Raw genomic sequence first — 56818 nt, forward strand, 5'->3', positions numbered from 1 at the left:
CGATCGCGAAAAAGTATCAACGGCCTAAACGGTTTTCACCCTCCATCGTGCAGGACTGGCCATGAGTCTCCGCGCAGAGTTCGAGGCGACGGCACCCAACCTCTTTCTCGCGCCCACGCTATCGGGCCTGCCGCCACTCGCGGTAACGCTCGAAAGCCAGTACGCGCTCGATCCGACCCAACCTATCGCCGTCTGCTGGATTCGGTGTGACGATCCGGTTCGGCTCGAGGAGGCGCTCGATCGTGACGAAACGGTCGCAACGTTCGAGCGAATCGACGACGATTCGCGGGAGCTATTGTACGAGATCCGCCGCAGTAGCGCCGGGGCTGGCGTCGTCGACGCCTATCGTCAGTGGGTCACCGTCGGCGGCCAACTGCTGTCCGGCCGCGCTCGCGCCGGCCGTTGGGAATTCGAGATGCGCTTTCCCGACCGGGAATCGTTCACCCGCTACCACGATTTTCTCCTGGGCGAGGGCGTGCGGTTCGAGCTCCGGCGCCTCGCTGACGGACCGCGATCCGATCGAGCCGGCGGGGACGGCCGAGAAACCGTCACCGAGTCCCAGCGGGAGGCGCTCCGAACCGCCTACGAAACCGGCTTTTTCGAAATACCCCGGCAGACGACCCTGTCGACTATCGCCAACGGACTCGGGATCTCCGACCAGGCCGTCAGCGAGCGACTGCGGCGCGGCCAGGCTCGCCTGATCGAACGGTACGTCGCCTCGGGCGACCCGTGACGGCTGCGCCGATTTCACTCCGGATCGATACCGTCTCCGGAACGGTGTTACTGTCCGTCGACGATCGCGCGGAGTCGCGGCAGTACGTCGGTGACGTCGCCCCGACAGACCACGTCGGCAACGTCGTCACGCGGCGTCGATTCGAGATTGACGACCGCCACGGTCGCGCCCATCGAGGCGGCCAGTCGAGGGAGCGAAGCGGCGGGTTCGACGACCAGCGAGGAGCCGATCGCGAGAAACACGTCGCTTTCGCTGGCGATCGATCGCGCGCGCTGGATGACCGCACCGGGGAGTTGCTCACCGAAGAGAACCACGTCAGGTCTGTAGATCCCACCACAGTCACAGACCGGCGGTGATTCGCCGTCCGCGACGCGATCGAAGACGGGGTCGGCGTCCGTCCGCCGTCCGCAGTCCGTACAGCGAACGCGCCGGGCGTTGCCGTGAAGTTCGAGAAGCGTCGGTCGGTCGCCGTCGACGGTCTCCGAGTCCGCTCCGTCAGCACCGCGGCCGCGAGCCGATTCAGCAGCGACCCCGTGCAATCCGTCCGTGTTCTGCGTGAGTATCGCGTCGAGGTACCCGTTTCGGCCGAGCGCCGCCAGCGCCTCGTGACCCGCGTTGGGGTCGTACGCCTCGTCGAACATCGCGCGCTGGAGTTCGAGCCGATCGGTCCAGAAGCCCGCCGGATCGGACTGAAATCGCCCGTAGGTGAACTGCCCTTCGTCGAAGTGCTCCCAGACGCCGCTGTCGCCGCGAAAGGTCGGCACGCCGGACGGCGCGGAGATGCCGGCACCGGTGAGAACGGCTGCCGTCTCCGCGGTCCGTAGCTGGGATGCGAGGGAGTCGAGGGAGTCCATACCGATCGATCGGACTGGAACACGAAAGTTCGCGGTGGTGTTCGGCGGGGCGCTCGGCGGTAAACGGAGACCCCACTCCCTCTCATACGGTTCCTTGTGACGTTTTACCGATGATCGCCCGACCGGTGTGGCGATCACCGGTAAAGAATCACAACAAACCGTATCAGTCGAACCCGCTGATGAGCGTGACGAGCCACTGTGCGGGATCGCGCGAGTCGCGGACCTCGACGCGCGTCACCCACTTCACCCACTGGAAACCGCGTCGGCCGGGGGCGACGAGTCGCACCGGGGCACCGTGTCCGTGTGCGAGGCGCTCGCTGCCGACGTGGGTCGCCAGGAGGGCGTCTCTGGCCTCGTCGATCGGGAGACTCCAGCGGTAGCCGGTCACGGAGACGAACCGAACGTACGCTGCGTCGGACTCGACGCCGCCGACTGCCGTCAGGAGTCCCCCGACGCGGATTCCGCGCCAGTCCTGGACCGTGTACCAGCCGCTCGTACAGTCGAGAAGCGCCGTGAGATCGTCCTCGGCGGCGAGGGTGCTGCCGGGGAGGGCCTGTGGCTCGGCGACGAGTCCAGTAACCGAGAGTTCGTACGTCTCCCGATCGATCGGGTCCGGGTCGTCGGCCACCCACGAGGTGACCGGGAACGCGTGATTCCCGTCGCCCTCCCGCGGCTGTGAACCGGTCCACCGGCGTTCCGCACCCGGTGTCGAGAGCACGGCGTTGACCGCCTGTTGCAGGCGATACGTGACCGCACCCGCCACCAGGAGGGCGGTGTACTGGAGGACGGTTCGCCGCCCCTCGACGTCGGTCCGGCGCGGCGGACGGTATCGAGTGGCCGCGTGGAAGACGACCAGCGGGACGAGCGCCAGCCCGAAGCCGACGTGGACCGAGAGGAGCGTCCAGTAGGAGAGTCGGATATCGAGGCCGAACACCCAGACGATGCCCGTCGAGAGCGCGCCGATCGCGGCCACGAGCGTCAGGACGGACAGCGCGGTCGATCGCTGCCACAGGTGTCGCTGAACGAGTCGGTGGCGAACGCGGGCGAGTTTCCAGCCGAGCAAGACGACGATCGCCAGTCCCAGCGATCGGTGGAGCCAGAACACCGGCCAACCGGCGGGCGTTCCGATCGTGAAGGAAACCAGCCCCGTTACGACCTCCGCGAGGACGACGCCCAGCAGCGACCAGTCGACGACCCGCGGCGGTGGCTCCAGTCGGTCGATCGCCGCGCCAACCCGATCGGGGACCCGCATCGCACTCGTCTATGGGAGAACGGCCGATAAGCGTTGGCGAGAATGTACGACCCGTCCGCAATCGGATCCGCCGGTTGCCGCGATCGAATCTGCCGGTTGCGTTGCTCGCCTCCCCTGTCTGTGTTGCCCGCCTCTCCCGTCTGCGGTGCCCGCCTCCCCCGTCTCCGTTGCCCGCCTCCCCCGTCTGCGGTACCCGCCTCGACTGACCGTGTCGTCCCGGCGCTGACCGTCTCGAACGATTGCGCTTAAGTTCCGGCGACGGGAATCGGGAGGTATGCAGGATAGAACCTACACTGCGGACGCCGAGCCTGGCGACGAGGTAACGGTCGCCGGCTGGGTCCACGAGATTCGCGACCTCGGCGGCATCGCCTTCCTCATTCTCCGAGACACCACCGGCAAAATTCAGGTCAAGTTCGAGAAAGACGAGATGGACGACGACCTCGTCGAGACGGGCCTCGACGCCGCCCGCGAGAGCGTCGTGAAAGTCTCCGGCGCAGTAGAGGAAGAACCGCGCGCGCCGACGGGCGTCGAAGTCACGCCCGAATCCGTCGAGGTCGTCGCCCCGGCGGATCCCGAACTGCCGCTCGATCCCTCCGGAAAGGTCGACGCCGAACTCTCGACGCGACTCGACAACCGCACCCTCGACCTGCGCAAGGACGAGGTTCAGGCCGTCTTCGAGATCCGATCGGAGATTCTGCGCGCCGCCCGCGATCGGTTCCGGGAGTTCCGCTGTACGGAGATCACCACGCCGAAGATCGTCGCGACCGGCACCGAGGGCGGGACGGAACTGTTCCCGATCACCTACTTCGGTCAGGAGGCCTTTATGAACCAGTCGCCACAGCTGTTCAAGCAACTGATCGCCGGCTCGAATGTCGAGCGCGTCTTCGAGATCGGTCCCATCTTCCGCGCCGAAGAACACAACACGCCCCGCCACCTGAACGAGGCGACTTCGATCGACTTCGAGGGAGCGTTCTGTGACGCTCACGACGCGATGGACGTCGCGGAGGGCGTCGTCAAAGCGGCCTACGAAGCCGTCGCGGAGAACTGCGGCGACGAACTCGAAGCCCTCGGCCTCGAAGAGGAGTTCGAGGTCCCAGACGGCGACTTCCCGCGGCTGACCTACGAAGAAGCGATCGAGCGGATCAACGCGACGGGCGAACTCGACGAACAGCTCGTCTGGGGCGACGACCTCTCGACGGAAGCCGAGAAGGCACTCGGCGACGACGTCGGGGGCCACTACTTCATCACCGAGTGGCCGAGCGAAATCAAGCCGTTCTACATCATGGACGACGCCGACGACGAGCAACTCTCGACCGGGTTCGACATGATGCACCCGCGCATGGAACTGGTCTCCGGCGGCCAGCGCGAACACCGCCACGACCACCTCATCGACGGCTTCGAACAGCAGGGTCTCGACCCCGACCAGTTCGAGTACTACACGAAGATGTTCAAGTACGGGATGCCGCCCCACGCCGGCTTCGGTCTCGGTGGCGAGCGCCTGATCATGACGATTCTCGGGCTGGAGAACATCCGAGAGGCTGTTCTCTTCCCGCGAGATCGCCAGCGTCTGAGCCCGTAGGCGAAGACGTTGAGAGCAAGCAAGACGAGCGAGGCGAGATCGTGGAACGATCTCGAAAAGCGAACGGTCAAACCGTGAGCGAAGGGAGTCTTGCGTGATCGCCAGAGATTGAGCCCGTAGGGCTCGTTGCCAGTCGTCGTTCGGTTGCGATCGAGTCTCTAATTCTGGGAACGATCGTCCGAGGATACATATCCAGCGAGAGTTATCGGTGACGACAGTCGCGTTTCCGTTCGTCGATCCGGACGAGAAACCGCTCCAGAGCACACTCATGAAACAGCGACACACTATCGGAATCGCGATCGGAGGCGTAGTACTCGCTCTCGCGCTCCTCGTCGGCGGCCTCTTCCTGGTCGGCGAGCTGTTCTACGAGGACAGTTATTCGAGCGAGTACAGCTACGACGTTCGGATGTCGACGAACGGCACGCTGACGAACGCAACGGTCCTCGTCCCCGTACCGTCTCACGACGGCGAGGTGACGATCGTGAGCGCAGTCGATGACGGCGACTACTACTCCCAGCCCGAGGCGTTCTCCCAGCGAATCGTCGAGACCGAACGCGGACCAATGCTCGAGATCACCGTCGACGAGTGGATCGTCGAACCCGAGTACTATCGGTTCGTCGAGGCCGACGACGGGACCGACTACGGGTGGACCGAACCGATCCCGGCGGACGAGTACGATCCGGACGAGCCAGACACGTTCGCACGCGAACACGAGCACTACGAGCTGTTGCTCAGAATCGAGAGCGACGACGCCGTCGAGACCCGCGATCCCGTCGGCAACGAACCCCTGCTCGAGCCACGTCTCGATGTGACCGAGACGACGTGCACCGACGGGGCCGAACGCTGTTACGAGTACGCGGGACTCGTTTACGCCGAGTACGACGCTGACCCCACCACGGAGACCACGATTCGAGTCTCCCACGGCGGCGAGAACTCCTGGTGGGTCGGCGGCTGGAACGGAAACTGGTACAGCGACGATCTGGCCGTCGAACTCGTCGGCCCGCACGCGAACTGGGTCACCGCGAACGGTGAACTCGAGGCCGGACGAGGATCGTACCGGTAACCGGCGATCGCTTACCGCCGCTCGACCATCGTTCCCTCGTCCCCGACGGCGACCGATCGCTCGGGACCGATCGCAACGCCCTGTAGCGCCCCGCTTGCGTCCGTCGTGATCCGCTCCCAGTCGGCGCTCGGGTCGGCGCGATCGTAGATCGTCCCGTCGACGTCGGTCGCGCCGAATCGATCGTCGTGTCGGGCGAGTGCCGTCAGCGCGTGCTCGCTGGTTCTCTCGGGCGTCCACGTGTTCCCGTCGTAGCGGTGGACGACGCCCGCGTCCGTACTCGCGTGACAGTCTCCCGCCTCGGTGGCGGCAATATCGGTGAGCGTCCCGTCCGCACCGTCGATCCCGATCGGCTCGAACGTCGCCCCGCCGTCGGTGGTCTCGAAGACGCCGTCGTTCGTGTCACAGCAGTAGCCGAGGTCCGGATCGACGAGGAGTACGCCCGATAGGCTGGAGCCGCTGCCCGGTTTCACCGGATCAGCCCACGCGAGGTCGCCGTCCTGATACTGCCCCCGTAGCACCTCGCCGGAGCCGTTCGCCAGGAGGATCGTTTCGTCGCCGCTCGCGCCCGCGACCGCGAGGCCGGTCAGGTTGTCGGTCCGATCGTCCGGTGCGGAGTAATCCGTGTGTTTCTCCGTCTCGGTTTTGACTCGGCCAACAGCGCCGCCGTCGCCCGCGACCCAGGCGATCGCGCCGTCGTCGGTCACGTCGACGGCACGGAGCGTCTGTCCCTGTACTCCGGGACCGTCCTCGAGCGCAACGGTCCACTCGTCGTCGGTGCTCACGATCACGACGCCACCGTCTCCGACAGCGACAGCGCACTCGTTTGCGATCGCAGCGTCGGTCAGACTCGCGTCCGTGGGGCAGTTAGCGGGCGTCCACTCGGGAGCCGTGTCGGGTTCCGATGTGCGCTCGTCCGGTTCGGAGTGCGCCTCGATCGGCTCACTTTTCGAGTCCGATGTGTCGGTTTCTCGGTCCCCTGGATCGGGGTCCCGGCTGCAGACATCCGGCCCTCGTCCGGTGGTCTCGACTCCTCGTTCCAGCGTGTTTTCGCCGCTCATCTGTTTCGGATCGCCATCGTCTCGTTCGCTTCCCGCGTCCTCATCCGACCCTCCGTCGGAGCGTTCGGCCAGTGCAGCGTCGGTCAGCGACTGATATTCGCGTCCGGTCTCCGCGCCCGCGCCGTCGGTTCCGCGCGATCGCGAGAGGTAGAGAACGACCGGGGGAACGAGGTAGCTGGCCAGCGCCAGCACGACGAAGCCGCGGTGGACGATCGTCAGGGTACCGAAGGCGGTGAGACCGGCCGTCGCGACGGCGTGCATCCACGTCTTGGTGTACCGCCGGAAGAACGAGCCGAAGCCGTCGGTTTCGGTCCGGAATGCCATTCCCGAGTAGTCGGGCGCTGGCAGACAAAAGCCGTAACCCTGTGTATGCCAGCGCATGACCGTCGGAGCGAATCTATATCGTTATATCGGCCGAGACGCAAACCGAGGCTAATGCGCGAGGAGGCGACGGCGTTCGTTCCGGGACACATTACGGGCTTTTTTAGCGCTCATCCAGCCGACGATCCGACGAAAGCGGGTTCCCGTGGGGCAGGGCTGACGCTGACGGACGGGGTCGAGGTAACCGTCGAACCCGCTTCTGGGACGGAGTCGACCATCGTCCTCGACGGCGAACCGATCGAGGTCGACCCTGTCGCGACCGTTCTCGACACGCTGGAGGCACCGGCTCGCGTCGAGGCCAAGTCGGACCTCCCGATCGGAGCCGGATTCGGCGTCTCGGGGGCGCTTGCACTCGGAACGGCCCTCGCGGCGAACCGGGTGTTCGAGCGCAAACTCTCGCGAAACGAACTGGTGACGATCGCCCACGGGGCGGAGGTCCAGGCCGACACGGGGCTGGGTGACGTGGTCGCACAGGCCCACGGCGGCATCCCAATCCGACTGGAACCAGGCAGCCCGCAGACCAACAAACTCGACGCGATTCCGTCGCGTGCACGCGTCGAATACGTTACGTTCGGCCAGTTGTCGACTGCGGACGTGCTCTCGGGGGACACCGACCAGCTGACGGCCGCCGGCAAAGAAGCCCTCTCGCGGGTCGTTGGCGAACCGACCCTCCTGTCGTTCATGTACGCCTCACGGGCGTTCGCACGCGAAGCGGGGCTGCTGACCGAGGACGTGGCCGGAACGATCGCGGACGTGTCGGCGGTCGACGGACAGGCCTCGATGGCGATGCTCGGTGAGACGGTGTTCGCCCTCGGAACGGGCCTGTCGGACGCCGGCTACGAGCCGAGAGTCTGTGCGACCCATCCGGCAGGTGCGGTGCTTCGGTAGGACCGCGGTGTCGACGGGGAAATGTCCCGGTGAGACGAATAGCACCCACTGAAAATTACGGCACCCCTGCTCGCCAAGCGGCCGTATACGCAGTGCGTAACTCGGCTCAGTTGTCACTGAATTTGGCTGTCACAATACTGTGAGAATGCGCCGTACACGTCGGGCACAGTCTCATCATCGATCTCCGTCCGCCAGTACGCGCCCTCAGCCAGCGGTCGGGCGATTCTCGGGTGACGATCGACGGTTCGGGTATAAATACTATCCGTATCACTCACGTTGTCTACATATTTTCCTCTCCGGTGTCGGCCCCGGACCGCCGTGTCGGTGTGCCGTCTCTCGATTCCGGATTCGATCGCTTACTCCGAAGACAGCTCCGGGAGTGGGGGTATGCTGAAATCGAGGGCCAGGTGTACTCTGCCGGCCGTCAGACGCGCGACCGGCCTCGATCGTGAAGCGAAAGCGGATCGAGTACCGGTGCGGTGGCCAGTTCACGAGTCGCATCTCGGACCCGGATCGATCGCTAAAATACCAGAATGGGAACCTGACAGCGTAAAATGCAGTAGCCGAAAATTTATTAAAGTTCGTTCCAGTTATCGATCAAAGTTTGGCAATGTCATTCACGACAGACCTTCACCAAGACCTGTTCCGGTTGTACGAGCGATACGTCGGCGAACCCGACTCGAAAAAAGACGTCTACGGCTACTGGCTGTTCATTCTGGGATACATCATCGGTGCGGCGGGGGTGTTCACGTTCGTGGTCGGCTACGCCGGCGACGCGGACTCCTATACACTGATCAGAATCACGGGTGTGCTGGCGGCGACGGGCCTCACCCTGTGTCTGTTCGGAATCGTGTTGATGTTACCGGTCCGGAAACGCGGGATTCAGGCGGGCGCGGTCGGATTAGTCGTCGCGCTGGGCGGCGTCGGATTTTTTGGCTACGCCTACCCGTACAACTGGCGCGAACTCGGGGCGGATTACAGCGTCGAAGTGATCACCGTATACACGACCGGAATCGCGATCATCGCGGGCGTGACGGCGCTCGTTCCCGTCCTCACCGGACAGAAAGGGATGTTCGTCGAAGAGGAGGGAGCGACCGACGATCCACCGATCCTGACCGGCGACGCACAGGAGGGTGCACAGTTTGCCGTCTTTCGCGACGCCAACGGCGACTGGACCTGGAACGTCCTCCATCTCGAAGCCCTCGCGAGGAACGAAGGAAGCGCGGTAACCCGACCCGAGGCCCGTGAGGGGATCGAACGCGTCAAATCCCAGATCAGTTCGGCCGGTCTGATGGAGCTGACGACCTCCGCGTTCCGGCTGTACGAGGATCGCGGCGGTAGCTGGCAGTGGGCGCTCGCCCGCGACGACGGCAGCATCGTCGGCACCTGTGCCGGCGAGTTCGACGAGCGCGACGGCGCGGAAAACTCGGTGAGCTTCCTGAAAGACCGCGGTCCCGAAGCCGACGTCATCGAGATCGAAGACGCCGCGTTCACCTACACCGAAGAACGCGATCGGTGGCACTGGACGCTCGTCGACGACGAGCGGACGCCCCTGGCTGCGGGCGAAGACGGGTACGCGAGCCAGGAAGACGCCGAGACTGCCGCCCACTCCTTTGCCGATCGGTTCGATCGAGCGCGACTACTCGACATCGAGCACGTCGGCGTCGAACTCCACGAACGCGGCGACGACTGGACGTGGCGGATCGTCGACGACGCGGACGACGTCGTTGCCACCTGCACCGACGCGTTCGATTCGCGCCGCGACGCGGAGGAAGCCGTCGAAGCGTTGCTTCCGGAACTCGAATCGGCTGCGATTACCGCCGCCGGCGAGCCGACGTACGAACACTTCCAATCCGGAGACGAGTGGCGGTTCCGACTGGTCGACGAGAACGAGCACGTCGTCGCCGAGAGTCCGGACGGGACGAGCGACCATAGCGAGTCCGAGCGACGCGCCGACGCGCTCCAGGCGAACGCCCGCGAGGCCGACGTCGTCGAGATCGACGACGCGGAGTACGAGGTCTACCTCGCAGGGAAGGCAGTGGCGTTCGACGAGACCGACGATCTGCCCGCAACGATCGACGAACAGGCGGTGTCGACCGACGGCGGAACGGCCACGGAAACGGGCGAAAGAACCCCCAACGCCGAGGATCCGACCGAGTGGTGCTGGCGGCTCGTCACCGAGGATCGCGAGATCGTCGCCGGGAGCACGGAACCCCACGGAACGCCCGAGGATGCCACAGACGCGATCGAACGGGTTCGCCAGCAGGCCAGCGAGGCGGACCTGATCGAGTTCGAGAACGCGGCGTTCCAGGTGTACGAAGCCGACGACAGCGAGTGGCGCTGGCGGCTGATCGACGAGGACGGCAACGTACTCGCAGACAGCGGTACGGAACACACCTCTCGCGGCGAGGCCGCCGAAGCGATGATAACGCTCAAAGAGCAGGCACCGAACGCCGAACTACTCGAGATCGAGACCGCAGCCTTCGAATTGTTCGTCAACGAGGACGACGAGTGGGGCTGGCGGCTGATCGACGAGGCGGGCAAACTCGTCGCGGAAGATCCGTCGACGCACCCGACCCGCGGCGCGGCCCGAAAAGCGATGAACCGGCTGCTCGACCACCTCGACTCCGACGTTCGCACGATGGACCGGGCCATCTTCCAGCCCTTCGCGGCCGAGGACTGGCACTGGCGATTCGTCCTCCCCTCGGGCGAGACCGTCGCCGTCGACGGCGAGGTGTACCCGACGCGCGACGAACTGATCGATAGTTTGGACTCGGTCCGCAATGCAGCCACCTCCGCACAGGGGTACACCGTCGGTGACGTCACCGTCCAGCTCTATGGCAGCAACGAGTGGCGCTTCCGCCTGCTCGACCGCGATCGCGAGGAGATCGCCGACGCGACCGACAGCGACTCCGATCGCGACGACGCACTCGCGACGGTCGAAGCGCTCACGACCCACGCGGCGGACGCGCCGGTGTTCTCGATCGAAGACGCCGTGATTCGCCTCCACGAGGACGACGGCTGGACGTGGGACCTGGTCGATCGAGAGCGCGAGGTGATCGCAACAGGAGTCGACAGCGCCACGACCAAGGCGGACGGCGTGGCGGCCGTCGAGACGGTTCGACAGCTCGCGCCGATCGCCGGCCGGGTCGACTTCGATGTCGCCTCGTTCGAACTGGTCGGCACCGCCGAGGACGAGTGGCAGTGGCGGCTCATCGACGAAGACGGCCGAACCGTCGCGACCGGCTCCGAGGCACACGCCTCGACCGAGACCGCACGCGAGGCGATCGAGGACGTTCGATCGCTGATCGAGACGGCGAGCATCCTCGAAATCGACAGCGTCTCCTTCGAACTTCACAGCGCCGCGGACGAGGACGGCTGGGTCTGGCGACTGGTCGACGAGTACGGCTCGACGATGGCCGAGAGCACGCAGCTCTACGACACCCGAACCGCGGCCCGCGAGGCGATGAACGACGTGAAAGCCCACGCGCCGGAGGGATGGATCACGTTCACCGAGTGAGAGCGGACGCAATCTGACGGCCCGAGGGGCGAAACGACCCCCACGGTCGCCGTCGCGAAACGTATCGGTGTTTTATGTGTGAACAGCCGGATGTTCGGCCCATGAAATCGATGGGCGTCGAACTCGAATTTTCCCCTGAGACGATCTCAGCGATCCACGAGGGAATCTGTGAATCGCCCGGGCTCGAGAGGGAAATCATCGTCGGCGGGCAGTCGGTCGACGGCGTCGAAACGATCACGTCGTACGTCTACGGCGACCCCGAGGCCTACGAACCGCTGGTGGTCGATCGAGACGACGTTCTGGAGTACGAGATCACGCCCTCCGACGACGGGTTTTTCCTGTACCTCCGGCGGGAACTCGGTTCGGAGGGACTGTCGTTGCAGGGCGCGCTCGCCCAGGAAACCGTCGTGGTCGTGCCACCGATCGAGATCCGATCGGACCGGACGATCCGGGTGACGCTCGTCGGGCAGTCCGCCGATCTCGGACGCGTCGTGGACGCCGTTCCGGACGGAATCCGGGTCGACGTCCGTTGGGTCAGCGACGACCTCACGGTGAGTGAATCCACCGTCTCCGATCGGCAGGCGACGGCGCTTCGGACTGCCTGGGAACTGGGCTACTATCAGGTTCCGCGGGAGGCAGGGATCGAGGCGGTTGCGGCCGAACTCGACTGTGCGGTTTCGACAGCCTCGGAACTCCTTCGTCGCGGCGAGGCGAACGCCGTCGAACGAGTGCTCGCGGACGGCGTATAGGTCGGCACCGATCGTCTACGGCCCCCGTCTGGCACCGGCTATTTCGAATCCGGCACCGATCAGTCGCGCTCCGCGTTCGTACAGAGCGCGGTGAACGCCGTACCGCCCATGTGGGTGTCGACGACCTCGCAGCGATCGAAGACGGTGTCGAGCGCACCCACGACGTCGTTGTCGGGATTCCAGTTCGCGTACCAGCGGAAGAACCGCCAGATGAGCGGGTTGAACACGCGACCGAGACCGCTCTGAACGGGCCGGACGTCGACGACGGCCAACCGCGCGCCGGGGCGCAACGATCGGGAGGTTCGCTCGACGACCCGCTCCGCGTCGGGCATGACGCTCAGCGAGAGCGTCGCGATCGCTGCATCGAACGGCTCGTCGAACGTCACCGCTCCCGCATCAGCACGCCGAACCTGAACGTTCTCCCAGCCGTGGCGCTCGACGCGTTCGCGTGCGTTTTCGACCATCCCCGGACTGTAGTCGATTGCGATTAGTTCCCCGTCCGGACCGATATCATTGCGAACCCGCTCGAAGTTGACGCCGGGACCGCAGCCAATTTCGAGCACCCGATCGCCCGGTTGCAGGTCCAGTCCATCGATCGCCGCCTCGCGGATCGGCTTGAAGTCCTTCTCGCTGAGTCCGTACCAGTCGCTCCAGCGATCCCACACCGTCCGACTCCGTTCTAAGTGCGCGCGGTACCGGTCCTCGGTCGATGTTGACGCGTCGGACCCCGGTTCGCGGTTCGGATGGTTCGTCTCCATAGTCACAATATCACAATTGTGCCAACACGTGTGAGTAGCTTCACACGAAACATATCGGCGAGTTATATACCCGCGAGTGCGATCGGGACTGTGGCACCGATCTGACGACAGGAGAGACGAGGAGACGAACCGGGGAACAACGGCAGTCGAAGCGAGCCGGCAAGAGCGCCACCGTCGATCGCGCCGTTTTTTATCGACGATCGCCAGTACCCGATCGTGAGCGACTACGACACCGTCTCTGCGGACGTCGAAGGCGAGGATGAGATCCCGGAGGACCATCCGAGATATCAGGATCTCCTCACTCGCCACCGGATCGAAACGGGGGTCGAAAAGGGGATTACACACTTACAGGGGATGCACGCGGAAGGCCGAGGGAGCGCCTTCGACTACCTGCTAGGCGAAGAAACGATACCGAGCGCCGACGCGGCCGAACGAGCGGCCGCCGCCCACCTGCTGCTGGCTGACCATCCCGTGCTCTCGATCAACGGTAACGTCGCGGCACTCGTCCCCGGAGAGATGGTCGAACTGGCTGACGCGACGGGAGCCGATCTCGAGGTCAACCTGTTCAACCGGACGCCGGAGCGAATTGCGGCGATCGCTGACCACCTCCGGGAGCACGGCGCTGAAGACGTCAAGGGACTGGAAGCCGAGGCCCGCATCCCGAATCTGGACCACCAGCGGGCGAAAGTCGACGCCGACGGCATCTACGCGGCCGACGTCGTCCTCGTCCCCCTCGAGGACGGCGATCGCGCCGAGGCGCTAAACGAGATGGGCAAAACGGAGATCGTGATCGACCTCAACCCGCTCTCGCGATCGCCACGGGTTGCCGACGTGCCGATCGTCGACAACATTATCCGCGCGGTGCCGAACATGACCGATCACGCACGCGAACTGGCGGACGCAGACACGAGCGAACTGCAGGAGATTGTCGAGCGCTTCGATCGAGCGGCTGCGCTCTCGGATGCCGAATCGCGGATTCGAGACGGGTTCTGAGCGACCGTCGACACCGACCGCAACCGACGGTCAGGACCACTCCGCGATCCGGGGTGATACGCGGTCGCGTTCGCCGTCCCGATCAGTTGTCAGCGACTCCTCGTTGTCGATCGCGGGCAGTCGAGATTTGATCGCGGCGACGACCTCTTCGACCTGGTAGTACGATAATGAGAGATATTCGCTGGCCCGCCGCGTGATCGAATTGTCGACCTCGTAGTCGATGCCGCGTCCCTCGAGTGCGTCTCCATCGTAGGTGGTGAGCCACCGGCGAGCCAGCGTAACGCCTTTTTCAGCGTCGTATCCGCGGGCGACGTAGTGTTTGTAGGGGTGGCGAATCCACGAACACTCCCAGTGAGCGTAGACGTCGACGCCCTCGCTCCCCTCGAGTTCGTGGATGACGACGTGCAACTGGTAGGTCGCAAGCGGCGACGGACGCCAGACCCACGATCCCTCCGAGGTGTTGCCGTCTGCGCGCACTTTCAGGGCGGCGATCGGGTTGCGCGAAAATCCGAGATCGTCGAGTACCGATTCGATCGTCTCCTCGGTGCAGTGGGCCGTGAGCGCGTACTCCTCGGCCGTCGTGTGGCTGATCGCGTAGCCGTCGAAGCTCCCCTGCAGGAGGTAGTGAACCTGTGGCAAGAAGCTCCGGCGAGCAGCGTTAATCGCATCCTCTGTCACTCCCATATGAACGGAGTTCTTACGAGAACCAGCCGGAAGTGTATTGGGCAGGCAATCTCTGTGAGACCGTCGGTCGCTGACGATCGGTTCCGTCGACGACCCGCCCCCACCACCGACGGATAGGTCCCTTTCATCGAATATAAATTGCTCCTCCGGTTTCAGTTCATACATGGACACCTACGACCTGATCACGCGAAACGCCGAAGAGGTCGTCACCGACGAGGAGGTACGCGATCTCGCGGGAGCGCCCGAGGGGAAACGCGCCTACGTCGGCTACGAGCCCTCCGGCGTGCTTCACCTCGGCCATCTGTTGACGGCGAACAAACTCATCGATCTCCAGGAGGCCGGCATGGAGGTCGTCGTCTTGCTCGCGGACGTTCACGCCCACCTCAACGGAAAGGGAACCTTCGAGGAGATCCGTGAGACGGCCGAACAGATGCGCGCCCAGTTCGTCGCCTACGGCCTCGACGAGGAGAACACGGAGTTCGTCTACGGCTCCGAGTTCCAGCTCGACGAGGAGTACACGCTCGACCTGCACGAACTCGAGCTTTCGACGACGATGAACCGCGCCCAGCGCGCGATGGCCGAACTCCAGTCCGGTGAGACGGCGAAGGTGAGCCACCTCGTCTACCCGCTGATGCAGGCGCTGGACATCGAGTACCTCGACCTCGATCTCGCCGTCGGCGGCTTAGACCAGCGCAAGGTCCACATGCTCGCCCGCGAGGAGTTACCCGAACTCGGGTACGAGGTGCGGCCGGCGCTGCACACGCCGATCGTCGCCGACCTCACGAGCGGCGAGGGGAAGATGTCCTCGAGCGAGGGCGTCACGATCTCGATGGAGGACTCGACCGAAGACCTCGAAGAGAAGGTCAACTCGGCGTTCTGTCCGCCGACGCGCGATCCGGAGGGTGACCTCGAGAACCCCGTCCTCGAACTGTTCGAGTACCACGTCTTCCCGCGATTCGAGTCGGTCACCGTCGAACGCCCCGAGAAGTACGGCGGCGATCTCACCTACGACGACTACGAAACGCTCGCAAACGATCTGGAGTCCGGCGAACTCCACCCGGCCGACGCGAAGGGGACGCTCGCGGCGTACCTCGACGAACTGATCGCGCCGGGTCGTGAGACGCTGTGCGACCTGCGAGCCTGATCGAGACCGGTATCACCCCGCCGGCAACGTCTGAACGCAGTTGCGACAGTACGTATAGCCCTGCTGGTTTCTCGTCCCGCAGGTTCGACACGTAACCGAGTCCTCGACCGTCTGCGCACTGGAACTCATAGTCGGTGCTCCAGTCTCAGGTCGGATGGCCGACTTGCAGACGTGTGCAAGCCGGTATCGGTCGGCCGCGATCGATACCCGAGTCTCGGATCGACGCGCGAGTATCGTGGATTCAAGTACGACTGGCACCCTTAGGCGGCTATGAACGAGACGCGACGATCGATTCTCGCGGCGCTCGAGGAGGGCCCGCTGTCGGGACCGACACTCGCCAAAGAACTCGATATGTCTCGCGCGGCGGTCTGGAAGCACATCGAGGCGCTCCGCGAGGCCGGCTTCGAGATCGAAAGCGGGAGCGACGGCTACACGCTCGCCGGGGTGACGGCGTACAGCGGGCCGGCCGTCGAGTACGGTCTGGACGCGCCGTTTACGATCGAGTACCACGACTCGATCGGGAGTACGAACGATCGCGCCCGCGAGCTCGCGACAGCGGGGGCGAAAGATATCGCCGTCCTTGCGGACAAACAGACCGGCGGACGGGGTCGACTCGAGCGCGAGTGGGCGGCACCGTCGGGCGGAATCTGGCTGAGTCTCGTCTCGCGGCCGGCGGTCGCGCCGGCCAGGGCACCGCTGTACACGCTCGCGGCCGCAGTCGCGACCGTTCAGGTGGCACGCGAGGCCGGCGTCGACGCGCGGATCAAGTGGCCTAACGACGTAGTCGTCCCGGTCGACGACACCGAGTATCGAAAACTGACGGGCATCCTCACCGAGATGGAGGGGGAAACCGACCGAATCACGTGGCTCGTCGTCGGAATCGGCGTCAACGCGAATATCGATCCCGAGGCGCTCCCCGAGACGGCGACCAGTATCCGGGCCGAAGCCGGCGACGTCGATCGACGCGTGTTCGTCCAGCGACTCATCGAGGCGTTCGATCGCTACCGGTCGGACCTCGAGGAGGTCATCCCGGCCTGGCGAGAGCACGCGCTCACGCTCGGGCAACGAGTCCGGGTCGATCGACAGGACGGGGAGATCGTCGGCAACGCGATCGACGTGACGGCGTCGGGTGCGCTCGTCGTCGACACGGCCGGCGGGCGAGAGACGGTCTCTGCGGGTGATTGCGAGCACCTTCGCCCGGTTTGAACCCGGTCAGCGGCGACCGTCGACGGCGTGTGGCCAGTGCCTGCTCACTTGACGGCGTGCGTCGGCGCGCTCACTCGACCGCGACCGTCGATCGTTCCGCCTCGTCCTCGGAGTCGTTTTCGTCGACGCGCACCGTCAACACCGGCACGTCGGCGCGGCGAACGACGCGCTCTGCGACACTGCCGAGCAAGAGTCGATCGATGCCGCCTCGACCGTGGGTCCCCATGACGATGAGGTCGCAGTTCTCGGGCGTGGCCTCCTCGACGATGGTCCGACTCGGTGACCCCTCGAGAACCGTCGTTTCGACGTCGACGTCCTCCGGCGCGAGTTCGATCGCCCGCTCGACCGCCGTTTCGCCTTCCGCGTAGAGCGCGTCGCTGATTCCTTCCCACGCAGTTTCCATCGGTAGCCCCCCGTAGCCGGCGATATTGACCACGTATAACACTCGGACCCGCGCACCGTGTGCCCGCGCCAGATCGAAGGCATACGCTAACGCGGACTCGCCCGCTTCGGATCCGTCGGTCGGGACGAGGATACAGTCGTACATCTTGGCACAGTATACCATACCGCACTCACCAGTATAATAGTACGTGAATATATCAAACGAGCACTATTTCCTGCGAAGAACGGACGACAGCAATCGAAGACTGAGCGCACCGAAACACGGTCAAAGCGGAACCGTGGAGGCGATTCGGGGGACTACAGGGAAGAGCAACTCGCACTGCGAGGTTTGGCGCGACCGTCAGGGGTCGAGGACGACCTCGCTGACGTCGTCGACGCCGGCACGACGCACGACAGCCCGAACCGGATCTCGAACCCCTGTGAGGTTGTCCGAGTCACCATCAAGGACAAGCAGGCGCGCTTTGCGTCCCGGTTCGAGGAGTCCGTAGTCGAGACCAGCGAGTTCTGCACCGTTGATCGTCGCCATTCGAAGAATCTCCGTCGCCGAGAGGTCGGAACACTTCGCGATGAATTCCATCTCGCGAAACATCGACGGGGAGTTGAGCATCACGTTGTCCGTGCCGAGTGCCAGCGTCGTCCGCTCCGCTAACTCCTCGAACGGGGACAGACCGACCCCCGTCACGAGGTTCGATCGCGGACAGACGACGACCGGAATTTCGCTGTCTTCGATCCGGTCCAGGTGGATCGGCTCGGGGTGGACGACGTGAACGAGAAAGTCCGGGTCGAGATCCAGCGCCGGATTGATGTCGCTCGCGTCGACTTCGCCCGCGTGGATGCCAAAGGGCTTGCCGGCCTCGCGGGTCGCCGTCCGCTCTCGATCGAAGCTGTCGTCGTTGGCACCGCTCGCACCGAAGCCGGTCCCCTCGTGCATAGCGTCGATCGAGCCGCGCGCGAACGCGAGCGCATCGATGTCGAGTCCGGCCGCGGCCTCCTCGAGCATCCGGACGCCCGCAACGTCTCCCTCCCGGAAGTCGAGACAGGCCGCCGTCCCGCTTCGTTGCATAAACTGCAGTGATCGCCTCGTCGCGGAGACCAGTTCCTCGTGGGAGGCCGCACGGAGCAGCCGGTGTTTCAGGCCGTCCGGCGGCGCGACGAGTTCTTCGAGCGAGAGGCCGCCGCCGGCCTCCTTGGCGATCGAGTCCCCAACGTGCGTGTGGGCGTTGACGAACGCCGGCATCATGATGTCGTCGCTCTCGATCGATTCCTCTTCGATCGCGTCGATCCGGCCGTCGTCGTCGATGACGATTCGACCCTCGACGGGCTCGAACGATCGTCCCCGGAGAATCGTTCCCGTACGTTCCATACTGGGGAGTTCGTGGGCGGCCCCTTCAACTGTTCGACGTGTTTACTCGACGTACTGGTCCAGCGTCGCGTCCAGTCCGTCTCGCACCTCGCGCACGAGCGCCCCGTCGATGTCGAGACCGAGCACCTCCACGGCGGCCCGACCGACCCGATCGCGAAGCGCTGCCGGAGAGTAGACGCCGAGTCGCCACTGGGAGTACTGGCCCGCACGGAGTGCAGCCACGAGCGGCGACTGCTGTTCGAGCGATCGGATCTCGCCGTTGACCATCACGCGAGACGTCGATTCCGTCATCGACGGCCGACTCGGTACGTCGAGAATTACGCTCTCGGGATCGACGTCCGCGCGGGCTGCGATCTCACGTTCGAACTCGCGGACGGAGTCGTGATCGGACTCGATGATGCCACCGGGAACGTCGTCCATCTCGGCCCACACCGCTCGCTTGAAGAGGTCTCGCTCGTCGAGTCGTCGGAAGAAGTCGCCAGTTTCCGCACACGACCGAAGGGCCACGATCAGGTCGTGGTCGTCCATCCGCTGGAGAGTTTCCGCATCGACGTCGGCGTCGGGTGCCTCGAGCAACCGTTCGGCCCCGCGGCGTAACATTGCCTTGCTGATCCGGGCGACGCTGTGGCTGTAGACTGTCGGGTTCATCAGCGCCCGCGCGACGAGCAGGCTCTCGGCCGTCTGGACGTTGCCCTCGTCGAGGACGAGTTCGCCGTCGACGAACGTGAGTTCGCGAACCAGCCGGCCCGTGTCGATCGTTCCGTACGGAACGCCCGTGTGGTGGGCGTCCCGCACGAGGTAGTCCATTCGATCGACGTCGAGTTCGCCGGAGACCAGCTGTCCAAACCGTCCGTCGCCGGCGACGAGGTCCGCGACGGCGTCCGGTTCGAGGTCGTGATTCCGTAGTACGTCCCCAACCTGACCCTCTGAGAGGAGATCGTGGACGTCGTCGTGGTAGCGCCCGGTCCGGCGGTAGGTGAGCGATTCGAGGTTGTGACTGAACGGACCGTGGCCGACGTCGTGGAGGAGCGCGGCCGCGTGGATTCGATCGGCCTGGACCCCTTCGATGCCGAGGTGGTCGAGGGCGACACACGCGAGGTGGTAGACCCCGAGGCTGTGCTCGAAGCGCGTGTGATTCGCCGAGGGGTAGACCAGCGAGACGGTCCCCAGCTGACCGATCCGGCGGAGTCGCTGGAGGGCCGGCGTGTCGAGAAGATCCCGCGCGACGCCCTCGACTTGGATGTGATCGTGGACGCTATCTTTGATGATTTTCATGCCAGACCGTTCGGCGTTCTCACACAAAAACGATCGTCCGCGAGCGATCGAGTCGAACGCCACCGCAACCAGTACGGCTTTTGCCGGGGACTCCGAACGATCGCCTGGCACCATGTCCGTGATGACGATCGCGACGATCGCGCTCTTTATGATCACGATTCTCTGTCTGATCGCTCTCCTGTACATCTCGACACAGTGGGACGAATGAGGATGGCGTCGCTCTTTTTCGTCTGCGGCGGCAACCGCCCCGTCCCACGAGCGAACAACTACCCTGGGGTCGATACTGCCGGCACCACCGCTAATGGAACGGCCATCTTCCGTCGAAACGATCGATGACTGAACTCGAAATCCCCGCGAATGCCGACGGCCAACGGACCGCAGCGCTCGTCGACGAGTTCGTCGACGTTGGTGACGAGATCCAGATCTGGGAGACGGCGCGTACCGGCGACGACGACCCCGAACTCACTGGCACAGTGACGGGGATCGAACCCGGTTACCTCGAACTCGACGGAAACCCGGTCGATCAGGGAAGCGTCCGCTACGACGAGATAGACAGAATCATTCGCGTCGACTCCGGGTGATCGGTCGCTGCTTCCTCGAGTCGATCGAGTTCGCGAACTGCCTCCGGGGAGCGCCGATGCTGTAGGGACGCGATCGCCTCGCCGGAGCCCTCGATTCGGTCGTCCGAGTCCTCGACGGCGATCCAGTCACGCAACCAGTGGAGGATGGCTCCGAGCACATCCGTACTGACGGTCGACAGTAGCAAAAATATCGGGTATTTCTCGGGTCTCGATCGAGGTCGCGCGGCGATGTTCAGGCCCGCCGCCACCGGTGGGTGGCGTAGGTCGTTCCCGCTAGCAACGAGCCGACGAGACCGAACAGCCAGGCGAGAGCAGCGTAGCCGACGTAGACGGTCTCGTACGGATCGACAATATCCCGCGGCGGTTCCGTCGCCCAGGGAGTGAGATGGGTGCCGACGACGAGGACGAACAGTGCTCCGAGAAGAACGAGCCAGTATCCCGCACCGACTCGCTCGGTGACCGTCAGATAGAGCCCGATCGCGACGAGCGGGTAAATCAGCAGGGTGTAGGTGAATATCGTAACCTCCTGGATCACCGGCCAGCCGACGTGGTTACCTCTAACGACGTGATCGACGTGGTGACCAGCGCCAAGCACTGTCGACAGCACGATCAGTGCGTACAGTCGCGTATCGACGCTCGATGGCCCAATCCGCTCACTCCACCGTCGGGATTCGCCGCTGCGCCGGGCGTCGCTATCGTTTATCTCGATCACACACAAATCTCATCGACTGTCACCCGAATTCGTTTCCCCAAGATGTTGGTATCTGGGCGTCCGACTCCTCGACTTTCAGACGGCCATCTCCGCTCTCTGCCGACGGAGTACGTCGGCCGGTCCTACTCGATCGAGACCCACTCGCCCCGGTCGTCGCTGACTTCGATCGCGTCGAGGACGCGCTGGGCGGCGAGTCCGTCCTCGAAGCTGGGGGCAAACTCCCCGCCGGAGTCGACCGCGGAGAGGAACTCGTAGTTCTCGTGGACGAACGTGTGCTCCCAGCCGATGACGTGGCCCGGCGGCCACCAGTGGTCGATGTACGGATCGTCTTCGTCGGTCACGAGGATCGTCTCGTAGCCGCGATCACCGTCGCGAAGCAGTTCGAGTTCGTTCAGCCGTTCGAGCGAGAACTGCAGGCTGCCGTTCGAGCCGTGAATTTCGATCGTATGGTCGTTCTTGTGTCCGGTCGCGAAGCGAGAGGCTTCGAGGGTCCCCATCGCACCGTTTGCGAACTCGATCTGAGCGGAGTAGGCGTCGTCGACGGTGACTGGACGGGTCTCGTCGCCGTCTCCGTCTTCGACCGGACGCTCCTCGACGAACGTCTGCAAGTGGCCGCTCACCCGGTCCATCTCGCCGGCGAGGTCGTCGTCACCGACGAGAAAGCGAAGGAGATCGACGGTGTGCGCCCCGAGGTCGCCCAGCGCGCCCGATCCCGCCATCTCCGCGTCGTTGCGCCACGACCACGGCGCGTCGGGATCGACCAACCAGTCCTGAAGGTATCGCCCGCGAACGTGATGGATCTCGCCCAGTTCGCCGTCATCGAGCAGTCGCTTTGCATACCGAATCGCGGGGACGAACCGGTAGTTGAACGCACAGCCGTTTGGAACGCCCGCGTCGCGTGCGGCCTCGGCCATCTCTTCTGCCTCCTCGAACGTCGGTGCGAGGGGTTTCTCGCAGAATACCGGCGTTCCGGCCTCGAGCGCGGCGATCGAGGGCTGGGCGTGGACGTGGTTCGGCCCGAGGTTGTAGAACACGTCGACGTCGTCGACGACGTCCCGCCAGTCGGTCGCGGTCGACTCGAATCCTAACTGGTCGGCCGCCTCCTGAAGCGCCTCCTCGTCGCGGCCGACGAGCACGCTGCGCTCGACATCCGGAGCGTCCGGAAAAAACATTGAGAGCCGCGAGAGGGCGTTTGCGTGGGCTTTTCCCATAAACCGATAGCCGAGTACGCCGACTTCGATCGTCATGGGTATTCGTTCACTACGGGTGTAGTTAGAGGTTTTCGTCTCGAGAACTCGCCTTCGATCGATCAGACAAACGCGTCCACCGGCCGTGGAGCTGGACTATTCGGCCCAGTACGCCTTGCCGGGCGTCTCTCGGAACACCGCTCGATCGAGCAGTTCGACGGCCTTCTCTAACCCCTCGCGAGAGCTGGTCAGCGAATCCTCGTGCTCGATCGACAGCGTGCCGTCGTAGTCGACCATCCGCAGCGTCGAGACGATCTCCTTCCAGTGGGACTCGCCGTGACCGTAGCCGACCGATCGGAACAGCCACGATCGATTCGGTTCGTCGTCGTAAGCGGTCGTATCGAGGACACCCTTCTCGCGGGCCTGCTCCTCGTAGATACGCGTATCTTTGGCGTGAAAGTGGTGGATGGCGTCGCGCTCGCCGAGGAACCGGATCGCATCGGTGATCGAGATACCCTGCCAGTAGAGATGCGATGGGTCGAAGTTCGCGCCGATTCGATCGTTCGTCGCCTCGCGCAGTTTCGCCATTCCGTGGGGCTCGTAGACCAGCATGTTCGGGTGCATCTCGATCGCGATGTCGACGCCGTGGTCGTCGGCAAACGCAGCCAGCTCCGACCAGTACTCGACGGCCACGCCCCACTGGTACTCGTGAGCGTCGGCGTGTTCGGTGGGCCACGGTGCCGTTATCCAGTTTGGCACCTCGTCACCCGGACCGCCGGCGGGCAGCCCCGAAAAACAGGTTACCGTATTCACGTCGAGTTGGGCGGCAAGTTCGATCGCCTCCCGTAGTTCCGTATCGGCCGTCCCAGCCCGATCGTCGTCCGGATGCAGCGGGTTGTTGTGCGTCGCCAGCGCGCTCACGTGCATGTCGTACTCCGCGAGTAGATCGTGCAGTTCCTGCTGGGCATCCTCGTCGTCGAAATACTCCTCGCGAGCGAGGTGATCGTCCCCAGGATAGCCACCGACACCGGGCTCGATCGCGTCGACGCCGATCTCCGAGAGGTACTCCAGTGCGCCTTCGAGCGATTCGTCCGCCAGCGGTGGGGTGTGAACGCCGATATCCATACGTCAGAATCGAAGCGATCCCGCCGTATAAATCCAGTGTTGGAACCCGGATAATTTGGCGGGCAACAGCGTATACCGCCGGTCTCCTCGGACTACAGGAAACACTGGACAGCAGTACACCCCCGAACGCAGGGCGAACTGGCTTTCGAGCGGCCTATCCGGTAAAACCGATAATCTCGAGAATGAATTGCCGTGTGGCTGACTGCCCGGTGCAGTCAGTACAACTGCTCTTCGTTCTCCTTGCGTTCTTGCTCGCGTTGTTGCTGTCGGTTCCGCTCGCGCCTGTTGTGAAGATACCGCGTGATTCCGGGCAGTACCTTGTTTTTCATGTCGAGGGCGAACGAGACGATCCCGTAGATCCAGAAGAAAAACAGGACCGTCAACCCGCCGTAGTAGACGAGTGGGACGAGGCTACTCACGCTGGCCACCCGTTTCGGCACTAGTGGCCGCCGCCTCCGAATCACCTCCAGCGCCGTGGTCCACAGCCAGGTCCGCGATACCGTGTCTGAGTGCGTCGCCCGATGCCGTATCGAAGAGATGGACTTTCGATCGATCGAGGACGACCGACACGGACTCGTCTTCGTCGATTTCGGTGTCCGGATCGACGCTCATCAGCAGCTGGTTCGACGCTGACGACGCCTCGTCGCTGGTCATCATTTCGCTGCTCGCACCGTCCAGAGAGAGATAGATGAAGATCTCGTTGCCCATCGGTTCGAGGACGTCAGTGCGTGCCTCGATCACTTCCGATGGACTGTCTACGGCATCGGCGTTGCGAGCGAGGTAGATATCCTCGGGCCGAACACCCATCGTGACCTCGGCAGCCGTCGCGTCGTCGAGTTCGGTCGCGTCTAACTCGAGATCGAAGTGCTCGGTATCGAGCCCACCGCTCGTCAGTTCTCCGTCGATAAAGTTCATCGACGGCGAGCCGATGAATCCGGCAACGAACAGGTTATCCGGTTCGTTGTAACAGACCAGCGGCGGATCGATCTGCTGGAGTTCACCAGCGTTGATGACCGCGATCCGATCGGACATGGTCATCGCTTCGGCCTGGTCGTGGGTAACGTAGATGATGGTCGTATCCAGCTGTTTGTGCAGACGCTGGAGTTCCGTTCGCATGTGGACGCGAAGCTTCGCGTCGAGGTTTGCGAGCGGCTCGTCCATCAGGAAGACATCCGGCTTGCGGACGATCGCACGCGCGATCGCAACCCGCTGTTGCTGTCCGCCCGAAAGCTCGTTCGGTTCCCGATCGAGCATTCCCTCGAGCTGGACGATGTCGGATGCCTGCTGGACCCGTTTGTCGATCTCGTCCTTGTCGAACTTCCGCAGCCGGAGCCCGAACGAGATGTTCTCGTAGACGTCCATGTGCGGGAACAGCGCGATGTTCTGGAAGACCATCGACACCCCGCGATCTTTCGGCGGAAGTTTGGTAACATCGGTCTCGCCGATGTTCACCGTTCCCGACGTCGGCGTCGTGAGGCCGGCGATCGTCTCCATTGTCGTCGACTTCCCACAGCCCGACGGGCCGACGAGACAGACGAATTCGCCGTCTCGGATGTTGAGGTTCATCTCGTCGACGGCGACGACGTCGTCGTAGCGTTTCGTTACGTCCGTAAGTTGTACTCGTGCCATTGTTACTCTTTGAGTGCTCCTTCAGTGAGTCCGCTAACGATTTTCTCCTGTGCGACGACGACGAGAATCAACATCGGCAACACGCCAACGATACTGGCTGCCGCCATCAGGTTGAAGTCCGTCGTATACTGTGTCTGGTAGCTCAGGATACCGCCGACGATTGGCGACCACTGACCGGGCTGATTCTGAAGCGCCATAATCGAGCTGAAGAAGTACTCGTTGTAGACGGCGATGAAGGTCAACACGGCGGCGGTCGCAACGCCAGGTGCCGATAGCGGCATGATCACGCGGAAGAGGGCACCCAGTCTGGTTGTCCCTTCAACGCGCGCTGCATCCTCGAGCCCGTCCGGAATCTGCGAGTAGAACGTGGTGAGGATGAAGATCGACAGCGGTAGGAACAACGCGCTGAAGGGCATGATCATCGAGCCTGGCGTGTTGACCAGCCGCGGCGGTTCGAACAGTTCGATCCCGAGGAACGGGACGACGACCGCGTTCCCGAGGAACGCATCGAACAGCGGAATCAGGAACGCAGCCGGCGGGAAGTACGACACCGCCAGAATGCCGAGCATCATGACCCCGCGGCCGGGGAACTCGAGCCGGCCGAAGACGTACCCCGCGAGACTCGCGAGGATCAGGACGATGATCGTCGTCGTCGTCGCGAGCACGAAGCTGTTGAAGACGTAGAGGTGGAACGGCACCTGCTGGAAGACCTCTACGAACGCGACCACGTTGAACCCCTGTGGTGTCGGGAACGGTATGTCACCGAGCAGCGGGAGTGATAGGCCCCAGTCACCTTGCCGGATGATACCGTTCGGAGTCAAGGCCAGTACCAACAACCAGTAGAACGGGAACAAGGTCGTCACCAGGAAGAACGCGGTGATGACGTAGAACAACGCCCGATACAGCCGGTCGCGCTTTTCGGGATCGCTGAGGACGCCGTTGGTCCACCGCTCGAGGAGCCCAAGATTGTCGTCAGTCGACTGCGACTGCGTTTCGGATGCAGTTGCCATCTTAGAATCCCTCCTTGTACTGCTGGTAGATGACGCCCAGGACGGCGATACCGATGATGATGGCGGTGACGAACGCGATCGCCGACGCCAGTCCTCGGTTCGTGTTGAACGTCGACACGACCATACACGAAAGCGACGGGACGGTCGTACAGCCCGACACCGAGTCGATCAGTCCGTAAATTCGCATCGCGTCGATCGTCCGGAACAACACGGCGATACCAAGTGCAGGAAGGATCAACGGGAAGGTGATCAGCTTGAACTCCTGCCACTTGGTCGCTCCAGCGACCTTCGAGACGTCGTAGAGGCTCCGATCGATGCTCTGGAGCCCGGCGAGGATGAGCAACGCCATGAACGCCGTCGTCTTCCAGATGTCCGCGACGGTGATGATCAACAGCGAACTGAACGGATCGTTCAGCGTGTTCGTCGCGGCGATGATCCCCCAGTCTGACAGCGGGCCCGTCAGGAAGCCCGCGGTCGGGTGGAACATCAGGTAGAAGATCATCCCCTGAATGACGATCGGGATCGCCCACGGGATGATGATCGCAGCACGGACCCACCGTCGGCCACGGAAGTCCTGGTCGAGCACCAGTGCCTGTCCGAAGCCGATGAGCGTCTCGAAAAAGACGCTCACGAGGGTGAAGATCAGCGTGACTGCCAGCGCACTTCGGAGGAGTCCATCGAAGTGGACGAACGGGAAGCTACCGCTCGTGCTGACGCCGGGCAGGAACGTCGTCGTTCCCGGGAATCGCGGATTCGCTTCACCGGTAAACATCTGGACGTAGTTGGCCAGTCCCACAAACTCCGGATCCGAGAGAACGTTCTGGTACAACGACAGCTCAAGGGTCCGCAACAGCGGATAGAGCGCCACGGTGGCCAGTAGCACCATCACCGGCGTTAGCAGCAGGTAGGCGAACCCGGTTTCCCCGAGATTCTCCATCCACCGCGTGATCGTGACGAGTGGCCCCGATCGGTTCGATTGTCTGGTGGGGCCTGTCCGGTCTTCAGTGCTCATCCTTACTCTTCGGTGGCTTCGAGTCCATCCTGAAGATCAGCCGCTGCGTCTGCGGGACTCTTGTCCCCGGCAACGGCGAGGTTGACCTCTTCGGCGATCAGACTAGACTGGTCCGACCAGATTTCCGTCACGGGACGAGCCATCGCGTTCTCCCCAGCGACACGGAGGGTCTCCAGATAGTGACCCGTCGGTTCGACTGCTGCCGCCTCTTCGGCCTCGAAGAGGGCTGGTTTCGCCGGGACCCACCCGTAAAGTTCGAACATTCCGAGGTAGTACTCGTCGGTCATAATTGCGCGAAGGATCTCGACTGCGTCCTCGGTGTTTTCGGAGTTCGGGTTGAGACACATGTGCCAGCCCCCGAGAGCGGACGTCGAGCCGCCGGTTCCGGGCTGGTTCGCTTCGTCTGGAGACACGGCGTACGGAATCGGCATCGCGCCGTAGTCGTCGGTCGTGAGGTCGTAGTCCTCGCTGGCGAGGTTCGAGGTGATGGCGTAGGGCCAGTTGCGCTGCATAGCGGCTTCGCCTGCGAGAATGGCCTCACGGGCGTCTTCTTCCTTCCAGGACGTGATGTTTTCGGAGGCGAGACCGAGGGGGTAGTCCTCGTTCGTGTTCTCGTCGTGTTCGGTAGCGACGAACGTCCGCATCATCTCGAGCCCTTCGACGAACTCCGGTTCGTCGACCGTCACCGGTCGATCGCCGACCGGTCCGAACAGGTTTTCGCGACCGCCGAAGTACGCACCGCCGAACGAGGACATGACCTCGTTCCACGTACAACACGACGTCCCTTCGTACTGGTCCCACTGCGTTGCGAGGCCGTATTCCGCGTCGGACGCCTCGACGATTTCTTCGGTGATCTCGGCCCACTCCTGCCAGGTCATCGGCTCGGTGGCCCACTCGTCGAAGTCCGAATCGTCGTAGCCGGCCTCGCGAGCGTAATCCTTGCGGTACTGCATCGTCGGGTAGTCCGGGTACATCGGAACCCCGTAGAGGTCCCCACTATCGGGCTCGCGAGCCGTTGCGGTGAACGATTCGAAGAACTCGTCCTCGATCGTCGAGAGTTCGTCGTCGCTGAGTTCGTCGCTCAGGTTCGCAATGTGACCGCGCTGGATGAACACGTTCACCCACCCGTTGTCCATCATCAGGAGGTCCGGCTGCGTCTCACCGGCCTGAAGCAGGTTCGTGTACGAGTCACGTCGCTCGCCCGTGTCCTCGTCGCCCGCCTGGAGTTCGATTTCGATTCCGTCTGCGCCGTTGTCCTGGAGCAGTTCGATGAACTCGTCGCCGACCGACTCGATCATAACCGGGTCCGTCCCGATGACGACGGCTTCGTCGGACGTTTCGTCACCGTAGATACAGCCAGCGAGGCTGACTGCAGCACCACCTGCGCCAGCCGCCTTGACGAACGTGCGCCGCGAAACGTTGTTGCTTTTCTGCGCTTCCCCCTGTGAGCATCTATCACTCATAGAAAATAGTATGTGAGTTAGCCCTATTTATAATTAATGATCCGAGTACAACAGGTGTAGTTAATTCTTTTTTCAGCGTCCGATCGGCGTCAAACCGAGCCGAGACTACTCAGTCCACAGATAGCAATACGCTGGGATGGGCTGGCACTGCGGGAGGGATGGTGGCAGAAAAAAAAAGAGATCGGCTCACTCGATCGATTCGATCGTCACTCGCATCGCCTCGAAATCCTCCATCATCGCCCCCCAGCCGCCGACGGTGTAGGTTCCCTCGTCAGTTTCGATCGTCATCGAGGCCTCGCCAGCGAGTTGCGAGAGCGGTGCTGGACGATCGGTTTCGGCCTGAACGCCCGCGTAGGTGACGTCGAGAATGGTCCCGCGCTGAGTTACCTCGCGGCCCGTCTGGGTGTCGAAGCCGTGAATCGTCGCCTCGATCGTCCGTCCGTCCTCGAGCAACGGCACGACATCGCGGAGACACTGGCGGAGGTTGACGTAGGTTATCGGTGGGTCGTCGTTTCGTTCGGAGTAGATCGTCTCGTGGACTTCCCACAGACAGGTCTGAAAGTACCAGTTGAACACGTATGCGTGGGTCCGATCGTTGACGATCACGCCGTATTCGTTCGTCGAACTACCGTGTGGCGAGAAACACGTCCAGGACCGATCGATCAGGGCGACAAAGGGAGAGGGGAGATCCCGATATCGTGCCTCGGTGCACGCACGAGCCAGGGCGTCCTCATCGGGAAGTTCGGTATCGCCGTCGAGTGACGAGAACAGACAGAGTTTGATATCGACGCCGTTTTCCGTCGCCGTTTCGAGGGCCTCCGAGAGAGTTCCAAACTGGGATGGTGTCAGCCCAATCTGGATCTGGTTTGTGGCCGATCGAACGAGGTTGTCGGTCTGTGTAAGGACCGTATCGAGCCGTTTGACGATGCTAACCTTGTGTTCTTCGATGTCAGGCCGGTTCCAGCGGGTTTCGATTTCGTCGGCAGCCGTTTCGAGTCGACCGGCGCGAGAACGGAGGTTGGCCAGTACGTCGGCTGGGTCGTGTGCTCGTGCGTGGAGGCTGCCCTGTTCGTACGTTTCGATGTATCCGTCGTCCTCCAGATCGCGCAAAACGTCGTAAATCCGCGGGTCTGGAACCGAACTTGCCTGTGCGACGTCAGTTGCGGACGCCGAACCGAACTCGAGGAGCGTTACGAACGCATCCGCCTGATACGGCGAGAGACCGGCATCCTCAAGCGTTTCGGTGAGTTGGTCACTATCCATTCTACTTACCGAGTCAGAAGAGGAACGGGACTGCCCCGTTCCGGTCGGCGAACTTCTATCGAGGATCGACCGCGAGAAGACAGTTCGAATCGTTGCCAGCGCCGTTCCGTTTTGTTCATTCGTGTGAATATATGCCACCTGTCGCAAAAAAGCGTATCGCTGGCGCTACACTGAAGAGGCTCCGCTGAAAACGGTCGCTGCATGACTGATCCGCTCGATCGCGTTCGTCGACCCGAGTATACCGGGAAGAATCGATGCTGGCCGTGTACGATAATCAATGGGGTGGCAGTGGCGATCTTGGCCGGCGTACTCGCTCTTCGAGGGAGACGGACGACAGCCGTGATCGTTACCGTCCTGGGAAGCGCCGCGATCGCCCTGCGTGGCTACGTCGTTCCGTACACGCCGCAGTTTGCGCCCCGTCTCGTCGCAGAACTTCCGATCGATGCGTTCGATCACGACGACGAATTCGAGGAGTCCGGGTCGCTGTCGGATTCGGGCGTTACAGCGGATGAAACTGATGTTGAGGACGAACCGACGGGCGAAGAGGTTCTCACTGAACTGATCGAAGCGGGGGCTATCGTCCCCGAGGGAGAGGACATTCGACTTACAGCCGACTTTCGCGACGACTGGCACCGGGAGATGCAGACGCTCCGTGAACTGGAGTTCTCCGAAATCGAAACGATTGCCGATGAACTGACCCCGCCCTCGGTCGAGACGCGGACGGACGAGGGGTGGAATCACCCGATTCTCGTCCTCGACGGGGGCGGGATGCCGTCGACACTCCGGCGGCACATCGCCATCGCCGAACTCGGTGCGGCGCGCGCACTCGAGTCCTACGTCGAGTCCGACGCGATCCGCCGTGCAGCCGGCCGCCCGCTCCGATCCCTGCTCGAAGACTGTCCGCTGTGCGACGGGGAACTGACCATTTCGCGGGCGAGTTGCTGCGGTGACGTCACGCCGATCGGAATGAAACCGTCAGAAAAGCTGCTGTGCCCGGTTTGCGACGAGCGATTTTTCGTCTTCGAGCACGCAGAGCACTGAGATTGGCGTACTCACCGTCTGGAACTAGCTCACTCACCGCTCGCTGATTCTCGCGTGATCGCTTCGACTTCGTCCCGATCTGGAAGGGCAGCCATCGCGCCGGCAGCCGTCGTCGCGGCGGCACCGGTCGCGTTGGCGAACGCGAGCGTCTCGGATAACTCTCGCCCGTCGAGCAGCGCCGCGATCGCGCCGGCGACGAAGGCGTCGCCAGCACCGGTCGTGTCGACGACTGTGGGATCGTAGCCGGGATGGCTGGCGTTCCCCGCCCACGGCGATTCGGCCGCCCCGACGGCGATCGAACCCGCGCTCCCCCGCGTCACGAACACGACATCGGGACCAGCGGCCAGTACTTCATGGGCGATCGCGTCGGCGGTCGTTCCCTCAAAACCGAGCGTTTCGAGTTCTCCCACGGTCGCTTTCAGGACGTCTACGCTCTCGAGTGCTGCCCGAACCGTCTCCCGGTACGTCTCCTCGTCGGGCCACAGCTCCGGGCGTTCGTTCGGGTCGAACGAGACGGTACAATCGTGCGCTGCAGCTCGTTCGAGCAAATCGAGCGTCGCGTCCCTGGAGGGGCCACTCGAGAGCGTGACGCCGCCAGCGTGGACCCACTCACGGTCCTCGAGAACGGTGTCGTCGATCCGTCCCGGTTCGAGTCGAGTATCGGCGGTTCCGTCCCGGTAGAAAGAAAACTCGCGATCGCCCGTCTCGTCGTGGGTGACGAATGCGAGCGAGGTCTTCGCATCGGCATCCAGTTCGAGGAACCGGTCCGGCAGTCCGTAGTCAGTGAGCGTGTCGTGGAGATACCGACCGAAGGGGTCGTCGCCGACGCGCGTCCAGAAAAGGGGTGGTCGCTCGAGGCGAGCGAGAGCCACCGCGACGTTCGCCGGTGCGCCGCCCGGCCGCCGATCGAACCCCTCGACCGTGTCGATCGGGCCGGGATGGTCCGGGAGAAAGTCGATCAGCGCTTCGCCAGCGACTAAAATATCGCGAGTCATAGCGCCCTTTTCGAGCGCCCCCTGATAAGATGTTGTGGGTCTGTCCCGATCAATCGTCAGCGGGTGCCGCCGTCCCGCGTTCGACGTCGATGTTCCCGTCGTCGAGGTCGGCTTCGACGTTGCGGGCTGCCTCGACCATGTTCGCCATCTTGCCGTAGGCGACCTCGCGTGGGAGCAGTTTCACGCCACAGTCCGGCGAGACGACGAGCTGTTCGGGTGGAACGATCTCGAGTCCCTTTTTGATGTTCTCCTCGATCTGCTCGACCGACTCGACCTCCGCGACGTGGACGTCGGTGACGCCGAGAGCGAGGTCTGCGGTGAACTCGGGGTCTTTGAACACGTCGAGCTGGTCGTAGTCACCGTTGGCGAGTTCGAGGTCGAACTCGTCGACGGGGAACTCGAGGATTTCGGGGTAGATCCGCGAGTAGTCCCCGTAACAGACGTGCAGGCCGATGCGGACCTCTTCGGGGATGTCGGCCACGATATGTTCGAGCGCCTCGCCCACGATCGCGTGATCGTCGGGGGTCGTCGCGAGCGCGGGTTCGTCGATCTGGATGTAGCGTGCGCCGGCCTCGACGAGCTTTTCGATCTCTTCGTTGACGAGGTCGGCGAGTTCGAGCGTGAGTTCGTCGTCGTCCTCGTAGGCCTCGTTGAACGACCAGTTCGCGAGCGTGTACGGACCCGTGATGGGGACCTTGACTGGGCGATCGGTCGCCGCGGCAGTGAACTCGTACTCGTCGACGAGCCAGGAGTCGGTGTACTCGACGTCGCTCACGACGCTCGGTTTGTCGAAGTAGTTGTGCCCCCAGACCTTGACGGGGCCGTTGAACTCGTAACCCTCGATCCGGTGGGCGAAGAACTCGACCATCTCGTTGCGTCGCATCTCGCCGTCGACAACAACGTCGAGACCCGCGCGCTCGTGTTCGTTCGTGATGAGGCGGGCGGCGTCGTCTTTGGCCTCCTGATAGTCGTCCTCGTCGAAGCGGTGGTCGGGGTCCTGGTAGAGTTCCTTCGCGCGGTTCAACCACTTCGGCTTGGGGTAGCTGCCGACGACGGTCGTCAGCAGGAAGTGGTCGTGTTCGTGCTCGTCCGGCCGGAACTGGTCTCTGTTTTCGTTCGTCATGCTGCTTTCACCTCCGCGAGGTCCGCGGCCTCGGCAAGTGTCTCGAGTTTCTCCTCGTACTTGGCGTAGGGCAGGTAGAACGTCTCCGTGTTCGTCGTCAGGTAGGCCGTCTCGAACTCCGTGACGGGGATCTGCTCGAAGACCCAGTCGACGCGATCGCGGATCGCTTCGGGGTCCTCGACGAGCGTGTTCTGCCCGTCTGCGAGCCCGAGCGAGACGCTGTCGGTCGCGCCGTACTCCTGGATGTTGTAGAGGTTGTCCTCCCGGTTCGCGACGAAGTCGAAGCCGACGGCGTCGATGTCCGCGTCGAGCAGGTGGGCGTACACCTTCTCCTCGAGTGCGCCCCAGTAGGGCTGGACGACGACCTCGGCGTCGGTCGCGCCGGCGACCCGATCGATCGCGTCGCTCGCACGCTCGTCGAGACCGTCTTCGGGTGCGTTCTCGACGAGGGATGGTTCGAGCAAGAAGAGCGTCTCGTGGGCGGGGAAGGCGTCGACTTCACCTTCGAGGAACTCGGCGATCGCACCGAGGAACTCCGCTTCGTCGCCGTACTGTTCGTCGGTCGCGAGGTCGGCCAGCGAGTACGGGCCGGGGAGGACGGCCTGCAGCGCGTCGTCGTCGCCGAGCAGGTCGCTCGCGGCCTCGAGTTCGCCCGCAACGTCGCCCGAGAAGCCGAGGTCGTCGGTGACGACCGGCTCGCGGTAGAAGTTGTTGTTGTCGTAGTAGCGGACGATGCCGCGGGTGTCGACGGCGTCGTGGACGGCCAGCGGGTGGGCGAGCATGTCGTCCCAGCGCAACTGTCCTTCGCTGATGCGATCGAGTCCCGCCTCCTGCTGTGCCGTGATCACGTCCGCGCGAGCCTCCTCGTAGGTCGCAGTGATCTCCTCGTCCTCGTCACCGCTGATGAGGTCGCCTTTCTGGTGACCCTTGAGGTTCGAGAGGTCGTCTTTCGCCCAGTCCGGAAGCGGAAACAGCCCCGGTGTGGTCGAAACGTAATCGGTCATTCGTAGAACCGGCTAGGCTATACCGACGCTTAATATTTTCCATCCCGTCTAATACGCTGCAGTAATTCTTGCAGGTTCTTTCCCCGCCGCCATCGTCTCGGTCGCATCTCGCGTCGTCTCGATCGCGTCCCAAATCGATCGCTCGGGTCTGTTTTCACCGAAACAACGCGAGGACGGTCAGCGTCTCGAACGGGAACGACTCGTCGGTGATCGCAACGGCGCTGAACCCTTCCTCACCCGCTCGTTCGACTACCCCGTCGACCCCGGTGAGGCTGCTGACCAGCAGGTAGACGACGCCGTCCGGTGCCAACACGCGATCGACCGTGGCGAGAAACGGGTCGATCACGGCCCGCCCGTCTTCGCCCCCCGAAAGGGCGCGTTCCATCCAGTCGTCCCACTCGTTGTCGGGATCTGTTGGGAGGTACGGCGGATTGAACACCACGGCGTCGAACGAGTCGTTCGCGAAGGGTGTAACCAGGTCTGCCCGCACCGTTTCGACAGCCTCGCTTCGGGCTTGTTTGACGGCGTGTGGGTTCAGGTCCGAGGCGATCACGCGAGCGTTCGTCTCCGCGGCGATTCGCCCCGCGACGTACCCCGACCCGGTGCCGACTTCGAGGACGAGCGCGTCGTCGTCGAGTCGATCGCAGACGACGTCCGCCAGCAGCGCCGAATCTTCGGCGGGCTGATAGACGTCGGTGTCGAGTCCCCGTCGCTCCGCGAGGTCCATTTAGTTCTCCTCCGTGTGCGTCATTTCTTTGTTCGCGCTGTCGGCTCGGCCGTCGCCGGTCCGATCACCGTCTGGGTCGCCGGTCCGATCGCCGGCAATCCGGGCACCCGTCGCGTCGTCCGCGATCCGGAACCCGCCCGTTTCGGCGCGTCCGGAGAGTTCGCGCTGTGGATACGGGATCTTGATGCCTTCGTCCTCGAATCGCGCCTTGATGGCGTTGATCGCCGCGGTCCGGGCCTGCCAGCGTCGCCGCGAACTCGGCCTGTCGATCCAGAACCGGGCACCGAGTATCACGGCAGAGTCACCGAACGATTTCGTCACGACCGCCGGTGACGGAGCCTCGAGCGCGAGGTCGACCTCCGCGAGCGTCTGCTCTACGAGCACCGCGGCTCGCTCGATGTCCGTCTGGTAGTCGACGCCGATGTCGACCTCGATGCGAAGTCGGCCCCGTTTCGATCGGTTCGTTACGGTACTCGAGGCGATGACGTCGTTGGGGATCAGGATGTACTCACCGTCGAAGGACTTGAGGCGTGTGTTGACGATAGAGATGTCGGTGACGATGCCCTCGTCGTCCCCGACGGCCACCCAGTCGCCGATCTCGAACGGGCGCGCGAACATCAGGACGAACCCCGCGAGCATCGTCCCGAGCGTCTGGCGGGCGGCCATCCCAACGACGATACCGAGAAAGCCGGCCCCGACCAGGAGTCCACCCAGATCGTCCACCCAGACCCCGAGGACGACGACCAGCGCCGCCGACCAGAGGATCACCTGTGACAGCCGATGAGTAATCTCCCGCTGGTGGTCCGTCACCGCGGTTGCCGATCCGAGTACTTCCTCGATGATTCGCCGGACGAATCGCGTGACGATGTACGTCGCGACGAGTAGAATGAACGTGACGATCGCGCGGGCGATCGCATCGCCCCCGAACCCGTACTCCGCGATAGCCGTGCGGAGTTCGGCTGTCTGCCCCCAGACGCCGACGACGACTGCGAGACTCAGCAGGCAGCTTCCGATAAGCATCACCAGGGTGATGACATCGCTGTACAACGGTCCGGTCCGATCGGCGAGCCAGTCTTGTACCCGGCGGTAGGTGAGCAACACCACCACGAGGAATCCGAGGGCCGCGACCGTCACCGCGAGTTTGAGGTTTTGCGAATCGACCGTCTCCGACAGCCAGTCGAGTCCCGTTAGTACACCGTGCATGCTCTGTCTCGCCGTTCGACCGACTCTACCGTGCAGCTTTGAGTATCCGTCGGTCGGGACCGATCGATGTCAACTGATTCGGAACGACTGCGGCCGGTCGAGTCAAGGGATCCGGTATCGATCGAACACGTCGGCCCTGCGTCGATCGGTTCGACGGGTCCCGCGACCGATCCGGAGACCGGTTAGGCCGTCGGTGAACCGACCGCCGACGCCAGTTGAGCCAGTTCAGCGAACTCGATCGGAGTCACCGAGTCGGGTCGTTTCTGCAACAGGTCTGCCGACGCGTCGTCCACGACGGCGTCCGGATCGTCGAGACCGGAGATGTGGGCCGTATTCCGGATCGCGTTCCGGACCGTCTTCCGTCGCTGGGTGAACAGGGCCTTGACGAATCGGAGGAAGAACGCCTCGTCGTCGATTTCGTAGTCGGGATCGCGCGGCGTCAGTCGAACGACTGCGCTCCGGACCGCCGGCGGCGGCGAGAACGCTTCCTTCGGAATCGACTCGACGAGTTCCGGCTTCGCGTAGTGCTGGGTCGAAACCGAGAGACGCCCGTACTCGGAAGTACCCGGCTCAGCGACCATCCGCTCGGCAAACTCCTGTTGGAACATCAAGACGAGCGGCCGCTTTTCGGGGAGCAGCCGAAACGTAATCTCACTCGAGACGCCGTAGGGCAGGTTCGAGACCGACGCCGTAAACGCGGGGAGATCGACCTCGAGCGCGTCGCCTTCGATCACCGACAGTCGACCCGCTTCGATCTCGTCTGTGAACTCCTCGCGGAGAAACGCGGCGAGATCGGGGTCGCGCTCGACGACCGTTACTTCGTCTGCGATCGCGAGCAGCCGATCGGTCAGCGCGCCGGTTCCGCCGCCGATTTCGAGCACGTGTGCGGTGTCGGCGTCGGTCGCTTCGCTCTCGAGGTAGGTCGGCAACCGATCGAGCACCCGATCGTCGACGAGAAAGTGCTGATCGCGATTCGGATCGCCGCGGACACCTGCCCGAGCGATCAGTCCGTCTGGGTCTCTCATTGGCCGCGTTTGGAATGGAAGCGGTGTAAACGCACCGGCTTGGCGCTTCCCGGATCGGTCGCGACGGCACGATCACTCGATGACCAGGGACGCGACCTGAGAGAAGCAGTGGCCCGCTCGTCCGCTCACTGTGTCTGTTCGCGTCGCCCAACGAACGTCTGGTACTTCAGATCGTCGTCGCGGAGTTCCTCGATAATGCGCTCGACGAGGATCTCGTCGGGATCGTGGAGTCCGGAGACCCGTTCTGAGAGTTCCTCGAAGCTCTCGAAGGGCTTGCGTTTGCGTTCGTCGAGGATGCCGTTCCTGAGTTTCTTCCCGATCCCCGGCAGGAGGTTCAACTGGTGAAGTCGGAGCGTGATCGGCTGGGCGTCGTTGTAGAAGTCGACGAATCGCTGTTCGTTCTCCTCGACGAGGTCCGCGACGACGTACTCGAGTTCCGACTGGGCACCCGAGGACAGGTCCTCGTACTCGACCCGGTTCGCGTCAGTGACGATATCGCGCTCTTCGCTGGGTTCGACGACGACGTCGCTGCCGATCGTCAACCGCTCGTTTTCGTCGAACGCAACCTGATAGAGCTGGAAATCCGCCGTTCCGAGGGCGTAGCCTGCCGGTGACTTTTCGTACTGTGGACGTCCGTCGTCCGACAGTCCGTGCGCAAGGTAATCCAACACGACTGCGCGCCGAACGTCCGTCTCGTCGCTGTCGGCTTCGCTCATTAGTTGTCGGTACGGTGACGGCGTACTTAAAGAGTCGGCCCATCTTCACGGTCCCGGACGGTACGGCCCGTCTCGACCTGGGCGAAGTCCCCATCCGGACTGCTGTATGTCACTGCCAGCACAACCGCAACCCTTTGCGGTTGTGCCGCGAAATCGGCACAACAGACCGTATCAGCGGTACTGGGCGATGACGTTGAGAATCTCGTCGAGTTCGTCACCGGACAGCGAATAGCGCTGCTGGGCGTACACCGATCGCAGTTCGTCCCGATCGCGCGGCATGAGGTTCGCGATCTTGTAGGCCGTCGGTTCGTCGACCTTCTCGAGTTCCCGCAGGTCGTCGACCAGCGCCTGGGCGCTTTCGGGGTCGATGACGGCAAACCGGTTGACGTGTTCGATCGCTCGAGCGAGTTCGTAGCGCAGCTCGCGGTCCTCGTCCAGTGCTCGTTCGGCTTCGATGTCGGCGAGCAGCTCCTTCGTTTCCGAAATCGTCAGGAACTCCTCGTCGACGATCTCTTTGAAGATCGTCATGAGTCCTGACTCAGACGTCGACCGTGCTCTGGTCCTGGGCGCGCATGTGGGCGGCGGTCACGATCAGCGTCTTCTCTTTGCCGCGATCGTTGATCTGGACTTTGAACGCGTTCCCCTGTTTGCCGAGGACTTCGCCGGTGTGACCGTCGAAGCGCGGGTGGAAGCGTCCGTCGGGGACGCTCGGGTCAATCTTCAGGTGGACCTTCGAGCCGGCCTCGTACTGCTGGATCGCTCGCTGTGGCGGCGACGTACCGCGATCTCGTGGATCGTTCGATAGCTTGTTCCGGGTTCCCTGACGAGGGCCATTAGATTTCGGCATAGTCGTACGCCCCTCTTACTTGGTGATGGTTATAAAACGCACGTTCCACTTCCGTCGCGTCTCGAGTCGAACGGCCACGACGACTGTTCGTCACGCGGATGGGCCGCCGACTCGCTGTTGGGTCCGGAGCGTCGCCGTCCGAAGTTCGATCGCGCCCGTGACGAGGAGGACTCCACTGACGCTCGCGAGGAGCGCCGCGACAGCCGAGGGCGGTAACACGCCGATGCCGAACGTACCCATCAGCGCGCCGACGAGGAATGCGACGTGGATGCCGACGACGGCCACGATTCCCCACCCCTGTCCGACGGGGGCGAACAGGCCGCCGATCGCGACGGTCTCCCCGATCGCGTGTACCGAAAGTATCGCGAGGCCGACGAACCCCAGCGCGGCGCTCGCGGCGTAGATGCCCGCAACGAGGACGCCCTCGACGGTTCGGTGAAGCGCGACCGCTCCGAGTGCCGCGTCGGCACAGCCGTCGTGCGGGGAAATACCCCGGCTTCGGCCGACCCACGCGATCGCGCCGCCGAGGAGCACGCCCCCGATCGCGACGGCCGCCCGACCGTCGACCGCCGACAGCAGTGCCAGCGTCCCGAGAAGGACCAACAGCAGGGACATTCCGACGCTCGTTCCCGATTCGTGATCGTGGTCGACGGTGTGCGCGGCACGATAGTGGCGAACGGTGACGAGACCGATCGCGACGCTGACCAGCGTCACGAGTCCGATCGCCGCAAGAAACGGGATCGCGTGGCTATCGCTCTGTGCGCTCGCGCCCGTTTCGTGTGCACCGGCGACCGCCGGAAGTACCGACAGCGAGAGTGCGATCGAGAGCGCGAGCAGGGCGGGTGCGATCGTCGGGCGAATCGTGTTCATCGTGTACGGTCGTTCATCGGGTGCGGTCGTTCTTCGAATGGTGGCTATCGTGCGTGTCGCCGTCGGCCGCGTCGCGGGGCACCGCGATTGCGAGGCCGATAGTCGTGAGTCGGCGCTCCCTACATCCAGATGTCGCTCGTACAGTCGCCTTCTGGCCAGCGGATTTCGTGGGCGCGGGCCGGTCCCTCGGGGAGGTCACCGAAGTCGACCAGGAAGTCCTCGTCGAGGCGCATCGTTCCCTTGCGCGGATCGACGTCGACTTTCAACATCACCGACCCCTGATCGCCCTCCTCGGGGAAGAACTGGTTGTCCCAGGTCGAGTACAGCGACGTCGTGAAGTAGAGGCGCTCGCCGTCCAGCGAAAGCTGGAGCATCTGTGGCCCGGCGTTGATCGCGCGTCCCTTGACTTCCTGTCGATCGCTGAAGAGACCGCCGACGGAAACAGTGTCGGTGAGCCGCGGGTTCGACGGGTCGGAGATGTCGTACATGCGGACCTCCCCGTGGAGCCAGTTCGCGAAGAACAGGTACCGATCGTCCATCGAGACCACGAGATCAGTAATGAGGCCGGGAACCGGCATGTCCCAGTCTTCGTGCTCGCGCGGTTCGATGTCGATCACGTTGTCCGCGCGCCACTCATCACCGTCTCGGTACAGGTGGAACATGTTCGAGGAGAGCGCAGCGCCGACGTAGGCGTGGTCGGACTCGGGGCTGTGGAGGAATCGCACCTCGAGCGGAACCATTCCCTCCTCCCCGAGATCGATCGTCTGCTCGACCGTCCGGTCTTCCCAGTTCCAGATGTGGAGCTTCTGGCCGTACTTGCCGGCCTCGACATCCGCGAGGTCGAATCCGGGCTGGTAGGTCGCGGGGGCGGCCCACTCGGAAGAGACCATCACGTTACGACGCGGCTGGTACCAGAAGTCGTAGTTCATCTCGATGTCGCCGGGGGTGTCCCAGCGTCCTTCGACCTCGAAGTCCTCGTTGAGGAGGAGGAATCCGCCCGGCAGGTCGCCGTCGGCGTTTCCGAGCATGCTGATCATGATCTTCGCGTCCGGGATACAGTGGACGGTGTGTGGAGCCGACAGGTCGTGTTCGAAGACCTCCTCGGGTTCGATCACGGAGACGAGTTCGGGGTTCTCGCGATCCTCGGTGTCGACGATGTGGATCCGAGACGATCGGTTCCCGGGAACGACGAGGTATCGACGCTGTGCGCCCTCGACGTGACAGGACGACGAACACGCGTTCCAGCCGAAGTGGTGCAGTTCGTCGCCCTCTGTCGGCATCTCGATTCGATCGACGATCTCGCAGTACGTCGAGGAGTCGGGATCGACGTCCACGACGGTCAGCATGTCTGGGGCGTCAACATCCGTGCCGACGTAGAGGGCCGGAACGTAGGCGATGGTCTCGCGGGCCGCCTGTTCGATCGCGGCCTGGGGCGTTGCGTACCCCACGTCACTCGCGTGGTGGTCGTGACCGCCGTGTTCGTGGGTACCGGTCGTGTGGTTGGAACTCGATCCCATGGAGAAGATTACGCCGCGATCGATCATAAATGAATATTGCAGATATGTATGTACATGGTATCGATCCTGTGATTTAATAGTACTATTTCCCGGAGAACGGAGTCGGGTGGATCATCGCATTTCGTGAGTCCCGTCTCGTGAAAACGACGCCGATGGAGACCAGAGAGTCAACGCTTTCTCGTCTTCGTGCGAACCGTCGCGTATGCGCGATGACGAACGGCAACGTGACCAGGATGGTCCACGACAACGCGACCAGGATGGCCCAGGCGTACACGCACTCCCGATCGACGTCGAGTACGGCGGTTCCGAGATGACGATCACGCCGATTCTCGTCGAAACCGATCGCGGACTGGTCCTGATCGACGTCGGGCCAGAGAGGGCGGTCGATTCGCTACGAGTACACTTCCGTGGGCTTGGCTACGAGCTTTCAGATATCTGGCTTGTCGTCTGTACTCACCACGACGGCGACCACGTTGGCGGGCTGGCGACGCTGCTCGATCGCGTCGACGCGGTCGTCGCGGCCCACCGCGAGGAAGCGCCGTTCCTTCGGGGCGATCGGGAGCCTATCAAAGGCGATAGTGACGACTACGCGCCCGTCGACGTCGATATCGAACTCACAGACGGCGTTCGGATACCGACGCTTGCGGGGCCGATGGAGGTCGTCGCGACCCCCGGCCACACGCCGGGGCACGTCTCGCTCGTCTTCCGCGATGGCAGACTGCTGATCGCCGGTGACGCGCTCGTAGCGGACGGGACGGCTCCACTCGACGGGCCGAAACCCGAGTTCACACCCGACATGGAGCGCGCGATGGAGTCAGTGGGCCGCCTCGCGGACATCGATATCGAGCACACGCTGTGTTACCACGGTGGCTACGTCGACCGGGGGAGCGATCGGATCGCGGAAATTTACGAGTCGGGCCGGTGCTGACAGGACGAGACTCGCCGCCGTATCGTCCGCAAAGACGCCACGGTTGTCCGCCACGATCGGTGAAACGGAATTCTCATCGGCGTCCGGAACGAACCGCGACGTATGCAGATCGAACTCCGCGTCTGTCAGCACTGTCTCGACGGCGAGCACGGCAACGATCGACGCACGGAGGTCATCACCGACATGGTCGCCTGCGCCGAGCGGATCAAAGAGTACAAAGACGTCATCGACCTCGACGCCGTCCACATTCGGAAGGTCCGGGAAGACGAACCCGGCAAGCCGGCGTCGCTTCCCGTCGTTTCCGCGACGATTCAAAACAATCAGGTCGCCCTGAACGACCTTCAGCTCGTGACGCAGGGTCAGGACGGGAATATGCTCGTTTACGTCGATCCCCAGGACATCATGACGGTCCTGGCAGGCAACGTCGACGAGATCAGCAAGGCCGTCCCCGGCGACGTCACGGTCGATCTCTCACCGACCAGCGCGGAGATGATCGCGGACGCCGACCTGGGTGCCGAAGGGCCGAATACTGGCGACTCGTAACGGCCCTTGAGTTGTCGCGTCGGCCGATCGCGGTCGCGCGCTGTCGGCTCTCCCGGCCGAAAATCTGTGATGAAATTTTTCACAGGTTATTTGTCATCCTGTGACGAACCCCGAGATACGAGTGTCGATTGGTCGCCACGTCCGAGTACCACAGTCGTACTCACATCGAACGTGAGTGGCCGACCGACGACCGGAGAAATGCAATGACAATCTGTCGAGAAGCCGTCCATCACAAGCCGAAAAGTAACTACGCGTACGCCTACGACGAGACGACCGTCCACGTTCGTCTCCGGACGAAACGCGGCAACGTCGATCGGTGCCGACTCCTGCATGCGGACAAGTTCGACTGGCCGGACAGCAAGGAGCTGACGCCGATGGAACGCGTTCACAGCGACGAACTGTACGACTACTGGCAAGTCGCGGTCGAACCGGACAACCGCCGGCTCTGTTATGCCTTCCTCCTCGAATCCGGCGACGAGGCGCTATGGTACACGGAATGGGGCCTCGAATCGGGAGCCGAGAACGACCTTCCAACCGCGGGCACCGATCGGCCCCTCCACTACTTCGAGTATCCGTTTTTGCACCCCGTCGACGTCCACGAGCCGCCGGAGTGGGTCTCCGACGCGGTGTTCTACCAGATCTTCCCGGAACGCTTTGCGAACGGCGACCCGGCCCTCGATCCCGAATCGGTCGAGGAGTGGGGCGGCCGGCCGACGCGTGAGAGTTTTTTCGGGGGCGACCTGCAGGGGATCCTCGACAATCTGGACTACCTCGACGACCTCGGCATCACGGCGCTGTACCTGAACCCGCTTTTCGAGTCCTCGTCGAATCACAAGTACAATACGGCCGATTACCGGCGGATCGACTCCCACTTCGGCGACGAGGAGACACTACGCGACCTCGTCGACGCCGCTCACGATCGAGAAATCCGCGTCGTGCTCGACGCCGTTTTCAACCACTGCGGGCGGCAGTTCGCCCCGTTTCAGGACGTCATCGAGAACGGCCCCGACTCCGAGTACGCCGACTGGTTTCACGTCCACGAGTATCCGATCGAGTTCGAACCCCGGCCAAACTACGACGCGTTCGGCTTCGAACCCTACATGCCGAAGCTGAACACCGCAAATCCCGAGGTCAAGTCGTACCTTCTCGACGTCGCCACGTACTGGATCAACGAGATCGGTATCGACGGCTGGCGACTCGACGTGGCCGACGAAGTCGATCACCAGTTCTGGCGCGAACTCCGGACGGAAATCAAGCGAGCAGATTCCGACGCGTACATTCTCGGGGAGATCTGGCACGACTCGCGGGCCTGGCTGCAGGGCGACCAGTTCGACGCCGTGATGAACTATCCGTTCACGTATGCAGTATACGAGTTCCTCACCGACGAATCGATCGACGGCCAGACGTTCGCCGACAGGATTAGCCACATCCTCGTCCGCTACCCCGAGCAGGTCACCCAGGTCCTGTTTAATCTCCTCGACAGCCACGACACGCCGCGACTTCTCCGTCGCTGTGACGGCGACAAGCGAACGCTTCGATTGGCGCTCCTGTTGCTGTTTACCTACCGCGGGACGCCGTGTCTCTACTACGGCGACGAGGTGGGTATGACCGGCGGCCACGATCCGGATTGTCGCCGCCCGATGGTCTGGGATCGATCGGATCAGGACCGCAAACTGCGGCAGTTCGTCGCCGACCTCATCGAGTTGCGGACGGACCACCCGGCGCTCCGACGTGGGGCCCTTCGATTTGACGACGAACAGTGCCGAGACGATTGCGTCGTCTACCGTCGCATCGACGACGAAACCGGCGAGGAAATGACGGTCGCTCTCAACCGCGGCCCGGACCCGGTCGTCGTTTCGCTCCCGGCTACGGACACCGGAGAGCCGGAACTGCGGTTCCAGATCGGTGCCACCGAAATCCGACGGCAGGACGACGGTCAGATCAAACTCCCACCGACGTCGGCCGGAATCTGGCGCTAACGCCGATCGAACGCGGAACGGTACTCCGTTTTCCTGCGCGCTCGAGCTCGCTTCGATCACCGGCCGCGAGCGACTGGGACGCCCGATCGTTGGCGGTGGACTCGCACGGACTGCTGTCAGCGAGCGCCCGAGTGACCGCGAACCCGCTTGCACTCGCTCCGGCACGCACGACGGCGATACCTGACAGGACCCGAGCGGGTCAGCAGTCGCGACGAGGGGAGAAAATGACCACCGGGTAGCGGCCGATCGATCGCGCGGATAACGACGCAGAACGGGCGTCGAGAGGGTTAACCTTCCATTCCGCCGAAGGAAAGCCCGCTCTCGACGTAGCGCTGGGCGATGAAGTAGATGAACGCGACGGGCATCGCGAACAGGATCGCAAAAGCGGCGAACTCGGTCCAGGGCGTCTCGTACCGGCCGGCCGTCGCGAGCTGGTAGAGTTCGACGGAGAGGGTGTAGTTCTCCGGGCGCAACAGCGTCTGTGCGATGATGAACTCGTTCCAGCCGGCGAGCCAGGTGAAGATGAGGACGACCGCGAGCCCCGGCTTCGACAGCGGGATGATGATCTCGCGGATCGTATCCCAGAGCCCGGCTCCATCGATCATGGCGGCTTCCTCGTAAGACACCGGGATGTTGTCCATGTAGGTCTTCAGCAGCCAGATGTTAAACGGCAGTGCGGTCGCGGCGTAGAACACCCCGAGAACGACGAGATTGTTCGTGAGCCCGGCGGTAGAGAACAGGGCGTACAGGGCGATCAGCGCCGCGATGCCGAGGCCTGCACCGACCTGCGTGAACAGGACGTAGCCGTAGAGGATCTTCTTTCGTCCGAGGAACCTCCGTCGGGAGAGTGCGTACGCGCTCGGAATGATCATGGCCATGCCGACCGTGATGGTCACCGTCACGACGATGAGACTGTTTTGCAGCGCGTGCATGAAGTCCGACTCGACGAGTACCCAGTAGTACGCCCCGAATCCGAATTCCGATGGGCTCGGGAAGATTCCGTCCGAAGACATGAGCCGGGCGTTAGCTGCCAGCGACGCCGTGATAATCCAGTAGATCGGGAACAGCAACAACACCACCATGAGCGACGCTCCGATCGTCGCCCCGACGCTTTTGACCACGTCGGTGGTGCTTCGCTGTCCCGTCTGGACGTCGTACACCGCCGTCTGCATCGTTCGATAGACCCGGACCGGGGTCAGTACTGCCGTTTGCAGATCGGTCCGGGCCTTCTGGATGATCGATTCTACGAGACTCATTCGTCTTGCACCCCCTCAGCGAGGTTGCCGTACTTCACCGAGAGCCACATGAACATCCCGATGAAGACGATCGCGGTAACCATAATCGCGGACGCGATACCGTACTGCTGGAACGAAATCGCCTCGCGGTAGCCGTAGACGAGGATCAGTTCGTTCTGTCGGGCCGGGCCGCCTCTGTTGAACACCCACGGCACCAGGAACTGCTGGAACGAGGTGGCCGCGGTCAGAATCGATGCGAACAACACCGGCCGTCTGATCGCGGGTAGCGTCACAGTCAGGAATCGGTGAACGTATCCCGCACCGTCGACTTTCGCCGCGTCGTGAAGTTCTGCGGGCACGTCCTGAAGCGCGCTCACGATGATGATCACCATAAACGGATAGGCAAGCCAGGATTCCGTGACAACGTACGCGGCAAACGCCGACCATTGACCGGTGAGCCATCCGACCGGGATACCGACCAGCAACACCTCCGGTGGCGAGACGGTCGTCCAGACGACGATCGAATCGACGACGCCGGCTACCGATCGAACGAATCCGTTGTAATAAGAGAGGAAGACGTTGAACACCCCAAACCGTGCACTGGAGAACATTCCTCGCCAGACCGTGATCGTAAATATCGGAGGGAAGCCAAGTGGAATGATTACCGCCGCCCGCATGTGGCGTTTCCCCATCACGCGTGCGTGGTTCAACACGAGGGCGATTCCGGTGGCGAGAAATACCTTGACGATCAGCGAGGTTGCGACGAACAGCCACGTGGTACCCATCGACGTCCAGAACTGCGAATCGCCGAGTAACTCGACGTAATTGTCGACGCCGATGAGCTGGGAGCCGCCGCCGATAACTGTCCCTGCGTGGGTCGCGTCGGTCAACGAAATATAGACGAGATAGAAGATCGGATACAGCATAAACGCCGAGAACAGGAGGATCCCGGGGAGGACGAGTAGTAATGCCCAGTCTCGCCGCTTGAACGGAACCTCCGAGAGCAGGGACGGGATGCGCTTGTCAGTGCTGAGAGACGACATTGTTCGAGTGTTAGTCCCACGCGTCGCGGATCGTCTCGGCGGCCTGCTCGAGCGCCTCGCCCGGTTCCTGACTGTCGTTGAATACGCGAATCAGGGCGTCTTTCGTGGGCTCCCAGACCTGGTCCATCTTCGGATGGGCGGGCATCGGCGTTCCCATCTCGACGACTTCAGCGAACGTCTGGACCGCCGGATCGATATCTTCTTGCTGGGCGTGTTCGGTGTGGACGGGAATCATCCCGTGACGATCAGCGTTGTTGAGAATCACGTCTTCGGACGTGGTGTACCACTCGATCCAGTCGACGATCGCGTCGTACGTTTCTTCCTCAGCTTCATCGAGTGTCCCGCTGAAGTACCACATCTGGATTCCGGAGTACGGGCTCGGTTCGTTGCCGTCGACCGTGGGAAGCGTCGCCACGCCGACATCGATGTTCTCGCGGAAGCCACCGAGTTCCCACGGGCCGTTCATTGCAAACGGGGCGTTACCGTCGTTGAACACCGCAGTCTGTGCTTCGTATCCCGGATCTTCGGCCATATAGGGGAACATGGAGTCGTTCAGGAGTTCGAGTCCTCGAACGGTGTCCTCGTTTTCGACTCCGAGTTCGTCGGCTTCGGCGTCGTAGAGGTAGCCGCCAAACGCGTGGAACCATGCACTGCAGAAGTAGGTGTCGAGATTGTACGAAATTCCGTACGTGCCCTCGCCCTCGGGGTCGTGGTACTCCTCCATGATCGTCTCCATCTCCTCGACCGTCTCGGGCGGTTCGTCGACCATGTCCTTGTTGTAATAGAGCGTGACGGTCTCGGATCCAAACGGCAGGCCGTAGACACTGCCGTCCCAGGTGACTGCTTCCTGTGCACTACTGCTGAACGTCTCGAGATCGACATCGATGTCGTCGCTGGCGTCGTACAGGAACGGCGGATCGTCGCGCCCGGCGTAGCGACCGGTCCAGTCGTGGGCCCACGCCCAGGTATCCGGCCCGTCACCTGCAGGCATCGTCGTTTCAAGCTGTTCGTGCATGTCGCTGACCGACTCCTGGTTGAGTTCGTGACCTGTCTCGTCTTCGAATTCCTCGATGAAGTTCATCAGGTCTTCTTCCTGCGCTTCGCTCATGTCGGACCAGAGGCGGGGCCCGTCCTCACCGCCGCCAAGCAGGCTCCCGAGACATCCTGCGAACGCGCTTGTCGCTGCAATTCCACCGGCTCCCTTGAGTAGCTGTCGTCGATCCACTGTCATAGTGAATGTGTGATGAATAATGACTTCAAGTATTTAGTAGTTCGGGTGTGGTTCTTTCACACGCCCTTCAATCGCGCCCAAAATGCAAATTTCGGGTTTCTGAGTCACTATTACGACGTACGGGTGTGTCATTGGCGATCGTCTCTTTCCGCGTTTTCAAATCTATGACGAAATATTGCATCTACAATTGAGTCTCTTGGGAAAGAGTTATGTGGTAATTCCACACAGGATTAGCAAATGGCAGCGCTACGAGTAGAACGCCTACGGAAAGAATTCGATAGAGGATCGATCGTGGCGGTCGACGATCTCGATCTCACGGTGGAAGACGGCGAGTTCGTTACCGTCGTCGGGCCGTCCGGTTGTGGCAAGACGACGACGCTGCGGATGATTGCCGGGCTCGAACAGCCGACCAGCGGAACGATCCACCTCGGCGGAACCGACGTGACCGACGAGAGCGCGAAGACGCGGGACATCGCGATGGTGTTCCAGAACTACGCGCTGTATCCCCACAAGACGGTGTACGAAAACATGGAGTTCGGACTGCGAATGAGCACCGATCTCTCTAAGCAAGAGCGCGAGGATAAAGTCCAGTGGGTCGCGGAGATGATGGATATTGTCGATCACCTGGAGAAAAAACCCGACGAGCTATCCGGTGGGCAAAAACAACGCGTCGCACTCGGCAGAGCGATCGTCCGCGAGCCGAAACTGTTCCTGTTCGACGAGCCACTCAGCAATCTCGACGCGAAACTCCGGACCACGATGCGTGCGGAAATCCAGCGCCTCCAGGACGAACTCGGGATTACCTCCGTCTACGTCACACACGACCAGGAGGAGGCGATGACGATGGGGGACAAGATCGTCATCCTGAACGACGGAAACCTCCAGCAGGTCGGCAAGCCGAAAACCGTCTACGACAGACCAGCAAACGAGTTCGTCGCCGGCTTCATCGGATCTCCATCGATGAACTTCATCGACGTTACGGCTCGATCGTCGGGAGAGACGCTCGTGTTGACCGACGGCTCCGAATTCGAGTATCGGCTTTCTCCAGAGTACGCCTCGAACGTTGCGATCGAAGATGGCGACGACGCGACCCTCGGTATCCGTCCGGAAGACGTTCACCCGGCTGACCGCGGCCAGTCGGTCCGGGCGACCGTCGAGGTGCTCGAACCCGTCGGCAGCGACAACTATCTCTACCTCGACATCGCCGAGAATTTCATCGCTCGGGTGAACGCGGATTTCGAACCGCGAGTGGATGAAACCGTCGAAGTAACGTTCGACGAGTCGAAAATACGGCTCTTCGACGCCGAATCCGGGGAGTCGATGCTCCACTCGAGCGCGCCGATGCCGACGCCGAGTGCCTAACTTACAGCGGATGACGTTTCGCGGCATTCGTCCTGTCAGCCGATGCTTTCGTGTTCACCGACACGGATCGAGAGCGCTGCCCGCCGGCACAAATCGCGCACCGCCCGGCGACGACTCGTTCTACAGACGCTGCCAACGATCACACCAGTGAAAACGCGGACACGATGCCGAACTTCCGGCGTATCGTTACTCCTGTGTGGGAGTCTGTTCGCCCGCTGGTCCCTCGCGGACTGTCGTTTCTCCGATCGACGCGAGCGTACTCGCCGTCGCGAGGCGAATCGCGTGCGGCCAGCCAAGCGGCGTCGCGCTGTCGGGCATCCCGTCGTCGAACACCTGCTCGGGTAAGTACTCGCCCGGTCGTCGAAGCAGGCCGCCGGGTGCGACCAGCGCGAGGAGATCCCTGGCGGTGTCTGCCGTCGACTCGCGCTCTGGTCGATCGGCTTCCGCCAGCAGCTCCGTGAGTGCAGCGCTCGCGTGGGCCCCCCACGCGGTCGTCACGGTCCAGATCTTGGCCTCCTCTTGGCTCCGGACGCGCCACGGGTCCCCCTCGAAGCGGGTGACTCCCTCCACGGGACCGTCCGGATCGCGGTACAGCCCCTCGATCGTCGTCTCGACGTGTGAGACGAGTCGATCGAGTCGGTCGTCGTCGACGGATTCGATCGCAGCGTACGCCCGATGAGCGGACGCCAGCGCGAGCGTGCTGCCGTCGAGTCGATCGTCGAGGTCGTCGCCGTCGAGACGAAGCGCGTAGACGCCGCGTTCCGGAACCCAGAGCTCGTCGAGCGAATCGTAGACCGCCCGTGCGTTCGTTCGAGCGCGCGCAGCGAGGTCGTCGTCGACGGGGGCGCGAGCGATCGCGGCGTAGGCTTCGAGATAGGTTGCGGTCGTGTGCGTGAACCGGCCGGTCATGTTCTCCCAGGCGTTCTGGACGCGTTCCGGGAGTCCGTCCTCTCCGAGCGTGTCGTCTAGCCCGTCGAGGGCGGCGGCAAGCGCCTCCTGTACGCGGTCGTCGTCCGGATCGACCTCGTGGAGATACGTCGCGAGAAACGCCGCGACGCTCGCGGTCTGGTCCGCCTGGTAATCGTCCGACCGCGCTTCCTCGACCCGCGCGTTCGCCCATCCGGGTGCGAGGTTGCCGTTGTGGGGCCAGACGCGGTGTGGCCAGGTTCCGTCGGGGAGTTGCGCCTCGCAGTAAAATCGGGCGCTGGCTTCGTGCCAGGCGTCCAGTTCCAGTCCCGCCATCTCGTCCGCCTCGAGCAGGAACGTCGAGATTTCGCCGTCGTCCCGGAACCAGGTGTAGCCGTAGCCCCCGGTGTACCGATAGAAGGGGTCGAATTCGGGACCGGCGATCCGCGAACCGGACGATGCTCGCAGGAGTCCGAGCGCGCGCAGGTCCGCGAACGGGCGATCGATCGGGGTCGACGATTCGGGACGAAGTTCGCTTGCCTGTCGGGTACCAGTCTCGATTAGCGCCTCGCCAGTGTCGTGATTCGCGACGCACGTTCGGACGCGTTCGAGTGCGCCGGTTCTGTCGCCGTCGGTGAGCACCGTCGCGACGGTGGCACTCGGCCGGTCACCGGAAAGCGTCACTGCCGCGTTGATGATCGGCGTGAGTTGGCCGCCCTCGTAGCGGTGGTCGTCGTCGGGTCGCGGAAAGTCGACCGGTTCCGTGCCGACGATGTCCTCGAACCGTTCGGGGACCTGGCCCGTCACGGAGAGGTCGGTCGAGGCGGCGAGGAAGTCGTGTTCGCGATCGTGGTAGACTTCGACCGCATCCTCGTGTCGGAGTTGACCGATCCGACCCGCGCGTCCGTCTGGTGCAAACCCGACGCACAGGTGGAGCGTCGGCGGTTCGTCGATCGGTTCGCTGGCCGATTCGAGTTCGACGCGAGTCACGTGACAGGTGCCGATCGTGAGGTCGGTCTGGACGCACGTGTACTCCGCGCTGTCGTGGACGGTTTCGACGACGGCCGTCTCCGGGACGTACCGTTGCTCGCCGCCTTCGAACCAGTGAACTGCGCCGTCGATTTCGATCCCGACCCGCGATCGATCGATCCCGGAAAGCCCGGAGAGCGGATAGGAATAATCTCTAATCGAACCGTCGGGCGAGACGTGCACGAGTCTGTCGTCGAGACCGGAGAACAGTCCCGTCGTCGTTCGAAATTCGCCGGGGAAACGGTGTGGATCCCCCTGAGAACGTTTAAAGTCGTCGAGAGCGGCGTGCAGTTCCATCGTTTCGACTGTTCGTCCCCGCGCCATTAAATCTTGTTGAAAAATGTGTTCTCACTTTTCAATCCGGTGTCGGTCGATCGGTTCTACCCCCTTTCCCCAATTGCGGCCGGTGCGGATCCGTCGGTGGCGAACCCGAACCCTGACAATCGTTAGCCAACCCGGAATCTTTTACCCTGACAGCGACGATCTGTGACGTAATAACCACTCATGGATGACGACGACCTTGCCGATCTGTTAGAACGGTTCGGCCTCTCCGAAAAGGAGATCGACACCTACCTGGCGATTCTCGAGCACGGCGAATCGAAAGCGAGCACGATTTCCGATGCCGCCGACGTTTCCAAGCGCTACGTCTACAGCATCAGCGAAGAGCTCGAAAAGCGTGGTTTCGTCGAGGTCGACGATCACTCGGTGCCGACGGTCATCCGCCCGGTCGATCCCGATGCGATCGTCGATCGGCTCACGAGTAGCGTCAAGCAGATCGAACCGGAGATTCGATCGCGATACACCACGACCGAGCGCACTGGCGAGCAGTTCGAGGTGATCAAATCCCGCCAGACCGTGCTCAAACGAATCGAGAGTCTGCTGGCAACCGCCGAGATGGAAGTTACGCTCTCGCTGCCGGCCGAGATCCTCCCGCGAATTCGATCGACGCTTCAGGAGACGGCCGATCGTGGCGTCCTCGTGTTGCTCTTGCTCGCCACGGCGGACGACGAGAGCCAGGACATCGCCTCACTCGCCGGGACGGCGAGTACCGTCCGCACGTGGAACGCGCTCGTCCCAACGATGCTGACGGTCGATCGCCGGCACGGTTTGCTCGCACCCAGCCAGATGCTCACCAGTTCCACGAGCGATACGAAAGCGATCTCGCTCTCACAGGAACAGCTGGCACCCGTTCTCGCGGGTTCGTTTCTCGCGAACTACTGGCCCACCGCCGAGGAGCGATACGTGACCGCGGCCACCGAACTCCCTCAGACCTACGAGGGATTCCGAAACGCCGTCTTCCAGATCGCGCTCCACCGCGCAGCCGGGACCCGCATCGAAGCGACCGTCACCGGCTCGCCGGTCGGCGACGATAGCCTCCCGTCCTCGCTGACCGGGGAAGTCGTCGACGTTCGCCAGAGTCTGGTCCGTCCCGTCACCTCGACGCTCCCGATCGAGAACGCCTTCGAGATCGAAGTCGACGGCGGTCGGTACGCGATCGGTGGCGGCGGAGCCTTCCTCGAAGACTTCGAGGCGGAGTCGGTCACGATTCGCGCGCTCGACTCGTAAGTTAATGTGCTACTCGGAATCGACGAAGGCGCTGACACTGTTTCGGTTGTGAGTGAATTTATTGGATCGGGGGCAGAAGAACACCTCACGATGCAACCGACCACCACACGCCCGACAGCCAGACGCCAACTCACGATCGACCAGCCAGCGACCGAACCGCAGGGGCAACGATGACCAGCAAAGCAACGATCAAAGAGCGGATCGTAGACAACGGCGTCATTGCCGTCATGCGCGGCATCGATGCGGACGACACCGTCCCGGTCGCGCGCGCCCTCTACGATGCCGGCGTGGGCACGCTCGAGATCACCGCCGACGAGCCACACGCGGGCGAAAAGGTCGCCGCGATCGATCGCGAACTCGGCGATACGGACGCCGTCGTCGGCGCTGGCACCGTCCTCGACGCGGCCAGCGCCCAGTCGGTGATCGACGCCGGTGCCGAACTCGTCGTCTCACCACACACCAGCACGGACGTGATCCGGACCTGCAACCGCCACAACGTTCTCGCCGCGCCGGGCGTCATGACGCCCACGGAGGCCGTCACCGCGATGGAATCCGGCGCGGACGTCCTGAAGATGTTTCCGGCTTCGACCGTCGGTCCCGGCCACATCGGGGCGCTCGGCGGCCCGCTTGGAAACGTCGACATCATTCCGACCGGCGGCGTCTCGCCGGACAACGTCGCGGACTATTTCGACGCCGGCGCGGTCGCCGTCGGTGCCGGCGGCTCGATTCTGAACGACGACGCGATCGCCGACGGCGATATGGACGGCGTCCGGGAGACGGCCGCCGAGTTCGTCGCGGCCGTCGTGGACGCCCGAAGCGACTGATCACGACTATCGAACGACCGGTACGCGTTCGATCAGGTGGGTACTTCATCGATCGGCCCGTATCACGAAACGTGCTCCGCGGGCCGGTTCCCCGTGTCAAGGACCCATTGCAGAGGGGGTATCCGATGGATCTTCAGCTTGGTCACCTGCCGGATCAGCTGGTTGGTCATCGCCTGCCGGACCAGCTGGTGGGTCCTCGCCTGTGGGGTCATCGCCTGGCGGCGGGTCGTTACCTGGAGGATCAGCCGGCGGATCGTCACTTGGAGGGTCTGGCGGCGAGTCGTCTGCTGGTGGATCATCGCCCGGCGGGTCGTCCCCAGCTTGGTCATCGTCTGGTGGATCTGCCGGCGAATCGTCGTCTGGCGGGTCGTCCCCAGGTTGATCATCGTCTGGTGGATCTGCCGGCGAATCGTTGTCCGGTGAATCGTCGTTTGATATAGGGTCGACAACCGTGACCGTAACCGAATCCGAATCGTCGTCGGTGCGCACAGTGGCCGTCAGTTCGCCGACGTCCGTTTCCGTCGTCTGATACGTGAACGAAACCAACTCGGATTCGCCACCGACCGGCGAAGCGGATCGGGAATCGACCGATTGGCCGCCGATTTCGAACTGGACGGGCGTCTCCCCGGACTCGTCGCCGACGTTCGCGATCGTCGCGGTGACCGAAATAGAGTCGCCAGCATCCACCTGGCCGGGCGCGTCCACGCTCGTGACCTCGAACACTGCCGGTTCGGCCGGTTCCTCGACGACGATCTGGGCCGTCGCCTCGTCGTCTTCGCTCCGAACGGTGACGGCCATCTCACCAACGTCGTCGTCGGCCGTTTCGTATGACAGCGAGACGGTACCCGTTTCGCCGCCCGCGAGTTCGACCGGGACCTCGTCGACACCCTGACTCCCGTCGACGTCGAGGACCACGGTCTGCGTTGCCGATTCGTCTCCGACGTTCTCGAGGTCGGCCGTCACCTCGATCGTCTCGCCCGCGGTGACCGCCCCAGGCGCGTCGAGAGCCGTGATCTCCACCTCGGATGCCGCCGCGTCGAGGGCGTACTCGATCGTCTCGCTCGCGAGTTCGTCGTCGGGATCGTCCCTTCGGAGCCGTACCTCGATCGACCCATCGTCTTCGAGCGGTGGCTCGAGAGTAAGTTCGTGATCCGAAACGGCCGTGTCCGCCTCGAAGACGTCGCTCTCTGCCATCCCGCCGTCGTACTGTGCTTCGAGGCGGAAGTCAACGTCCGCCGTCGCTGAATCGACCACCAACGACTCGCCGTCGCCCTCCTGATCGCTGACGACCAGTTCCGCCGTTGGCTCCGCCGCGATCGATTCCTGCAAGAGCAACTCGCCATCGCTGTCGAAGACGGAGATGACGTCACCCTCCTCGTTCCAGACGTGGCGATCGACGCCCCAGGAGAGCCCCTCTCCGGGCTGGTCGCCGGATGCCCGTCCAGTGACGACCGAAACCGGGCTTTCAGGTTCCAGGACGAACCCGGACGGAAATTCGAACGGTGAAAGGCGGTTTGCGGGAACGAGATGGTCGTCCTCGACGGTCCATCCCGACGCGTCGACCGGTTCGTCCCCCGTGTGTCGGATCGTCACGTACTCCTCGTCGGGATCGTCGCCCAGGATGACGTAGTCGACGAGCGTGAGTTCGGGGTCCGGGTCGGGGTCTGGGTCGTCGTACTCGCCGGCGGGTTCGGTTTCCGCCCGAAGCGTCTCGTCGTAGAGATACTGCTGGAGATCGATATCCCAGACGAGGCGTTCCGCGTCGTCTTCGGGCGTCCAGGCGACGGTAAACGAGTGCTCGCCGGGGGCGAGAGGCTCCGGTTCGTCCTCGGTCGTCCCTTCGACGAACGCGCCGCCCAGTAGCTCGCGATCGAACGGGTTCTCGTACGCGAACGTCACCTCGTGGTGGTCGTCGGTGACGGTAACGTCCTCGACCGCGATCGTCGGCCGCTCCGGGCGTCGTTCGGCGACGCAGTGGTGGGGGTTGGACTCGTGAACCTCGTTCGGCCCGAACCAGTTGTAGGTGATCGATCCGATCGTCGCCCCGAACCCCTCGTCGGGGAGTTCGACGACGACCTCGTCTTCGGCTCGATCGACGATCCGGCCCTCCTCCCCGATCTCGAACCGAACCGTCCCGGTAAACGGGGCGTCGACCTCGTCACCGATCGTGAGTTCGTGGTGGACGTTCCCGGGACCACCAGAATCGACGAACAGGGTTTCGACGGTCAATCCGTCGCCGTCCGCAAACGGGCCGGTGATCTCGGCCGTCGTGCAGTCGTCGAACGCGAACTCGAGGTCGGCGTCCTCCGTCCCGATCACTTCGACGGTCCTGACAGCGGCGTCACCGTCGCTTTCGATCCGAACGGGGAACGTCTGCGTTCTCGGAACGGTCGCCGTCTCGAATCCCAACTCGACCAGTTCGGTCTCGCCGCCATCGACGCGAACGAACGCGGCATCGACGAGTTGCGGATCGTGGCCGACGACGAACTCGATGGTTCCCTCTCGCTCCGAGTCGCCGGGATTGTCGATCACCGCGGTGATCTCGAGGGAGTCGCCCGCGTCGACCGGATCGTTCGTCTCCTCGATCGTGACGAGCAGCGGCGGGTCGTCGACGTAGACGAACACGGACGCCTCGTCGGCGTTGCGCTCGGTTTCGACCCGGACTGGAAACCGCTGGTCCTGCTCGACGATCGCCGTCTCGTACCCCATTTCGATCGTCTCGGACTCCTCCGGATCGAGCGTCACGAGTGCCGTTTCGACCACCTCCGGATCGTGGCCCACGACGAACTGGACGGCGCGGGTCAGCGTCGAGTCGTGTGCATTCTCGAGTTCGGCGGCCACGTCGAGACGATCGCCACTCTCGACCGGCGAATCCGTCTCGACGATCGTCACGTCTAGTCCGATGTCTTCGGTGCCGAAGACCTCGACTGTCACCTCGTCGGCGTCGTCGTCGGTTTCGACTCGCGCGGGGAACGCCTGGGTTCGCCTGACCAGGGCGGTCTCGAACGTCAGGTCGATCGTCTCCCGCTCGCCGCCGTCGACGGTCACCGACTCGCTGTCGACCCGTTCCGGGTCGTGGCCGACGATCAACTCGGCGTCCCCCGTGATCTCGGAGTCCGTCGTGTTCTCCAGTTCGGCGGTCACCTCGAGCGTGTCTTCGGTGTCGACCGGATCGTTCGTCTCGAGGATCGTCACCGCCAGTTCTGGCTCGGGTTGATCG

General features: G+C 63.2%; 53 protein-coding genes (1 of these 53 cut by a window edge). 18 read left to right on the top strand and 35 right to left on the bottom strand.

The window, feature by feature from the left end; translation table 11 throughout:
- Nucleotides 1–61: 61 nt before the first annotated feature.
- Nucleotides 62–733, top strand: a complete 672-nt coding sequence (locus tag AC6I6L_RS16350) for a helix-turn-helix domain-containing protein (RefSeq protein ID WP_497918830.1) — start codon at nt 62–64, stop codon at nt 731–733.
- 47 nt (nt 734–780) lie between these two features.
- Here the strand turns inward: AC6I6L_RS16350 and AC6I6L_RS16355 are convergent, their stop codons facing one another.
- The gene (locus AC6I6L_RS16355) at nt 781–1587 is read right to left on the bottom strand and encodes an SIR2 family NAD-dependent protein deacylase (RefSeq protein WP_497918832.1); all 807 of its coding nucleotides are present in this window, start codon (nt 1585–1587) and stop codon (nt 781–783) included.
- 163 nt (nt 1588–1750) lie between these two features.
- Entirely contained in the window at nt 1751–2839 is a 1089-nt protein-coding gene (locus AC6I6L_RS16360) for a molybdopterin-dependent oxidoreductase (RefSeq protein WP_497918833.1), read from the bottom strand.
- 274 nt (nt 2840–3113) lie between these two features.
- Between AC6I6L_RS16360 and aspS the strand changes: the two genes are divergently transcribed.
- Together aspS and AC6I6L_RS16370 are read left to right on the top strand one after the other, a co-directional pair.
- Nucleotides 3114–4418, top strand: a complete 1305-nt coding sequence (gene aspS / locus AC6I6L_RS16365) for an aspartate--tRNA(Asn) ligase (protein ID WP_497918835.1) — start codon at nt 3114–3116, stop codon at nt 4416–4418.
- Nucleotides 4419–4626: 208 nt separating this feature from the next.
- Complete coding sequence (locus tag AC6I6L_RS16370; RefSeq protein ID WP_497918837.1) at nt 4627–5481, top strand: hypothetical protein; 855 nt, start codon at nt 4627–4629, stop codon at nt 5479–5481.
- Between the two features lie 11 nt (nt 5482–5492).
- On the opposite strand, the gene AC6I6L_RS16375 is transcribed toward AC6I6L_RS16370, so the two are convergent.
- Nucleotides 5493–6863: a WD40/YVTN/BNR-like repeat-containing protein gene (locus tag AC6I6L_RS16375; protein ID WP_497918839.1), complete on the bottom strand. Its 1371-nt coding sequence runs from the start codon at nt 6861–6863 to the stop codon at nt 5493–5495.
- A gap of 111 nt (nt 6864–6974) precedes the next feature.
- On the opposite strand from AC6I6L_RS16375, the gene AC6I6L_RS16380 reads away from it, so the two are divergent.
- The 3 genes from AC6I6L_RS16380 to AC6I6L_RS16390 all read left to right on the top strand — a co-directional run bounded on the left by AC6I6L_RS16380 (nt 6975) and on the right by AC6I6L_RS16390 (nt 12077).
- Nucleotides 6975–7808, top strand: a complete 834-nt coding sequence (locus AC6I6L_RS16380) for a pantoate kinase (RefSeq protein WP_497918840.1) — start codon at nt 6975–6977, stop codon at nt 7806–7808.
- Nucleotides 7809–8418: 610 nt separating this feature from the next.
- Nucleotides 8419–11328 carry a DUF1508 domain-containing protein gene (locus tag AC6I6L_RS16385; protein ID WP_497918841.1) on the top strand — a complete coding sequence of 970 codons (2910 nt, stop codon included), beginning with the start codon at nt 8419–8421 and terminating at the stop codon, nt 11326–11328.
- Between the two features lie 101 nt (nt 11329–11429).
- Entirely contained in the window at nt 11430–12077 is a 648-nt protein-coding gene (locus AC6I6L_RS16390; protein WP_497918842.1) for a helix-turn-helix domain-containing protein, read from the top strand.
- Nucleotides 12078–12136: 59 nt separating this feature from the next.
- On the opposite strand, the gene AC6I6L_RS16395 is transcribed toward AC6I6L_RS16390, so the two are convergent.
- A complete protein-coding gene (locus AC6I6L_RS16395; protein ID WP_497918843.1) occupies nt 12137–12835 on the bottom strand; it encodes a class I SAM-dependent methyltransferase in 699 nt (232 codons plus the stop codon).
- 216 nt (nt 12836–13051) lie between these two features.
- On the opposite strand from AC6I6L_RS16395, the gene AC6I6L_RS16400 reads away from it, so the two are divergent.
- A complete protein-coding gene (locus tag AC6I6L_RS16400) occupies nt 13052–13828 on the top strand; it encodes a 4-phosphopantoate--beta-alanine ligase (RefSeq protein ID WP_497918844.1) in 777 nt (258 codons plus the stop codon).
- 30 nt (nt 13829–13858) lie between these two features.
- On the opposite strand, the gene AC6I6L_RS16405 is transcribed toward AC6I6L_RS16400, so the two are convergent.
- Entirely contained in the window at nt 13859–14512 is a 654-nt protein-coding gene (locus tag AC6I6L_RS16405) for a hypothetical protein (RefSeq protein ID WP_497918845.1), read from the bottom strand.
- A gap of 163 nt (nt 14513–14675) precedes the next feature.
- Between AC6I6L_RS16405 and AC6I6L_RS16410 the strand changes: the two genes are divergently transcribed.
- On the top strand, nt 14676–15656 hold the full coding sequence (locus tag AC6I6L_RS16410; RefSeq protein ID WP_497918846.1) for a tyrosine--tRNA ligase: 981 nt from the start codon (nt 14676–14678) through the stop codon (nt 15654–15656).
- Nucleotides 15657–15668: 12 nt separating this feature from the next.
- Here AC6I6L_RS16410 and AC6I6L_RS16415 read toward each other — a convergent pair whose 3' ends face one another.
- A complete protein-coding gene (locus tag AC6I6L_RS16415; protein WP_497918847.1) occupies nt 15669–15785 on the bottom strand; it encodes a DUF7577 domain-containing protein in 117 nt (38 codons plus the stop codon).
- A 141-nt stretch (nt 15786–15926) separates the two neighbouring features.
- Between AC6I6L_RS16415 and AC6I6L_RS16420 the strand changes: the two genes are divergently transcribed.
- Nucleotides 15927–16862, top strand: a complete 936-nt coding sequence (locus AC6I6L_RS16420) for a biotin--[acetyl-CoA-carboxylase] ligase (protein ID WP_497918848.1) — start codon at nt 15927–15929, stop codon at nt 16860–16862.
- A 70-nt stretch (nt 16863–16932) separates the two neighbouring features.
- On the opposite strand, the gene AC6I6L_RS16425 is transcribed toward AC6I6L_RS16420, so the two are convergent.
- The 3 genes from AC6I6L_RS16425 to AC6I6L_RS16435 all read right to left on the bottom strand — a co-directional run bounded on the left by AC6I6L_RS16425 (nt 16933) and on the right by AC6I6L_RS16435 (nt 19902).
- A complete protein-coding gene (locus AC6I6L_RS16425; RefSeq protein ID WP_497918984.1) occupies nt 16933–17409 on the bottom strand; it encodes a universal stress protein in 477 nt (158 codons plus the stop codon).
- Nucleotides 17410–17604: 195 nt separating this feature from the next.
- The gene (locus AC6I6L_RS16430) at nt 17605–18627 is read right to left on the bottom strand and encodes an amidohydrolase family protein (RefSeq protein WP_497918849.1); all 1023 of its coding nucleotides are present in this window, start codon (nt 18625–18627) and stop codon (nt 17605–17607) included.
- Between the two features lie 42 nt (nt 18628–18669).
- Nucleotides 18670–19902: an HD domain-containing protein gene (locus tag AC6I6L_RS16435; RefSeq protein WP_497918850.1), complete on the bottom strand. Its 1233-nt coding sequence runs from the start codon at nt 19900–19902 to the stop codon at nt 18670–18672.
- Between AC6I6L_RS16435 and AC6I6L_RS16440 the strand changes: the two genes are divergently transcribed.
- Both AC6I6L_RS16440 and AC6I6L_RS16445 read left to right on the top strand, forming a co-directional pair.
- On the top strand, nt 19901–20110 hold the full coding sequence (locus tag AC6I6L_RS16440) for a hypothetical protein (RefSeq protein WP_497918851.1): 210 nt from the start codon (nt 19901–19903) through the stop codon (nt 20108–20110). The genes AC6I6L_RS16435 and AC6I6L_RS16440 overlap by 2 nt on opposite strands.
- Before the next feature lie 124 nt (nt 20111–20234).
- Nucleotides 20235–20483 carry a PDZ domain-containing protein gene (locus tag AC6I6L_RS16445; RefSeq protein WP_497918852.1) on the top strand — a complete coding sequence of 83 codons (249 nt, stop codon included), beginning with the start codon at nt 20235–20237 and terminating at the stop codon, nt 20481–20483.
- Here AC6I6L_RS16445 and AC6I6L_RS16450 read toward each other — a convergent pair.
- The 10 genes from AC6I6L_RS16450 to AC6I6L_RS16495 all read right to left on the bottom strand — a co-directional run bounded on the left by AC6I6L_RS16450 (nt 20441) and on the right by AC6I6L_RS16495 (nt 29884).
- The gene (locus AC6I6L_RS16450) at nt 20441–20641 is read right to left on the bottom strand and encodes a hypothetical protein (RefSeq protein ID WP_497918853.1); all 201 of its coding nucleotides are present in this window, start codon (nt 20639–20641) and stop codon (nt 20441–20443) included. The two genes, AC6I6L_RS16445 and AC6I6L_RS16450, sit on opposite strands and share 43 nt — an antisense overlap.
- Before the next feature lie 74 nt (nt 20642–20715).
- Complete coding sequence (locus AC6I6L_RS16455) at nt 20716–21195, bottom strand: hypothetical protein (protein WP_497918854.1); 480 nt, start codon at nt 21193–21195, stop codon at nt 20716–20718.
- A 122-nt stretch (nt 21196–21317) separates the two neighbouring features.
- Nucleotides 21318–22442, bottom strand: a complete 1125-nt coding sequence (locus tag AC6I6L_RS16460; protein WP_497918855.1) for a Gfo/Idh/MocA family protein — start codon at nt 22440–22442, stop codon at nt 21318–21320.
- Nucleotides 22443–22538: 96 nt separating this feature from the next.
- A complete protein-coding gene (locus AC6I6L_RS16465) occupies nt 22539–23507 on the bottom strand; it encodes a sugar phosphate isomerase/epimerase family protein (protein ID WP_497918856.1) in 969 nt (322 codons plus the stop codon).
- A gap of 215 nt (nt 23508–23722) precedes the next feature.
- Nucleotides 23723–23926, bottom strand: coding sequence for a DUF8005 family protein (locus AC6I6L_RS16470; protein ID WP_497918857.1), 204 nt, complete (start codon nt 23924–23926; stop codon nt 23723–23725).
- Complete coding sequence (locus AC6I6L_RS16475) at nt 23919–25136, bottom strand: ABC transporter ATP-binding protein (RefSeq protein WP_497918858.1); 1218 nt, start codon at nt 25134–25136, stop codon at nt 23919–23921. The genes AC6I6L_RS16470 and AC6I6L_RS16475 overlap by 8 nt, the downstream gene beginning before the upstream one ends.
- 2 nt (nt 25137–25138) lie before the next feature.
- Nucleotides 25139–26146 (bottom strand): carbohydrate ABC transporter permease, encoded by a 1008-nt coding sequence (locus AC6I6L_RS16480; protein WP_497918859.1) that lies wholly within the window; start codon nt 26144–26146, stop codon nt 25139–25141.
- 1 nt (nt 26147) lies between these two features.
- Complete coding sequence (locus tag AC6I6L_RS16485; RefSeq protein ID WP_497918860.1) at nt 26148–27158, bottom strand: carbohydrate ABC transporter permease; 1011 nt, start codon at nt 27156–27158, stop codon at nt 26148–26150.
- A 2-nt stretch (nt 27159–27160) separates the two neighbouring features.
- Nucleotides 27161–28621, bottom strand: a complete 1461-nt coding sequence (locus tag AC6I6L_RS16490) for an extracellular solute-binding protein (RefSeq protein ID WP_497918861.1) — start codon at nt 28619–28621, stop codon at nt 27161–27163.
- Nucleotides 28622–28807: 186 nt separating this feature from the next.
- Entirely contained in the window at nt 28808–29884 is a 1077-nt protein-coding gene (locus tag AC6I6L_RS16495) for a TrmB family transcriptional regulator (RefSeq protein WP_497918862.1), read from the bottom strand.
- 201 nt (nt 29885–30085) lie between these two features.
- Here AC6I6L_RS16495 and AC6I6L_RS16500 point away from each other — a divergent pair, with 201 nt between their 5' ends.
- Nucleotides 30086–30925, top strand: coding sequence for a DUF8054 domain-containing protein (locus tag AC6I6L_RS16500; protein WP_497918863.1), 840 nt, complete (start codon nt 30086–30088; stop codon nt 30923–30925).
- Nucleotides 30926–30954: 29 nt separating this feature from the next.
- Here AC6I6L_RS16500 and AC6I6L_RS16505 read toward each other — a convergent pair whose 3' ends face one another.
- The 11 genes from AC6I6L_RS16505 to AC6I6L_RS16555 form a co-directional block, all read right to left on the bottom strand.
- The gene (locus tag AC6I6L_RS16505) at nt 30955–31920 is read right to left on the bottom strand and encodes a carbohydrate kinase family protein (RefSeq protein ID WP_497918864.1); all 966 of its coding nucleotides are present in this window, start codon (nt 31918–31920) and stop codon (nt 30955–30957) included.
- A gap of 49 nt (nt 31921–31969) precedes the next feature.
- Entirely contained in the window at nt 31970–33043 is a 1074-nt protein-coding gene (locus tag AC6I6L_RS16510) for a methionine synthase (protein ID WP_497918865.1), read from the bottom strand.
- Nucleotides 33040–34047: a 5-methyltetrahydropteroyltriglutamate--homocysteine methyltransferase gene (locus tag AC6I6L_RS16515; RefSeq protein ID WP_497918866.1), complete on the bottom strand. Its 1008-nt coding sequence runs from the start codon at nt 34045–34047 to the stop codon at nt 33040–33042. Before AC6I6L_RS16515 ends, AC6I6L_RS16510 begins: the two co-directional genes overlap by 4 nt.
- A 154-nt stretch (nt 34048–34201) precedes the next feature.
- Nucleotides 34202–34774 (bottom strand): HemK2/MTQ2 family protein methyltransferase, encoded by a 573-nt coding sequence (locus AC6I6L_RS16520; protein WP_497918867.1) that lies wholly within the window; start codon nt 34772–34774, stop codon nt 34202–34204.
- Nucleotides 34775–35977 (bottom strand): mechanosensitive ion channel family protein, encoded by a 1203-nt coding sequence (locus AC6I6L_RS16525; protein ID WP_497918868.1) that lies wholly within the window; start codon nt 35975–35977, stop codon nt 34775–34777.
- Nucleotides 35978–36159: 182 nt separating this feature from the next.
- On the bottom strand, nt 36160–37002 hold the full coding sequence (locus AC6I6L_RS16530; RefSeq protein WP_497918869.1) for a 16S ribosomal RNA methyltransferase A: 843 nt from the start codon (nt 37000–37002) through the stop codon (nt 36160–36162).
- A 125-nt stretch (nt 37003–37127) separates the two neighbouring features.
- On the bottom strand, nt 37128–37718 hold the full coding sequence (locus AC6I6L_RS16535; RefSeq protein WP_497918870.1) for a DUF655 domain-containing protein: 591 nt from the start codon (nt 37716–37718) through the stop codon (nt 37128–37130).
- Between the two features lie 171 nt (nt 37719–37889).
- Nucleotides 37890–38246 (bottom strand): RNA polymerase Rpb4 family protein, encoded by a 357-nt coding sequence (locus AC6I6L_RS16540; RefSeq protein ID WP_497918871.1) that lies wholly within the window; start codon nt 38244–38246, stop codon nt 37890–37892.
- Between the two features lie 10 nt (nt 38247–38256).
- Complete coding sequence (locus AC6I6L_RS16545; protein WP_497918872.1) at nt 38257–38565, bottom strand: 50S ribosomal protein L21e; 309 nt, start codon at nt 38563–38565, stop codon at nt 38257–38259.
- 90 nt (nt 38566–38655) lie between these two features.
- The gene (locus AC6I6L_RS16550; protein WP_497918873.1) at nt 38656–39435 is read right to left on the bottom strand and encodes a hypothetical protein; all 780 of its coding nucleotides are present in this window, start codon (nt 39433–39435) and stop codon (nt 38656–38658) included.
- A gap of 119 nt (nt 39436–39554) precedes the next feature.
- The gene (locus tag AC6I6L_RS16555) at nt 39555–40952 is read right to left on the bottom strand and encodes a selenium-binding protein SBP56-related protein (RefSeq protein ID WP_497918874.1); all 1398 of its coding nucleotides are present in this window, start codon (nt 40950–40952) and stop codon (nt 39555–39557) included.
- Between the two features lie 202 nt (nt 40953–41154).
- Between AC6I6L_RS16555 and AC6I6L_RS16560 the strand changes: the two genes are divergently transcribed.
- The 3 genes from AC6I6L_RS16560 (at nt 41155) to AC6I6L_RS16570 (ending at nt 44402) form a co-directional block, all read left to right on the top strand.
- Nucleotides 41155–41880, top strand: a complete 726-nt coding sequence (locus AC6I6L_RS16560; RefSeq protein ID WP_497918875.1) for an MBL fold metallo-hydrolase — start codon at nt 41155–41157, stop codon at nt 41878–41880.
- Nucleotides 41881–41982: 102 nt separating this feature from the next.
- Complete coding sequence (locus AC6I6L_RS16565; RefSeq protein WP_497918876.1) at nt 41983–42423, top strand: hypothetical protein; 441 nt, start codon at nt 41983–41985, stop codon at nt 42421–42423.
- A gap of 203 nt (nt 42424–42626) precedes the next feature.
- Nucleotides 42627–44402 (top strand): glycoside hydrolase family 13 protein, encoded by a 1776-nt coding sequence (locus AC6I6L_RS16570; RefSeq protein ID WP_497918877.1) that lies wholly within the window; start codon nt 42627–42629, stop codon nt 44400–44402.
- A gap of 287 nt (nt 44403–44689) precedes the next feature.
- Here the strand turns inward: AC6I6L_RS16570 and AC6I6L_RS16575 are convergent, their stop codons facing one another.
- The 3 genes from AC6I6L_RS16575 to AC6I6L_RS16585 are packed head-to-tail and all read right to left on the bottom strand — an operon-like array spanning nt 44690 to nt 47911.
- Entirely contained in the window at nt 44690–45658 is a 969-nt protein-coding gene (locus AC6I6L_RS16575; RefSeq protein ID WP_497918878.1) for a sugar ABC transporter permease, read from the bottom strand.
- A complete protein-coding gene (locus AC6I6L_RS16580) occupies nt 45655–46680 on the bottom strand; it encodes a carbohydrate ABC transporter permease (protein ID WP_497918879.1) in 1026 nt (341 codons plus the stop codon). Before AC6I6L_RS16580 ends, AC6I6L_RS16575 begins: the two co-directional genes overlap by 4 nt.
- A gap of 10 nt (nt 46681–46690) precedes the next feature.
- Nucleotides 46691–47911: an extracellular solute-binding protein gene (locus tag AC6I6L_RS16585; protein ID WP_497918880.1), complete on the bottom strand. Its 1221-nt coding sequence runs from the start codon at nt 47909–47911 to the stop codon at nt 46691–46693.
- Between the two features lie 237 nt (nt 47912–48148).
- Here AC6I6L_RS16585 and AC6I6L_RS16590 point away from each other — a divergent pair, with 237 nt between their 5' ends.
- Entirely contained in the window at nt 48149–49273 is a 1125-nt protein-coding gene (locus AC6I6L_RS16590; RefSeq protein WP_497918881.1) for an ABC transporter ATP-binding protein, read from the top strand.
- 186 nt (nt 49274–49459) lie between these two features.
- On the opposite strand, the gene AC6I6L_RS16595 is transcribed toward AC6I6L_RS16590, so the two are convergent.
- On the bottom strand, nt 49460–51505 hold the full coding sequence (locus AC6I6L_RS16595; RefSeq protein ID WP_497918882.1) for a DUF7997 domain-containing protein: 2046 nt from the start codon (nt 51503–51505) through the stop codon (nt 49460–49462).
- A gap of 207 nt (nt 51506–51712) precedes the next feature.
- Here AC6I6L_RS16595 and AC6I6L_RS16600 point away from each other — a divergent pair, with 207 nt between their 5' ends.
- Entirely contained in the window at nt 51713–52774 is a 1062-nt protein-coding gene (locus AC6I6L_RS16600; protein ID WP_497918883.1) for a TrmB family transcriptional regulator, read from the top strand.
- A gap of 170 nt (nt 52775–52944) precedes the next feature.
- Nucleotides 52945–53598, top strand: coding sequence for a bifunctional 4-hydroxy-2-oxoglutarate aldolase/2-dehydro-3-deoxy-phosphogluconate aldolase (locus tag AC6I6L_RS16605; RefSeq protein WP_497918884.1), 654 nt, complete (start codon nt 52945–52947; stop codon nt 53596–53598).
- A 96-nt stretch (nt 53599–53694) separates the two neighbouring features.
- Here the strand turns inward: AC6I6L_RS16605 and AC6I6L_RS16610 are convergent, their stop codons facing one another.
- Nucleotides 53695–56818, bottom strand: the 3' portion of a protein-coding gene (locus AC6I6L_RS16610) for a CARDB domain-containing protein (RefSeq protein ID WP_497918885.1). Its footprint extends 1019 nt past the window's final position; only the last 3124 of its 4143 coding nucleotides appear in the window; its start codon lies beyond the right edge, outside the window — the gene reads right to left on this strand; its stop codon occupies nt 53695–53697.

It is taken from the genome of Halosolutus sp. DAT137 (assembly GCF_059736405.1).

Bases quoted from the DNA above. Each gene is read 5' to 3' on its own strand.
- AC6I6L_RS16350 (WP_497918830.1), top strand. From the start codon at position 62: ATGAGTCTCCGCGCAGAGTTCGAGGCGACGGCACCCAACCTCTTTCTC.
- AC6I6L_RS16355 (WP_497918832.1), bottom strand. From the start codon at position 1,587: ATGGACTCCCTCGACTCCCTCGCATCCCAGCTACGGACCGCGGAGACG.
- AC6I6L_RS16360 (WP_497918833.1), bottom strand. From the start codon at position 2,839: ATGCGGGTCCCCGATCGGGTTGGCGCGGCGATCGACCGACTGGAGCCA.
- aspS (WP_497918835.1), top strand. From the start codon at position 3,114: ATGCAGGATAGAACCTACACTGCGGACGCCGAGCCTGGCGACGAGGTA.
- AC6I6L_RS16375 (WP_497918839.1), bottom strand. From the start codon at position 6,863: ATGGCATTCCGGACCGAAACCGACGGCTTCGGCTCGTTCTTCCGGCGG.
- AC6I6L_RS16380 (WP_497918840.1), top strand. From the start codon at position 6,975: ATGCGCGAGGAGGCGACGGCGTTCGTTCCGGGACACATTACGGGCTTT.
- AC6I6L_RS16385 (WP_497918841.1), top strand. From the start codon at position 8,419: ATGTCATTCACGACAGACCTTCACCAAGACCTGTTCCGGTTGTACGAG.
- AC6I6L_RS16390 (WP_497918842.1), top strand. From the start codon at position 11,430: ATGAAATCGATGGGCGTCGAACTCGAATTTTCCCCTGAGACGATCTCA.
- AC6I6L_RS16395 (WP_497918843.1), bottom strand. From the start codon at position 12,835: ATGGAGACGAACCATCCGAACCGCGAACCGGGGTCCGACGCGTCAACA.
- AC6I6L_RS16405 (WP_497918845.1), bottom strand. From the start codon at position 14,512: ATGGGAGTGACAGAGGATGCGATTAACGCTGCTCGCCGGAGCTTCTTG.
- AC6I6L_RS16410 (WP_497918846.1), top strand. From the start codon at position 14,676: ATGGACACCTACGACCTGATCACGCGAAACGCCGAAGAGGTCGTCACC.
- AC6I6L_RS16415 (WP_497918847.1), bottom strand. From the start codon at position 15,785: ATGAGTTCCAGTGCGCAGACGGTCGAGGACTCGGTTACGTGTCGAACC.
- AC6I6L_RS16420 (WP_497918848.1), top strand. From the start codon at position 15,927: ATGAACGAGACGCGACGATCGATTCTCGCGGCGCTCGAGGAGGGCCCG.
- AC6I6L_RS16425 (WP_497918984.1), bottom strand. From the start codon at position 17,409: ATGTACGACTGTATCCTCGTCCCGACCGACGGATCCGAAGCGGGCGAG.
- AC6I6L_RS16430 (WP_497918849.1), bottom strand. From the start codon at position 18,627: ATGGAACGTACGGGAACGATTCTCCGGGGACGATCGTTCGAGCCCGTC.
- AC6I6L_RS16440 (WP_497918851.1), top strand. From the start codon at position 19,901: ATGCCAGACCGTTCGGCGTTCTCACACAAAAACGATCGTCCGCGAGCG.
- AC6I6L_RS16435 (WP_497918850.1), bottom strand. From the start codon at position 19,902: ATGAAAATCATCAAAGATAGCGTCCACGATCACATCCAAGTCGAGGGC.
- AC6I6L_RS16445 (WP_497918852.1), top strand. From the start codon at position 20,235: ATGACTGAACTCGAAATCCCCGCGAATGCCGACGGCCAACGGACCGCA.
- AC6I6L_RS16460 (WP_497918855.1), bottom strand. From the start codon at position 22,442: ATGACGATCGAAGTCGGCGTACTCGGCTATCGGTTTATGGGAAAAGCC.
- AC6I6L_RS16465 (WP_497918856.1), bottom strand. From the start codon at position 23,507: ATGGATATCGGCGTTCACACCCCACCGCTGGCGGACGAATCGCTCGAA.
- AC6I6L_RS16475 (WP_497918858.1), bottom strand. From the start codon at position 25,136: ATGGCACGAGTACAACTTACGGACGTAACGAAACGCTACGACGACGTC.
- AC6I6L_RS16480 (WP_497918859.1), bottom strand. From the start codon at position 26,146: ATGGCAACTGCATCCGAAACGCAGTCGCAGTCGACTGACGACAATCTT.
- AC6I6L_RS16485 (WP_497918860.1), bottom strand. From the start codon at position 27,158: ATGAGCACTGAAGACCGGACAGGCCCCACCAGACAATCGAACCGATCG.
- AC6I6L_RS16490 (WP_497918861.1), bottom strand. From the start codon at position 28,621: ATGAGTGATAGATGCTCACAGGGGGAAGCGCAGAAAAGCAACAACGTT.
- AC6I6L_RS16495 (WP_497918862.1), bottom strand. From the start codon at position 29,884: ATGGATAGTGACCAACTCACCGAAACGCTTGAGGATGCCGGTCTCTCG.
- AC6I6L_RS16500 (WP_497918863.1), top strand. From the start codon at position 30,086: ATGACTGATCCGCTCGATCGCGTTCGTCGACCCGAGTATACCGGGAAG.
- AC6I6L_RS16505 (WP_497918864.1), bottom strand. From the start codon at position 31,920: ATGACTCGCGATATTTTAGTCGCTGGCGAAGCGCTGATCGACTTTCTC.
- AC6I6L_RS16510 (WP_497918865.1), bottom strand. From the start codon at position 33,043: ATGACGAACGAAAACAGAGACCAGTTCCGGCCGGACGAGCACGAACAC.
- AC6I6L_RS16515 (WP_497918866.1), bottom strand. From the start codon at position 34,047: ATGACCGATTACGTTTCGACCACACCGGGGCTGTTTCCGCTTCCGGAC.
- AC6I6L_RS16520 (WP_497918867.1), bottom strand. From the start codon at position 34,774: ATGGACCTCGCGGAGCGACGGGGACTCGACACCGACGTCTATCAGCCC.
- AC6I6L_RS16525 (WP_497918868.1), bottom strand. From the start codon at position 35,977: ATGCACGGTGTACTAACGGGACTCGACTGGCTGTCGGAGACGGTCGAT.
- AC6I6L_RS16530 (WP_497918869.1), bottom strand. From the start codon at position 37,002: ATGAGAGACCCAGACGGACTGATCGCTCGGGCAGGTGTCCGCGGCGAT.
- AC6I6L_RS16535 (WP_497918870.1), bottom strand. From the start codon at position 37,718: ATGAGCGAAGCCGACAGCGACGAGACGGACGTTCGGCGCGCAGTCGTG.
- AC6I6L_RS16540 (WP_497918871.1), bottom strand. From the start codon at position 38,246: ATGACGATCTTCAAAGAGATCGTCGACGAGGAGTTCCTGACGATTTCG.
- AC6I6L_RS16545 (WP_497918872.1), bottom strand. From the start codon at position 38,565: ATGCCGAAATCTAATGGCCCTCGTCAGGGAACCCGGAACAAGCTATCG.
- AC6I6L_RS16550 (WP_497918873.1), bottom strand. From the start codon at position 39,435: ATGAACACGATTCGCCCGACGATCGCACCCGCCCTGCTCGCGCTCTCG.
- AC6I6L_RS16555 (WP_497918874.1), bottom strand. From the start codon at position 40,952: ATGGGATCGAGTTCCAACCACACGACCGGTACCCACGAACACGGCGGT.
- AC6I6L_RS16560 (WP_497918875.1), top strand. From the start codon at position 41,155: ATGCGCGATGACGAACGGCAACGTGACCAGGATGGTCCACGACAACGC.
- AC6I6L_RS16565 (WP_497918876.1), top strand. From the start codon at position 41,983: ATGCAGATCGAACTCCGCGTCTGTCAGCACTGTCTCGACGGCGAGCAC.
- AC6I6L_RS16570 (WP_497918877.1), top strand. From the start codon at position 42,627: ATGACAATCTGTCGAGAAGCCGTCCATCACAAGCCGAAAAGTAACTAC.
- AC6I6L_RS16575 (WP_497918878.1), bottom strand. From the start codon at position 45,658: ATGAGTCTCGTAGAATCGATCATCCAGAAGGCCCGGACCGATCTGCAA.
- AC6I6L_RS16580 (WP_497918879.1), bottom strand. From the start codon at position 46,680: ATGTCGTCTCTCAGCACTGACAAGCGCATCCCGTCCCTGCTCTCGGAG.
- AC6I6L_RS16585 (WP_497918880.1), bottom strand. From the start codon at position 47,911: ATGACAGTGGATCGACGACAGCTACTCAAGGGAGCCGGTGGAATTGCA.
- AC6I6L_RS16590 (WP_497918881.1), top strand. From the start codon at position 48,149: ATGGCAGCGCTACGAGTAGAACGCCTACGGAAAGAATTCGATAGAGGA.
- AC6I6L_RS16595 (WP_497918882.1), bottom strand. From the start codon at position 51,505: ATGGAACTGCACGCCGCTCTCGACGACTTTAAACGTTCTCAGGGGGAT.
- AC6I6L_RS16600 (WP_497918883.1), top strand. From the start codon at position 51,713: ATGGATGACGACGACCTTGCCGATCTGTTAGAACGGTTCGGCCTCTCC.
- AC6I6L_RS16605 (WP_497918884.1), top strand. From the start codon at position 52,945: ATGACCAGCAAAGCAACGATCAAAGAGCGGATCGTAGACAACGGCGTC.